The 57,671-nt window shown below is 42.3% G+C and carries 50 protein-coding genes, 2 pseudogenes and 1 riboswitch (1 of these 53 only partly in view); of the genes and pseudogenes, 39 read left to right on the top strand and 13 right to left on the bottom strand.

The features are described from left to right. Nucleotides 1-83: 83 nt before the first annotated feature. From FQ085_RS15570 to FQ085_RS15515, 12 genes and pseudogenes are all read left to right on the top strand, one after another. Nucleotides 84-659 (top strand): TetR/AcrR family transcriptional regulator, encoded by a 576-nt coding sequence (locus FQ085_RS15570; RefSeq protein WP_149457091.1) that lies wholly within the window; start codon nucleotides 84-86, stop codon nucleotides 657-659. A gap of 57 nt (nucleotides 660-716) precedes the next feature. Beyond that, the gene (locus FQ085_RS15565; RefSeq protein WP_149457090.1) at nucleotides 717-2,045 is read left to right on the top strand and encodes an MATE family efflux transporter; all 1,329 of its coding nucleotides are present in this window, start codon (nucleotides 717-719) and stop codon (nucleotides 2,043-2,045) included. 364 nt (nucleotides 2,046-2,409) lie between these two features. Beyond that, entirely contained in the window at nucleotides 2,410-4,128 is a 1,719-nt protein-coding gene (locus FQ085_RS15560) for a hypothetical protein (RefSeq protein ID WP_149457089.1), read from the top strand. Continuing rightward, nucleotides 4,125-5,147, top strand: coding sequence for a membrane dipeptidase (locus tag FQ085_RS15555; protein WP_071154637.1), 1,023 nt, complete (start codon nucleotides 4,125-4,127; stop codon nucleotides 5,145-5,147). The genes FQ085_RS15560 and FQ085_RS15555 overlap by 4 nt, the downstream gene beginning before the upstream one ends. Further along, nucleotides 5,129-5,920, top strand: coding sequence for a DUF3726 domain-containing protein (locus tag FQ085_RS15550; RefSeq protein ID WP_058386347.1), 792 nt, complete (start codon nucleotides 5,129-5,131; stop codon nucleotides 5,918-5,920). The genes FQ085_RS15555 and FQ085_RS15550 overlap by 19 nt, the downstream gene beginning before the upstream one ends. Before the next feature lie 28 nt (nucleotides 5,921-5,948). Further along, a complete protein-coding gene (locus FQ085_RS15545) occupies nucleotides 5,949-7,421 on the top strand; it encodes an aldehyde dehydrogenase family protein (protein WP_237150185.1) in 1,473 nt (490 codons plus the stop codon). Between the two features lie 95 nt (nucleotides 7,422-7,516). Next, nucleotides 7,517-8,257 carry an IclR family transcriptional regulator gene (locus FQ085_RS15540; RefSeq protein WP_058386346.1) on the top strand — a complete coding sequence of 247 codons (741 nt, stop codon included), beginning with the start codon at nucleotides 7,517-7,519 and terminating at the stop codon, nucleotides 8,255-8,257. Between the two features lie 19 nt (nucleotides 8,258-8,276). Next, nucleotides 8,277-8,720, top strand: coding sequence for a RidA family protein (locus FQ085_RS15535; protein ID WP_058386345.1), 444 nt, complete (start codon nucleotides 8,277-8,279; stop codon nucleotides 8,718-8,720). A gap of 63 nt (nucleotides 8,721-8,783) precedes the next feature. Continuing rightward, nucleotides 8,784-10,277 (top strand): annotated as a pseudogene (locus FQ085_RS15530) (BCCT family transporter); the annotation flags it as partial. Between the two features lie 337 nt (nucleotides 10,278-10,614). Continuing rightward, the gene (locus FQ085_RS15525; protein WP_149457087.1) at nucleotides 10,615-11,160 is read left to right on the top strand and encodes a GNAT family N-acetyltransferase; all 546 of its coding nucleotides are present in this window, start codon (nucleotides 10,615-10,617) and stop codon (nucleotides 11,158-11,160) included. 550 nt (nucleotides 11,161-11,710) lie between these two features. Next, nucleotides 11,711-13,204 (top strand): annotated as a pseudogene (locus tag FQ085_RS15520) (BCCT family transporter); the annotation flags it as partial. A gap of 361 nt (nucleotides 13,205-13,565) precedes the next feature. Continuing rightward, a complete protein-coding gene (locus tag FQ085_RS15515; protein ID WP_058386341.1) occupies nucleotides 13,566-14,411 on the top strand; it encodes a DegV family protein in 846 nt (281 codons plus the stop codon). Nucleotides 14,412-14,480: 69 nt separating this feature from the next. On the opposite strand, the gene FQ085_RS15510 is transcribed toward FQ085_RS15515, so the two are convergent. From FQ085_RS15510 to FQ085_RS15495, 4 genes are all read right to left on the bottom strand, one after another. Then, on the bottom strand, nucleotides 14,481-14,828 hold the full coding sequence (locus FQ085_RS15510; protein ID WP_149457086.1) for a DUF6568 family protein: 348 nt from the start codon (nucleotides 14,826-14,828) through the stop codon (nucleotides 14,481-14,483). 163 nt (nucleotides 14,829-14,991) lie between these two features. Continuing rightward, entirely contained in the window at nucleotides 14,992-16,086 is a 1,095-nt protein-coding gene (locus tag FQ085_RS15505) for an NAD/NADP-dependent octopine/nopaline dehydrogenase family protein (RefSeq protein ID WP_058386339.1), read from the bottom strand. 44 nt (nucleotides 16,087-16,130) lie between these two features. Continuing rightward, entirely contained in the window at nucleotides 16,131-17,558 is a 1,428-nt protein-coding gene (locus tag FQ085_RS15500) for a YfcC family protein (RefSeq protein WP_058386338.1), read from the bottom strand. A gap of 168 nt (nucleotides 17,559-17,726) precedes the next feature. Further along, a complete protein-coding gene (locus tag FQ085_RS15495) occupies nucleotides 17,727-18,449 on the bottom strand; it encodes a GntR family transcriptional regulator (RefSeq protein WP_058386337.1) in 723 nt (240 codons plus the stop codon). 380 nt (nucleotides 18,450-18,829) lie between these two features. Here FQ085_RS15495 and FQ085_RS15490 point away from each other — a divergent pair, with 380 nt between their 5' ends. The 3 genes from FQ085_RS15490 to FQ085_RS15480 all read left to right on the top strand — a co-directional run bounded on the left by FQ085_RS15490 (nucleotide 18,830) and on the right by FQ085_RS15480 (nucleotide 21,714). Further along, nucleotides 18,830-19,786 (top strand): sensor domain-containing protein, encoded by a 957-nt coding sequence (locus FQ085_RS15490; RefSeq protein ID WP_149457085.1) that lies wholly within the window; start codon nucleotides 18,830-18,832, stop codon nucleotides 19,784-19,786. Nucleotides 19,787-20,072: 286 nt separating this feature from the next. Continuing rightward, nucleotides 20,073-21,056: a tRNA dihydrouridine synthase gene (locus FQ085_RS15485; protein WP_071153001.1), complete on the top strand. Its 984-nt coding sequence runs from the start codon at nucleotides 20,073-20,075 to the stop codon at nucleotides 21,054-21,056. Nucleotides 21,057-21,249: 193 nt separating this feature from the next. Then, nucleotides 21,250-21,714 (top strand): MarR family winged helix-turn-helix transcriptional regulator, encoded by a 465-nt coding sequence (locus FQ085_RS15480; RefSeq protein WP_058386335.1) that lies wholly within the window; start codon nucleotides 21,250-21,252, stop codon nucleotides 21,712-21,714. A 62-nt stretch (nucleotides 21,715-21,776) separates the two neighbouring features. On the opposite strand, the gene FQ085_RS15475 is transcribed toward FQ085_RS15480, so the two are convergent. After that, nucleotides 21,777-22,289, bottom strand: a complete 513-nt coding sequence (locus FQ085_RS15475; protein WP_058386334.1) for a CarD family transcriptional regulator — start codon at nucleotides 22,287-22,289, stop codon at nucleotides 21,777-21,779. 240 nt (nucleotides 22,290-22,529) lie between these two features. Between FQ085_RS15475 and FQ085_RS15470 the strand changes: the two genes are divergently transcribed. The 5 genes from FQ085_RS15470 (at nucleotide 22,530) to metH (ending at nucleotide 30,102) form a co-directional block, all read left to right on the top strand. Then, the gene (locus tag FQ085_RS15470; RefSeq protein WP_058386333.1) at nucleotides 22,530-22,742 is read left to right on the top strand and encodes a hypothetical protein; all 213 of its coding nucleotides are present in this window, start codon (nucleotides 22,530-22,532) and stop codon (nucleotides 22,740-22,742) included. Between the two features lie 118 nt (nucleotides 22,743-22,860). Beyond that, nucleotides 22,861-23,379 (top strand): YehS family protein, encoded by a 519-nt coding sequence (locus FQ085_RS15465; protein ID WP_071153003.1) that lies wholly within the window; start codon nucleotides 22,861-22,863, stop codon nucleotides 23,377-23,379. Nucleotides 23,380-23,553: 174 nt separating this feature from the next. Beyond that, nucleotides 23,554-24,141, top strand: a complete 588-nt coding sequence (locus FQ085_RS15460) for a hypothetical protein (RefSeq protein WP_262499823.1) — start codon at nucleotides 23,554-23,556, stop codon at nucleotides 24,139-24,141. Nucleotides 24,142-24,648: 507 nt separating this feature from the next. Further along, a riboswitch (SAM riboswitch) is annotated at nucleotides 24,649-24,753 on the top strand. Between the two features lie 71 nt (nucleotides 24,754-24,824). Next, complete coding sequence (locus tag FQ085_RS15455) at nucleotides 24,825-26,684, top strand: bifunctional homocysteine S-methyltransferase/methylenetetrahydrofolate reductase (RefSeq protein WP_149457084.1); 1,860 nt, start codon at nucleotides 24,825-24,827, stop codon at nucleotides 26,682-26,684. Then, complete coding sequence (metH, locus tag FQ085_RS15450; protein ID WP_149457083.1) at nucleotides 26,665-30,102, top strand: methionine synthase; 3,438 nt, start codon at nucleotides 26,665-26,667, stop codon at nucleotides 30,100-30,102. The genes FQ085_RS15455 and metH overlap by 20 nt, the downstream gene beginning before the upstream one ends. 851 nt (nucleotides 30,103-30,953) lie before the next feature. Here the strand turns inward: metH and msrA are convergent. After that, entirely contained in the window at nucleotides 30,954-32,093 is a 1,140-nt protein-coding gene (gene msrA / locus FQ085_RS15445) for a peptide-methionine (S)-S-oxide reductase MsrA (RefSeq protein WP_149457082.1), read from the bottom strand. A gap of 249 nt (nucleotides 32,094-32,342) precedes the next feature. Between msrA and FQ085_RS15440 the strand changes: the two genes are divergently transcribed. Both FQ085_RS15440 and FQ085_RS18380 read left to right on the top strand, forming a co-directional pair. Next, nucleotides 32,343-33,350, top strand: a complete 1,008-nt coding sequence (locus FQ085_RS15440; protein ID WP_058386328.1) for an LLM class flavin-dependent oxidoreductase — start codon at nucleotides 32,343-32,345, stop codon at nucleotides 33,348-33,350. A gap of 56 nt (nucleotides 33,351-33,406) precedes the next feature. Then, on the top strand, nucleotides 33,407-33,538 hold the full coding sequence (locus tag FQ085_RS18380) for a hypothetical protein (RefSeq protein WP_256204315.1): 132 nt from the start codon (nucleotides 33,407-33,409) through the stop codon (nucleotides 33,536-33,538). 159 nt (nucleotides 33,539-33,697) lie between these two features. Here the strand turns inward: FQ085_RS18380 and FQ085_RS15435 are convergent, their stop codons facing one another. Beyond that, the gene (locus tag FQ085_RS15435; RefSeq protein WP_149457081.1) at nucleotides 33,698-34,726 is read right to left on the bottom strand and encodes an NADP-dependent oxidoreductase; all 1,029 of its coding nucleotides are present in this window, start codon (nucleotides 34,724-34,726) and stop codon (nucleotides 33,698-33,700) included. 183 nt (nucleotides 34,727-34,909) lie between these two features. Between FQ085_RS15435 and FQ085_RS15430 the strand changes: the two genes are divergently transcribed. Then, a complete protein-coding gene (locus tag FQ085_RS15430; RefSeq protein ID WP_149457080.1) occupies nucleotides 34,910-36,031 on the top strand; it encodes an NADH-dependent flavin oxidoreductase in 1,122 nt (373 codons plus the stop codon). A gap of 111 nt (nucleotides 36,032-36,142) precedes the next feature. Here the strand turns inward: FQ085_RS15430 and FQ085_RS15425 are convergent, their stop codons facing one another. Beyond that, nucleotides 36,143-37,471 carry a TrkH family potassium uptake protein gene (locus tag FQ085_RS15425; protein ID WP_078080145.1) on the bottom strand — a complete coding sequence of 443 codons (1,329 nt, stop codon included), beginning with the start codon at nucleotides 37,469-37,471 and terminating at the stop codon, nucleotides 36,143-36,145. A gap of 178 nt (nucleotides 37,472-37,649) precedes the next feature. On the opposite strand from FQ085_RS15425, the gene FQ085_RS15420 reads away from it, so the two are divergent. The 10 genes from FQ085_RS15420 to FQ085_RS15375 all read left to right on the top strand — a co-directional run bounded on the left by FQ085_RS15420 (nucleotide 37,650) and on the right by FQ085_RS15375 (nucleotide 48,552). Continuing rightward, nucleotides 37,650-38,498 carry a MurR/RpiR family transcriptional regulator gene (locus tag FQ085_RS15420; RefSeq protein WP_149457079.1) on the top strand — a complete coding sequence of 283 codons (849 nt, stop codon included), beginning with the start codon at nucleotides 37,650-37,652 and terminating at the stop codon, nucleotides 38,496-38,498. A 133-nt stretch (nucleotides 38,499-38,631) separates the two neighbouring features. Next, on the top strand, nucleotides 38,632-39,516 hold the full coding sequence (gene murQ / locus FQ085_RS15415) for an N-acetylmuramic acid 6-phosphate etherase (RefSeq protein WP_058386323.1): 885 nt from the start codon (nucleotides 38,632-38,634) through the stop codon (nucleotides 39,514-39,516). 24 nt (nucleotides 39,517-39,540) lie between these two features. After that, nucleotides 39,541-40,920, top strand: coding sequence for a PTS transporter subunit EIIC (locus FQ085_RS15410; protein WP_149457078.1), 1,380 nt, complete (start codon nucleotides 39,541-39,543; stop codon nucleotides 40,918-40,920). 47 nt (nucleotides 40,921-40,967) lie between these two features. Beyond that, a complete protein-coding gene (locus tag FQ085_RS15405) occupies nucleotides 40,968-42,020 on the top strand; it encodes a DUF871 domain-containing protein (protein ID WP_149457077.1) in 1,053 nt (350 codons plus the stop codon). 868 nt (nucleotides 42,021-42,888) lie between these two features. Continuing rightward, nucleotides 42,889-44,805, top strand: a complete 1,917-nt coding sequence (nagE, locus tag FQ085_RS15400; protein ID WP_149457076.1) for an N-acetylglucosamine-specific PTS transporter subunit IIBC — start codon at nucleotides 42,889-42,891, stop codon at nucleotides 44,803-44,805. Nucleotides 44,806-44,869: 64 nt separating this feature from the next. Further along, nucleotides 44,870-46,039, top strand: coding sequence for an N-acetylglucosamine-6-phosphate deacetylase (gene nagA, locus FQ085_RS15395; RefSeq protein ID WP_058386318.1), 1,170 nt, complete (start codon nucleotides 44,870-44,872; stop codon nucleotides 46,037-46,039). Beyond that, nucleotides 46,036-46,776: a glucosamine-6-phosphate deaminase gene (gene nagB, locus FQ085_RS15390; protein ID WP_149457075.1), complete on the top strand. Its 741-nt coding sequence runs from the start codon at nucleotides 46,036-46,038 to the stop codon at nucleotides 46,774-46,776. Before nagA ends, nagB begins: the two co-directional genes overlap by 4 nt. 5 nt (nucleotides 46,777-46,781) lie before the next feature. Continuing rightward, nucleotides 46,782-47,504, top strand: a complete 723-nt coding sequence (locus FQ085_RS15385; protein WP_058386316.1) for a GntR family transcriptional regulator — start codon at nucleotides 46,782-46,784, stop codon at nucleotides 47,502-47,504. 18 nt (nucleotides 47,505-47,522) lie between these two features. Next, a complete protein-coding gene (locus tag FQ085_RS15380; protein ID WP_006828617.1) occupies nucleotides 47,523-47,792 on the top strand; it encodes a phosphocarrier protein HPr in 270 nt (89 codons plus the stop codon). 25 nt (nucleotides 47,793-47,817) lie between these two features. Further along, on the top strand, nucleotides 47,818-48,552 hold the full coding sequence (locus tag FQ085_RS15375) for an SIS domain-containing protein (protein ID WP_149457074.1): 735 nt from the start codon (nucleotides 47,818-47,820) through the stop codon (nucleotides 48,550-48,552). Between the two features lie 522 nt (nucleotides 48,553-49,074). Here the strand turns inward: FQ085_RS15375 and FQ085_RS15370 are convergent. After that, nucleotides 49,075-49,680, bottom strand: a complete 606-nt coding sequence (locus FQ085_RS15370) for a YdhK family protein (protein WP_149457073.1) — start codon at nucleotides 49,678-49,680, stop codon at nucleotides 49,075-49,077. A gap of 134 nt (nucleotides 49,681-49,814) precedes the next feature. Between FQ085_RS15370 and FQ085_RS15365 the strand changes: the two genes are divergently transcribed. Genes FQ085_RS15365 through FQ085_RS15355 form a run of 3 tightly spaced genes read left to right on the top strand, consistent with a single transcriptional unit; the run spans nucleotide 49,815 to nucleotide 52,825 of the window. Further along, nucleotides 49,815-50,741 (top strand): F510_1955 family glycosylhydrolase, encoded by a 927-nt coding sequence (locus FQ085_RS15365; protein WP_149457072.1) that lies wholly within the window; start codon nucleotides 49,815-49,817, stop codon nucleotides 50,739-50,741. A gap of 34 nt (nucleotides 50,742-50,775) precedes the next feature. Beyond that, nucleotides 50,776-52,164 (top strand): sensor histidine kinase, encoded by a 1,389-nt coding sequence (locus tag FQ085_RS15360; RefSeq protein WP_149457071.1) that lies wholly within the window; start codon nucleotides 50,776-50,778, stop codon nucleotides 52,162-52,164. Next, nucleotides 52,157-52,825 carry a response regulator transcription factor gene (locus FQ085_RS15355; protein WP_188074766.1) on the top strand — a complete coding sequence of 223 codons (669 nt, stop codon included), beginning with the start codon at nucleotides 52,157-52,159 and terminating at the stop codon, nucleotides 52,823-52,825. Before FQ085_RS15360 ends, FQ085_RS15355 begins: the two co-directional genes overlap by 8 nt. Nucleotides 52,826-52,859: 34 nt before the next feature. On the opposite strand, the gene FQ085_RS15350 is transcribed toward FQ085_RS15355, so the two are convergent. The 4 genes from FQ085_RS15350 to FQ085_RS15335 all read right to left on the bottom strand — a co-directional run bounded on the left by FQ085_RS15350 (nucleotide 52,860) and on the right by FQ085_RS15335 (nucleotide 55,397). Continuing rightward, nucleotides 52,860-54,338, bottom strand: a complete 1,479-nt coding sequence (locus FQ085_RS15350; RefSeq protein WP_149457070.1) for a phytoene desaturase family protein — start codon at nucleotides 54,336-54,338, stop codon at nucleotides 52,860-52,862. Nucleotides 54,339-54,445: 107 nt separating this feature from the next. Then, a complete protein-coding gene (locus FQ085_RS15345; RefSeq protein ID WP_149457069.1) occupies nucleotides 54,446-54,772 on the bottom strand; it encodes a four-helix bundle copper-binding protein in 327 nt (108 codons plus the stop codon). Nucleotides 54,773-54,871: 99 nt separating this feature from the next. Continuing rightward, the gene (locus FQ085_RS15340; RefSeq protein WP_058386963.1) at nucleotides 54,872-55,126 is read right to left on the bottom strand and encodes an SHOCT domain-containing protein; all 255 of its coding nucleotides are present in this window, start codon (nucleotides 55,124-55,126) and stop codon (nucleotides 54,872-54,874) included. A 31-nt stretch (nucleotides 55,127-55,157) separates the two neighbouring features. Then, nucleotides 55,158-55,397 (bottom strand): solute carrier organic anion transporter, encoded by a 240-nt coding sequence (locus FQ085_RS15335; RefSeq protein ID WP_149457068.1) that lies wholly within the window; start codon nucleotides 55,395-55,397, stop codon nucleotides 55,158-55,160. 173 nt (nucleotides 55,398-55,570) lie between these two features. Between FQ085_RS15335 and FQ085_RS15330 the strand changes: the two genes are divergently transcribed. The 3 genes from FQ085_RS15330 to FQ085_RS15320 form a co-directional block, all read left to right on the top strand. Beyond that, the gene (locus FQ085_RS15330; RefSeq protein WP_058386308.1) at nucleotides 55,571-56,125 is read left to right on the top strand and encodes a GNAT family N-acetyltransferase; all 555 of its coding nucleotides are present in this window, start codon (nucleotides 55,571-55,573) and stop codon (nucleotides 56,123-56,125) included. Between the two features lie 82 nt (nucleotides 56,126-56,207). Further along, on the top strand, nucleotides 56,208-56,933 hold the full coding sequence (locus tag FQ085_RS15325) for an ABC transporter ATP-binding protein (protein WP_058386307.1): 726 nt from the start codon (nucleotides 56,208-56,210) through the stop codon (nucleotides 56,931-56,933). Next, a protein-coding gene (locus FQ085_RS15320) for an ABC transporter permease (RefSeq protein ID WP_149457067.1) crosses the window boundary here: on the top strand, nucleotides 56,930-57,671 show its 5' portion. 281 nt of this gene lie beyond the right edge of the window; only the first 742 of its 1,023 coding nucleotides appear in the window; it begins with the start codon at nucleotides 56,930-56,932; its stop codon lies beyond the right edge, outside the window. The genes FQ085_RS15325 and FQ085_RS15320 overlap by 4 nt, the downstream gene beginning before the upstream one ends.

Here is a 57,671-nt window from a genome sequence, read left to right as displayed (position 1 = left end):
TATAGACACAAGTTACAGATTATACTATTGTTAAACCAGGAAAACTAAAAAAGTTTTTAAAGTTTTCTGAGGAGGAGAATATATTGAAAGCACGAATCATACAAGCATTTATTGAGGAAACACGTTACAACGGGATCAAATTCACGATGGATGAGCTGGCAAAGCGCCTGGGCATAAGTAAGCGCACATTATACGAAAATTTTTCATCGAAAGTGGATATTCTTGATGCCATTATTGACAGTACACTTAATGAATTTGACTATCAGACTCGGCAAATAATCGATAACACAGATTGGACGCTTGCTGAAAAGATTAAAAAAACCATTGCTGTTTTACCGAAATACAATGAATTTTACGATTTGCGCATTCTGGAGCAATTAAAACGCACCTATCCTGAACAGTGGGAGCGCGTAAATCGGGAGTTCAACCAGTGGGATGATATTAAGGGGCTTCTTGAAGAAGGTATTCGAACAGGGATTGTTAAGGATATAAACATCGACTTGTTGATCAGAGTGATTATAGAGGCTTCCAACATTACACTGGATAAACATTTCTTTTTAGTACATAGCATTACGGTAACAGAATCAGTTGAAACAATTGTGGACGTATTATTGACCGGAATTTTAACTGGAAAAAAGGGTGAATGTCCTAATTCGTGATATACCACCCCCTTTTATGTTGGTAACGTAATGCTTAGGTGAGGATTTGAATTGGTTATGGAAGAGAAACAAATAACAAATAGATTGGACATGGAATCAGTAGGAAAGTCTTTCTTGAGGTACTTAATTCCGTCGATTGTTGGAATGTTGCTGATGGCTGTTAATATTGTTGCTGACGGGATTATGGTCGGTAACAAGTTAGGACCTATCGCTTTGGCTGGTGTCGGAATTGCGGGACCCGTATTCACTATTTTTGTAGCGATGTCCTTATGGATTGGTATTGGTGCTGCGACTCGATATTCGGCAATGATGGGTGCAAAACGTCCAGATCAAGCACGGATCATTTTTTCACATGCGATCACCTCTATCTTTGTCTTAACGATCATCATTGGACTGACTGCCTTTATCTTCAGAACAGAACTTGCTTATTTACTAGGTGCGAATGTGGATACGTTTGAATATACATCCGATTACTTGAACGTTATGTTGCTGTTTGGATTCGTCTTTACCGTAGAAAACACTTTTAGTATTTTAGTGCGAAATGATGGAGGTCCTAATACAGCAATGATTGCGCTGATTTCTACGTCAGTGGTCAATATCATATTGAACTATGTGTTTTTATTTATACTAGATTTTGGCGTAAAAGGTGCAGCTTTTGCAACGATACTTGGTGGACTTGTTGGTTTAGTGATTCTCAGTACGCATTTTTTTAGAAAAAAAAGCAACTTACGTTTGGTACGTTTCAAGTTTGATCAGAAGCTTACTCTTCTTATATTAGCGGTTGGGTTTCCAAGTTTTCTTGCAGAAGTCGGAATTTCAGTTTTTACGATTTCTCATAATCTTACCTTTAAATATCTTGCTGGAACTGTGGGTGTATCAGCTTTTACCATTTTGAACTATGTTCACAGTGTGATGTTGTTGTTATTTCTCGGAATGGGTGCTGCTATCCAACCGTTGATCAGTTATTACAGCGGAGCCAAGGATGAACAAAAGATAAAGCAAACGATACGTCTGGCAATAGCTACATCTCTAGCAGCGGGTATCTTCTTTATGCTCATTGGTCAATTTGCAGCAACTCAGATTGTCAGCTTGTTTGGTGACTTCCCAGAAGAAGTGCTGGCGCTAGCGGTATCGGGCATTAAACTATTCTTTATCGCCTATCTCTTTATGGGAACAAACTTTGTCATGATGACTTATTATCAATCTATTGGACATATTCGAATGGCGACCTGGATTACTGCAGCACGCGAAATGATTGTTTTGCTAATCTTGCTGATGATTATGCCTCGACTATTTGGATTGACGGGTGTCTGGCTCGCGATTCCAACGTCCGAATTTATCGTTCTTGTGACAATTTACTACTATCATAGAAAATGGCATAGCTAAGAGTTGATTTTGATGATATTTAGATCGTGTTCGACTTTACAGTTAGCTAAAAATATATTAAAAGAGAGAAACCTTAGCGTATTTGGGTTCTCTCTTTTTTTTGCATAGTGAAAATAGGAAGTGCTGAAATCACATAAAATAGAACTGGATTACTAGTTTCTCAAATGAAGGAGCGGAAGCTTGGTATCACTCAAATAGGAGTATAGAATATAAAAAAAATTTGAACATTTCGTATTATTTTATACGAAATGATTGACAGAGTATTCAAACGGAATTATGATAAATGGAGTGATTCGGAAATGCATCCCGTTATTCGGAATTATATAAAAGTGCTGTAGGAGTAGAAAGATGGAGGATGGTTATTATGGTCAACCGAGCGATTGAAAATTGTGATGCACTTAGACCTGCATCTGAAGTAATGCAAATCCAAAGACTAGGAGTTATGCGCTCAACCAGTCTCAGTTTTTTACGAATTATGTTCCGCAAAATGATGCGCGAAGCTTGGGATATTAAACAAACATTATTCGATTTAGATAACGATGGCTACGGGGAAGCTTTATATAAAATTACAACTCCGCAAGGACATTATACGTTTGTTGCCTTGTCACGAGAAATTAGTGATGAAGTTCGAAGTGATCGTGTCATTTCAGAACGATGGGATATCACGTTCGCATTGTGTGAAGGCGAAGTTTCCGAAAAGAAATTAAAAAAAATGAAGCAAGAACTTCCAAAACAAGAAATGGGCAGAGGCGATGTAACGGATCTCGTTTGGTCAAGAGCTAATAAAAGTCAGCGTGTTTTCAAGCACGTTGTGGAAGCGCTATCAAAAGGAGAACAGCCAGACTTAAATATCCTATACGAAATTGGCTACTTGTTCAGAACGACAGCGGTTTATGGTAATGGCAAGTTTGGCATTGCGCCTTATGAAAAAGTAAAAGAACATCATACATTCAGCGGTGCATTTCAAGCGCAAATGTTCGCGGTGTATATGTTGCGTCATTTCAGCTTTGAAATGGTTGAACACATCGCGCGCAAACGGAATCCACAAGCGGCTCAACTGGGAGTAGAGGCAAAAAGATTAGTAGGCACAGGGAATGCAACGGGCCTTGGAATGGTTCCTTATGTGATTTCGCATCCAAAACTTCTTAACCAGTGGATGATGATTCGAGAAACGGCATTGGCGTGTGCAAAACAAAAAAACCCTTCACCTGAAGATTATAAGCGTTTCATTCGCAACTTAGATCGGGTTCATCACTTCTTTGAAAGTGCACCTATTCCGCACACATTGTTTTTTGAAAATCCGAGACACTTAGCTAATGAAGTCGAAGCCATTTTAACGTTAGTAAAAGATAGTAGTGAAACAGCAATTCGTTCAGGAGGCAATACTGAACAGACTTGGGTGCAACTGACGGACCGAGTAAAAGAGCAATTTACTGTCGAAGCACAAGAACTTATTAATTCTCAACTAATCGAGTTATATCCAGAAATTATTGTAGACTTGGAGCAACAAACAAATGCAGATGATCGCATTCTCCTAGTACCTGAAATGACGATTGGAGCTCTGCGTTCAATTATTAAAAAGCAGTACGAGTGGGTATTCCAATATGATTTCAGTCAACCCGAGCAAAAACATTATTTCTGGTATCGATCAGTCGAAAAAGAAGAACCTCGTCTAGGTGAACACGGAGTCGATCCCGGCGCTGAACTCGCAATGCCGATGAATATCGCCGAGCAAGTTCAACAACTCACAGCAGAACTAGCAACGTGTGAAGATGAGCAGTCAGTTGCGTTATTTTTATTTGAAAAGCCAGAATTAAGAGGAATTGTTAGAAGAATTCAATCTCTTGAAGGATTACCGTATGGCGAAGTACAAGCGAATTTAACAGGGGCTGATTTACTGCCAGTGTACTTGTTGCGATGTAAGCTAGCCATTTTTGGAGCAGAACGATTTGATCCGAAGTCGAATCGGTGGGTTCGCATTACATTATTCCAAGGTGCTCCATTAGTTGAAGAAATCGGAACCTCTGCATTTAATGATGATTGGTTCTATCCATTATTACCAAATTCGGAGGAGATCAAATGACGATTGATATAAAAGACATGATGGTTATAGACGCACTGGAACTAAGTAAATGGGACCGAGATTTTGTAGTGATGCTGCAAAAGGGTGGCGTTACGTGTGTGCATGCTTGTGTTGGATTGTGGGAGAATGCTCGTGAAACTTTGACCAAAGTGGCGGAATGGCATCGATTCTTTGCGGATCACAACGACCTAGTAATGGCTGTAAAAACAGGAGAAGATATTGCTACAGCGAAGCGTATCGGAAAACTGGGCATCATTCTTGGTGCACAAAATACATCTGCTTTAGAAGATGAACTGGGATTAGTATCGGTATTCAATCAACTTGGTGTGAAAATTATGCAATTAACATACAATAATCAAAATCTTGTCGGCAGCAGCTGTTATGAAGAAACAGATCCTGGTCTTTCAAGATACGGCAAGAACGTCATTGCCGAGATGAACCGCGTTGGAATGGTCATTGATTTGTCCCACGTGGGCAACAAAACATCATTAGACACACTGGCATTATCAAGTCGTCCAGTTGCGATTACCCATGCTAATCCAGATTGGATTTACCCAACAAAGCGTAACAAGTCAGAAGAAATTTTAACGGCATTACGTGACAATAAAGGCGTGCTTGGTGTGTGTGCTTATCCTCACTTGATCAACGGAGCAGGTACAACTTTAGAAGAGTTTTGCGATATGATTGCACGCACTGCAGATTTCATGGGCATTGATCACATCGGAATTGGAACCGATTTGACGCATAACATGTCTGTTGATTTTCTGGCATGGATGAGAATGGGAAGGTGGACGCATGAAATCGAGTATGGTGCGGGTTCAAAAGAAAATCCAGGTTGGCCGGATTGGCCAGAATGGTTCCAAACGCCACTTGATTTCCCGAATATTGTTCAAGGGTTATCTGCTCGTGGCATGACGTTTGATGAAATTTCTAAAATTATGGGTGGCAACTGGTACCGTTTCTTCGACGAAGGGTTTAAGGCGCAGAAGGAGTTGGTGACATGCGTGTCTCTCACATAGAATTATATACGCATTGCAAAAAAATCTTTCAAGCGTGTGGAGTTCCTTACGGATACGCAGAAGAAGGGGCAGAAACCGTTGCAAATGCCGAGTTTCTTGGGTTATATGGATTGCAGCAATTATCAGATGAGTTGCCAAACTTACAAAGCCAACTAGAAGAATTGAAAATAGTAAGTGAAACAGCGCAACTGACAGTGATAAATGGTGGCAAACAAAGTGGAATGTTACTCGGAAAAGCGTGCGCAGATTACGTAATTGCGCGTTTGCAAAATCAACAATCAACCGCTGTGTGCATTAAACAAACGACTCCGTCACGCGTACTGGCGCAGCAAGCTATGTATATGTCGAAAAAAGGACTGGGAAGCATCATTTTGTATAAGTTAAGAGGTCATTCGTCGCTCATTATCGCGTCACCAAGTATGGAGTTTCCGGTGATGATTCATAAGCGAAACAATGCGGACATAGTGGAAATAATCAATAAACAATTGAGGCTTACTGGAGACAAAGCGCTCGTATTGCCGGAAACCTTTACAGACTTTTTCATGTTCGGAACAAAGTCTATAGAAGCCATAGATCAATTGATTGAGCAATTCGAACAAACCATCGACCCATCTTGCATTATCACAACAACTGAGGATTTCGAACAAAAATGGATTTCTTCATGGGAAAACGGCGCAGAAATCAACAAAGAATTGTGGATGGATTTAAACGAAACGGGCAAGCGAATGTTAGTCGAATCAACAGACCAATCCCGATCGCATGGAGCGGGCTAAACCATATAACAGCTGGAGGAGATTGTAAATGATGACAGTAAAAAATGAAGTACGCGTGTTAAAGAACTTTATCAATGGTGAATGGGTAGAAACATCAGGAACAGATATGCTTGAAATTAGAAACCCTGCAAACAAAGATGAAGTTGTGGTAAACGTTCGTCAGTCTAACGAAAAAGACGCGCAAGCAGCTATTGAAGCGGCAGCAGCAGCATTCCCAGCATGGAGTAAAACACCCTCTCCTGCAAGAGGCGAATACTTATTCAAAATTGCAGCGATCATGGAAGCAGAAGCAGAAGAAATTGCTCGAATCATTGTTCAAGAAGAAGGTAAAACATACGCAGATGCATTTAAAGAAGTGAATTACGCAGCAGGCATCGTGAAGTTTTATGCAGGTGAAGGACGCCGCATGACAGGACGTATCATTGAATCGGATATGGCGGGCGTTCAAATTGAATTACACAAAGAAGCACTAGGTGTTGTATTAGTCGTAACACCATGGAACTTCCCATTGTCGATTCCAGCTTGGAAAATTGCGCCTGCTATTTTGAGCGGCAATACAGTTGTGTTAAAAGCTTCTTCTGAAACGCCATTGACGGCACAGAAATTTATGGAAATTGTTGAAAGAGCGGGTGTACCTTCAGGTGTCGTAAACCAATTAGTGGGACCGGGTCGCCTTGTAACGGAGATGATCAATCATCCTGCAGTTAAAGCCATTACATTTACAGGATCAAATCGTGTAGGAAACTTAATTTACGCAGAAGCCGCAAAAGAAATGAAACGTGTCTTGCTTGAAATGGGTGGCAAAAATCCATTGATCGTGATGGAAGATGCCGACGTGGATGCAGCAGTCGCACTTGCCGTAGCTGGTGGATACGGTCAAACGGGGCAAGCCTGTACAGCAACGAGTCGTGTAGTTATTCACAAAGACATTCGTCAAGAGTTTACGGATAAATTAGTGGCGAAGTCAAAAGAAATCAAAATAGGTAATGGCATGGATGAAGGCGTTACAATGGGCCCCCAAGTAAGTGAAGGAGAGCGTCAATCTACATTAGATCTAATTCAGAAAGCAATCGATGAAGGCGGCGAAGTATTAACGGGTGGCGGAATTCCAGAATTTGCAGGGTCAGACAAAGGATTTTTCGTTGAACCAACGGTTATCGGTAGTGTAAAATCAGCGATGACCATTGCACAAGAAGAAGTATTTGGTCCTGTTATTAGCATTATTGAAATTGACTCAATTGATGAAGCAATTGAAGTAGCAAATGACGTGGCATTTGGTTTGTCAGCTGCTATTTGCACGAAAAACTTAACATACATGAACCGTGCACTTAGCGAAATTCAAGCCGGAATTGTCAAAGTGAATATGACGACAACAGGCACATTCTTCCAAGCACCATTTGGCGGCTACAAGCAGTCAAGCACAGGCACATATAAAGAGCTAGGCAGCGAAGCCGTTGAGTTTTATTGCCAAAACAAAACACGTTACATTAACAGTAACTAAGTAAAGAGTAGCAGCAGGGAAGGATGCAGCCTTCCCTTTCTATTTTACTAATTTGCATGTAACATAATGAGTCATAATAGAGTGCAAAGGAGTATATGAATGTGAAAAAAACACCGGAAGTATCAGCAACAGTAGTACGTGCCATATCAATTATTAATTATTTGAATGAAGGATCAGGTTCAAAAGGTGTCGGGGAAATTAGTAAAGACTTAGGGCTATCAACGACAATTGTTCATCGCTTGTTAACAACATTAAAAATTGAGGGCATGGTTTTTCAAGATCCTCGCTCTAAATTATATTCTTTAGGAACTGTATTTTTAGATTACGCCAATAAAATCTTAACGGAAGTGCCAATTGCCCCTGTGGTTGAACCGTGGCTGTTGTCGCTACGCAACGAAACAGAAGAAACAGTTGGATTTTATATGCCAACAGGTCAAATGCGCATCTGTGTATTAGAGTATGAAAGTCAGCAAGAAATCAGACGTTCAGTTGGAATGGGCAAACGGTTACCGATTCATGTCGGTGCAAGCGGACGGGCGATTCTTGCATTTCAGTCAACTGAATTACAAGAGCGTGTGCTGTCAACACGCCCACCAGAAGAAAGAAGTCGAATCGAGCAATTGCTTGAAGAAACAAGAAATCAAGGATATGCAACAAATGAAGAGGAAATTACGACCAATGTAGCAGCGATATCGGCACCGGTATTTGATCCGCAACACCGCGTCATTGGTGCAATCTCTATATCCGGCCCACTTTTTAGATGGAACCGTAAAACGATGGAGCCACATATCTCGAATTTATTAGCTGCAACAAAAGAAATTGCATACTCACTTTAAAAAGGGCAAGGTGATCCAGATGAAACCAGAAGAGAAATTAAAAGAACTAGGATTAGCGTTACCTGAAAAACGTGCAAAAGGTGGGAATTACATTTCTTGTGTTCGAACAGGAAATTTACTGTTTTTATCCGGTTCACTTTCTTATGATGTAATTGGCAAAGTAGGCGATACCTTAACAATTGAAGAAGGCTATGAAGCTTCAAGACAAGCGATTTTATTTGCGTTAACGACGATTAAAGAAGAAGTTGGAGAATTATCAAAAGTGAAGAAATTCGTCAAATTACTCGGCATGATCAACACGGCTTTCGATTTTACGGGTCAGGCAAAAGTTATGAACGGCGCATCAGACTTATTGGTTGAAGTGTTTGGTGAAGAAGTTGGCACGCATGCGCGAACTGCAGTTGGCATGATGTTGCCGCGCGGAGCAGCTGTTGAAATTGATATTATCGTTGAAGTGGAGTAAAGTTTCTCCACTTTTTTTAAAAAGTAAGCGGTTACAACATATGCGGATAGAGGAGGTTTTATTTTGAACAAATATGGATCTAGAACAGACTGGCCTGTACTGCTAATTAGTGGGGGGTTACTCGTTGCTTTTGTACTTGCGGCATTTATCAATGTAGATTTTGTATCAAATATGGTCAACCAATCTTTCGCATTTGCCGTAAAATACTTCGGATCATTTTGGCAAATATTGCTGTTAGGAACGTTTTTTATTGCACTTTTCCTCGGCTTCTCAAAATACGGCAACATTCGTTTAGGAGGTCTCAAAAAGCCGGAAGTTGCTTATTTTAAATGGATTGCCATGATTATGACGACGTTACTAGCAGGTGGCGGGGTATTTTGGGCCGCTGCTGAACCGATGTACCACTTTCTTGATCCTTCCCCTAATTTTGCTGGGGCAAGTGTAGTGGGCGGTACAGAGAGCGCTGTTATTCCTGCATTTGCACAATCTTACTTGCACTGGGGCTTTCTTGCGTGGTCGATTCTCGGAACACTTGGAACGATTGTATTGATGTATGCACATTACCAAAAAGGCATGCCATTAAAGCCGCGTACTTTGCTGTACCCTTTGCTTGGTGAAAAAATCATGAAAAATAGTGCACTTGGGACGATTATTGATGCGTCTGCAGTCATTGCTGTAGCAGCAGGAACGATTGGACCAATTGGGTTTCTCGGCTTGCAAGCCGCTTACGGAATGGAAGCGTTGTTCGGGGTACCTAACATTTTATTGACACAAGTAATCATTATCATTGCTGTAGTCGTTATCGCTACGATATCAGCTGTTACAGGATTGCGTAAAGGAATCCAATTTCTCAGTAATTTAAATGTCATCATCACGCTAATCCTAATGGTTGCGATTTTGCTACTGGGTCCAGGTGGATTTATTTTTGATACATTTCTCGCGGCATCAGGCGTTCACCTTCAAGAATTCCTTGCCATGAGTACGTTCCGTGGAGATTCGGTTTGGTTAGGATCTTGGACCATTTTTTTCTGGGGCTGGTTCCTTGGCTATGGTCCAATGATGGCGATCTTTATTTCAACGATTACCCGGGGACGTACGATTCGTGAATTGATTTTGGCGGTGTCCATTATCGCACCAGTCGTTACGGCATTTTGGTTTACGGTCGTTGGAGGTACGGGGATGTTTTATGAACTAGCTCAGCCAGGCGTTATTTCGGAGGCATTGAATGCATCAGGTACACCAGCTGCCATGGTAGCGATTACACAACAATTGCCACTGAGTACATTCATAGCACCGCTATTCCTGCTAGTTACCATTTTGTTCGTTGTCACGACTGCGGACTCGATGGCTTATACCATTTCAGTTGCCATAACAGGAGACGGCCATCCGCCAAAATCGATGCGTGTGTTCTGGGCAATTATTATGGGGGCAGTAGCGATTGTGCTGTTAATGATTAGTGAAGGCGGGATCCAAGCGATTCAATCGTTTATTGTTGTTACAGCAATTCCGGTTTCCTTGTTGTTACTACCGACCTTTTGGGCTGCTCCAAAGGCAGCGAAAATCATGTATGAAGATCAGTTTGGAAAAGAAGTTAAAGAGAAGAAACCAGTGACAATAGCTGATGAACTGACTGCAAGTTCATTAGAAGACTAAGAAAGCTAGAAGTCTCAATGGATTCGCATATGTTAGTTAGCAATGTGCATTGCATCAAAAGGCCGTTCATCCAGTAGTGGATGAACGGCCTTTTGAATGTTGTATTCACTACTACTTATATTGAAGTTCGGCTACTCGTTATTGAGGTATAGTAAGAGTGTTGGTTTAAAAGTGAGTGTAACACGAGAATTTTTTTTTGGAAGGTTAGTGAAACGTTTGCCAAACTTTGTAATCACCATCTTTGACAGAGCAGTTAACGAATAGAAAGAAGGAAGTTATAGTGACCTATGCCATACGGAGTGCACAGCCAGAAGACGGTACGAAAATTGTTGAGTTTTATAATAGAGTTGGCGGAGAGACAGACTATTTGTCTTTTGGTCATGATGAGTATTCCCTGTCTGCGGAGAGCCTGACACAAGCCATTGTACAAATGAAAAAATTCAAAGGTACTTGTATGTTTCTTGTAATAGAAGGAAAAGAGATTTTGGGGATCGGCACAATTGATTCTAGTTCTAAGCCTAGGTATCGCCATGTGGGAACACTGGGTATTGTGATTAGTCAGTCACATACAGGAAATGGACTTGGCCGCGTATTGATGAATACTTTAATCGATTGGGCTAAGACAAATGGACAAACCGAAAAAATTTCACTCGTCACGCGTGCAGATAATGAGCGTGCCATCGCACTTTATAAGAAAGTAGGGTTTGAGCAAGAAGGCACTTTTTATCGAGACGTCTATGACGGCGAACGTTATTACGATAACTTGTCCATGGCACTTTATTTATGAGGATAAAAGTCTCTAGCACAAAAGCGTGTTAGAGACTTTTTGAATGTATTTACTAATAAAAGGAGCGGAAATGGTTTTAAGTAGAATTTAAAGGATAAACAAAAGAGAAACAAGCTAATGTTCAGAGATAACTACTTGGTTTTGGGCGTTTGTATGATAGAACTTCCGTAAAAAGGATGTTAACTGAATCTATCTCTTCAATTCATACTGTAAGTGATGAAAGAGTTGGTAAATTGTGTGTATATCATATACAATTGTATACTTATTGCAAAAAACCTTTCAAGTGAAAAGTTCTTTCTTTCTATGCAAAGTAAGAGTGAAAACAATTGAAACGATTACTGTTTATGGAGGTACAGCTTATCATATTTGCCAGGTCAATTGTCTAGTACACAGGATCAACAAAAGTAGATGAAAACAAAAATGGATGGTTGTTTAGACACTTGTGTACAGCAGATGCTGTCGCTTGCGGCAACTATTAAAATGGATATCATAACCAAACAACAGCTAGAAATATGTATGTAGATTTTATGCGGATAAAGGAGGTTTTATTTTGAATAAATATAGATCGAGAACAGACTGGCCTGTACTGCTAATTAGTGGGGGGTTACTCGTTGCTTTTGTACTTGCATCATTTATCAATGTAGATTTTGTATCAAATATGGTCAATCAATCTTTTGCATTTGCTGTTAAATATTTCGGAGGATTTTGGCAAGTGCTATTTTTAGGAACGTTTTTTATTGCACTTTTCCTTGGGTTCTCAAAATACGGCAACATTCGTTTAGGGGGTCTTGAAAAGCCGGAAGTTGCTTATTTTAAATGGATTGCCATGATTATGACGACGTTACTAGCAGGTGGTGGGGTATTTTGGGCCGCTGCTGAACCGATGTACCACTTTCTTGATCCTTCCCCTAATTTTGCTGGGGCAAGTGTAGTAGCTGCTACAGAGAGTGCTGTTATTCCTGCATTTGCACAATCTTACTTGCACTGGGGCTTTCTGGCATGGTCCATTCTCGGAACGCTTGGAACGATTGTGTTGATGTATGCACATTACCAAAAAGGCATGCCGTTAAAGCCGCGTACTTTGCTGTATCCTTTACTCGGTGAAAAAATCATGAAAAATAGTGCACTTGGGACGATTATTGATGCGTCTGCAGTCATTGCTGTAGCAGCAGGGACAATTGGACCGATTGGGTTTCTCGGCTTGCAAGCGGCTTACGGAATGGAAGTATTGTTTGGAATTCCGAATAACTTGTTAACGCAGGTAATTATTATTATTGGTGTAGTGATAATCGCTACAATTTCGGCTATTTCAGGTTTACGTAAAGGGATCCAATTTCTTAGTAATTTAAATATTATTATTACACTGATCTTAATGGCTGCGATTTTGATACTAGGACCAGGTGGTTTTATCCTCAATACATTCCTGGCGGCGACAGGCGTTCATCTTCAAGAATTTCTTGCCATGAGTACGTTCCGTGGAGACTCAGTGTGGTTAGGTTCTTGGACCATCTTTTTCTGGGGTTGGTTCCTTGGTTATGGTCCAATGATGGCGATCTTTATTTCAACGATTACGCGCGGACGTACGATTCGTGAATTGATTTTAGCAGTGTCTATCACAGCACCAATCGTCACGGCATTTTGGTTTACGGTTGTTGGAGGTACGGGGATGTTTTATGAGCTAGCCGAACCAGGCATTATTTCGGATGCTTTGAACACTTCGGGTATGCCAGCTGCGATGATGGCCATTACACAACAATTGCCACTCGATTCATTCATTGCACCGTTGTTCTTGTTGGTTACCATTTTGTTCGTTGTCACGACTGCGGACTCGATGGCCTATACCATTTCAGTTGCGATAACAGGAGACGGTCATCCGCCAAAATCGATGCGTATTTTCTGGGCAGTTATTATGGGGGCAGTAGCAATTGTGCTGTTGATGATTAGTGAAGGGGGAATTGAAGCGATTCAATCGTTTATTGTTGTTACAGCAATTCCGGTTTCCCTGCTTTTAGTGACAACTTTTTGGTCTGCTCCAAAAGCAGCAAAAGTTATGTATGAAGATCAATTTGGCAGAACTGCTAAATTGAAAAATAGAGCAGTAGTCAGTAAGAAAACAAAAGATAATTCACTAAAAGACTAAGTTCATGCTCATCTTGTTAACGGATGTATGTTGAAAAACACACTAGAAATAACTACTCAAACAGCCAGCAACGGATCATCCGTTGCTGGCTGTTTTTTTGTCAAGAAAAAGCAAAAGGGTAGATATGTTCAAAATATGACAGCGCTTTTAAAACTTCTCCTATATATGACAACTGTCACTAGTGCGCTCGTTGTCAGTCAGGTAAGTTATCGTTAGTAGATAGCTAGTTCCAATATGAAACTTGTATGTAGAGGGGAAGTTTTTAATGAAAAAAATAGCTTGGATTACGGATACAGCTGCACAATTAGACGACGCTTTTATCCAAAAACATGATGTATACGTACTGCCTTTAAGTGTTGTTTTTTCTGATGGGTCATTTAGAGAATCCGTCGATCTCACACAAGAGGAGTTTTACGATAGATTACGCTTATCAAAATTTTCACCTAAAACTTCACAACCAGCAATTGGAGAAATGCTTGCTTTGTATGAAAAACTAGAATTAGAAGGCTATGATTTTGCAGTTGCTGTACATCTATCAAGTGGACTTTCGGGGACAATTGACTGCGCACAGGCCGCTTCAAAAATGACCGACTTTAAAGTATATCCGATTGACTCGAAAATTGGTTCTTTTCCAATGATTAAAATGATTGAAATGGGTAGTAAACTGTTCGCAGAAGGCAAAGACGTAGAAGAAGTAGTGGCAACTATTACGAGAATGACAGATAAATCGAAGCTGTCTTTTATTCCTTCGAGCTTAAACCAATTACATAAAAGTGGGCGTGTTTCTGGAACACAAACCTTCATTAGTAATTTACTGAACATTAAAGTTGTTATCAGTTTCATAGATGGCAAACCCGTTATGACCGAAAAAGTGCGGTCAAATAAGCGGGCGAAAGATCATGTCCTGTCTTTATTGCGTGCAGATATGGCCATAGCCACGGTGCCAGAAATTGCTGTGATTCACTGTAATAACGAGGAAGACGCAACAACCTGGAAAGACGAGCTCGTGCAAGAGTTTCCTGATCTGAACGTACACGTGATGGCACTCAGTGTTTGTGTAGGTGTTCATGCGGGCGAAGGGACGACCGGATTGAGTTGGGTTACTTATTAAGTTTAAAAGACAAAAAGACCGCTGATTCCTACTAGGATCAGCGGTCTTTTCTTTTTTGTTGGAAGTAGCTTATTTATTCATATGAGCTTTGATTTCTGCTTCGTTCATAGATGAATCACATTTTACGTTTGTCGTGTCACCTTTTGTATAGATGAAACCAGGAACTGTTGGAATGTTGTATTGGTTACGGAATGCTGAAATGCCATCCATATCAGCTGCTTCTACGCTGTTCACGTAGTAGATATGCGTATTCGTTTGCTCCGAAACATCTTTTAGTTTTTTAACGAAAGTTTGGCAGAAAGGACATACAGCCTTGCCAACGTAGATGACGGCTTCGGTTTCCCCTTTTACCAATTCTTGTGCTTTCGCGGAATCAATTTTTTCAAAACCTGCTATGTTTTCTTCGTAAGTCGTCATTACCAAATCAATCTCCTCTCTCTATTATCTTCATTGTACAGGAGTGCCTGTGTAGACGAAAAAAATATGCTTGAGCGGATGTAAGGAAATAGGGAATTCGAAATGGTCAGTCTGTTTTAAGACTCAACCACTCGGATGCGGCTGCCAGGTATAAATCCAGTTTTTAAGATCGCTGACCCGTTTGGACATATTGCAAAAATTCTTCGGCGGTCATGTCGTCAATACCAAGATTTTCAAGCGTTCTTGCATGAGTCATTAAATCACGGTCAAGGACAAGTTGTGCCATCTCGATAATTACTTCCATTCGTGCTGTCGGTAATTGAAGCAACTTGCCAAGAGCGACGAAAGGCACAAGGCCCATAGGAATATCTTCTGATAAGTAACGTGTATCAAGCGTTTTTTGTCCTTTAATATCCTGATATACGCTATTATTCCGTACCGATTCTGCGAGACTATTTTCATAAACATCATACTCAACTTCAAGCTGCTGACGACACGATAATAACTCAAGACCTAAAGCGCGTCCGATTGCAAGCCGTTCCTCATCCATGCTTTCAACAAATCGTCCAATGGATGGAGTAAAGCCATCAATATAAAAATGCCATTCGCGATCGGATTCGATTGTGCCGGCATTCAGCAATGTTGTCGCTGGGTGCAAAATCGGATTGGTGTTATCAAAGCTTGTTACCAAAATGCTATCGGCGGCTTCAAACTGCGGAAATGCTGTTTGCAAAGCTGCCACAACTCTTGGCGTTTCAGTAGCGGGAAGTGCCGCAATCAAAATTCGGTTTTTCAGTCCGAACACTTGAGTTCTACCGGCTTCGATAATGCGGCAACCATACAATAACGTGTTTGTTTCTGCCAGTGTCACATTTGCTGTACAGCCTTCGTCATGGAGAGTTTTTTCAAATGCTAATGATCCGAATGTGGCTGCTGGATTTAAGACAATAATTTGCCCATCTTTCAAATGCTTTGCACATGCCTTGGCAACTAAAGTATGTGCAGTAGCAGGTACTGTGATCAGTACGATATCGGCATCTTGCAATGCTTCTTCGATATTCGTTGTGGCACAGCTAACTTTGCCGAATCCAGTTAATGCATCTTCAAGAAAGACGCCACCTTGTTTTTTAATGGCTTGAATCGTATCTTCAAAAATGTCATACAGTGTCACGTCGAATCCCATTATTCCTAAATGCCCAGCTGTTGTTTGCCCGCCGTTGCCGCCACCTAAGATTGTCCATTTTGTGCTTTTTTTCATCTTTATCTACTCCCAGTTCGCGATTTTTCTTTTACTAGTTGGAATCAAAATGGACCCCAGTCAATCCATACACCAATTGCTAAAATAATCATTGTCCAAATCGTCCATTTTAATACGAGTGGTCCTGCAAAACGAATCCATTTACCAAATGGAACAGCTGCAATGCCAAGTGCCGCCATCAGAACTGGATGTGTTGGAGTAATCATATTCCAATAACCATCTCCAGATTGAAATGCCTGAACGGCAATTTGACGGTTAATGCCAATCACATCACTAATAGAAGACATAATCGGCATCACAACAGCAGCTTGTCCTGTAGATGACGGAATAACAAAGTTAATAAGTCCTTGTGAAATGTACATGCCCCAAGCGGCAAAGACACTATGTAAGCCTGCTAGCGGCGTAGACACAGCATAAACGAAAGTATCAATAATCTGTCCTTCTTCCATGACGACAAGAATCGCACGAGAGAGGCCGATGATAAGGGCGGCAGCTGTTAATTCAGCAGCACCTTTCATAAATTCATCGGTAAATTGATTAAAGCTACCATTGAATGCAATAAGACCAACGATAATGCCCATCAGTAACATTAATGCAGAAATTTCTCCGAGGTACCAGCCGTATTTCAATACACCGAAAACGAGTGAAACAAGTGATAAGCCCAAAATAATCATAATGGCTTTGTGTTGCTTGGTCATGGTGAGATTATCCAGCAATGTAACGTCAGTTTCGACTTCGACTGTTTCTCCTGATAAGAGACTTGTTTTGGGATTCAGTTTCACTTTCTTGGCATATCTCAATGTGTGATGAATGGCGATGATCAATCCGCCAATCATTAGGATAGTACGTAAGCCGATACCTGAAAAAAGAGGCAATCCAGCGATAGCTTGTGCAATTCCAACGTTAAAAGGATTGAGAGGACCAGCAGAATATCCTGCATACACGCCGACGACCACAATCGATACTGCGACAATTCGGTCATAGCCCATCGCAATTGTTGCAGCGAGTACAATCGCAACAAAAGGCAAAGTCTCTTCGGCCATTCCGAACGTCGCACCGCCAATCGCAAATGCAGTCATGGCAATGACGATAAAAAGAGATTCTCTTCCTTTCAGGCGATGGATCAATCGAGCTAGCGCCGCATTAATGGCGCCACTTTTAACGATGACCCCAAAGACGCCACCGACAATCAAGACAAATGCGATAATCTCAGCAGCGCCAACGATGCCGTTAAACACGGATGACAATACGCCGCCAGGCCCAACAGGTGAAGATTCTGTATAAGAGAAGCTATCCGCAACGATTAATTCTCTACCGGTTTCATCATCCATTGCTCGCTCGTACTGACCTGCAGGTACGATATAAGTTAATAATGCGACAAGAACGATGATGAACATCAGTAATGCAGTTGTTGTAGGCGCTTTCAATTTCAACTTTCGTTTTTCATTTTTCCCCTTGCTGTGCTTTTCCATGTAACCCACCATCCTTCTAAATGTATAAAAAACAGGTAACTCAGCTTTAAAATCATATTAACTTAATTAAGTATAATATTATAACTTTATATAATAATAGAAACTAAAATGATACTAGTTTCTATATAAAATGATGTAGGCAACATTAGAGATCACTTTTTCTATCGATCAAGTCAGTTCTAACTCTACATAGTACTTGTCTTTGTCTTGTTTCATAACGAATTTAGAATACTCAACAGGCTCTCCGGACGTGGAGTACGTAATGCGCTCCCAAACAAAGAGCGGCGTATTTGAACGAACTCCAAGCAACTTCATTTCTTTTTCATTGGCGACTGCTGCAGAAAAGTAATTTTTCGAACGTGCTAGAGAAATTCCACATGTTTTTTTCAGAACGTCATAAACAAATGTATCTTTGTTGGGTGGCTGTTCGATAGCGGGCCAGATATTCTGAGGAATATAAGTGTACTCTAACGAAACCAATTCTCCTTCTTCATAGCCAAGTCGCTCTAAATAGACGAATTCAGTGTCTGCAGGCAAACCTAACTGCTTAGCTACCCCAGGATAGGCTTGATGAAAACCACTTGCAAGTAAATCATGAGAACTGCTAATCTCTTCATTCATCTTGATAAACTCTGATTTGTGGATATTTTTCTCTGTTGGCAGTTTGGTTACAAAAGTTCCGCGTCCGCGTTGTCGCATGAGCATTCCTTTGTCCACTAAATTCATAATGGCTCGTTTGATGGTAATGTTGCTAACATCGTGCGTTTCTGCCAATTCGTTTTCTGTTGGAATCTGAAAACCTTCGTCCCAAACTCCTGTCAGAATCTTATCCTCTAAAATAACCTCTACTTGCGAATAAAGAGGAGTTGTTGCTGCTTTATCAATTTTCATGCATCCCACCCTCTGTCTGGTGATTATAATATTATAACTATTCAGTTACTATATAAGAGAAATTATTGATTGTAAAGCTTTTTTTTATTGAGTCTTTAGGCAAAAATTATCTTTTATCAATAAAAAGTAAACACAGACTCTCCATCAATTGAACGATAAAAGAGCTTTTTTCGGGTATTGCTATTTATTTCACTAGGTGTCTGACAAGAAACGAAGCTCTTAAATGTCTTCAATAATCACTTAGTGGGTCATTCAAGAGGCGGGCAAGTTGTTTAACAACCATTCGCTGTCTATGTTAAGCTTTAGTGAGACTTATACGATTAAATGGATAGTTGGTTAACTTAAAAATACGGACATGACGATAATCGAGGTGCCTGACGATGACGATATTTCAAGAATTAGAAATGTACAAGAATTTTGATGAACTAGCTACTGACTTACTCGATCTCGCCAAAGAAATCTTGCCGGAGCAATTTATTTTTTTAAGTTCTATTAATGATACGCAGCAAGTAATATTGAAATTATCAAATGATAATACAAGCATTGATGTCACTGAAGGTACGATTGTAAATCTTAATGATACCCTTTGTCAGCACATTGATTTTGGAACAAAACAACCGTTGATTTATGAAGACGTCAGCAAAGAAAGTAGTTTAGGTGATTTTAAGAATATACTAGAAAAAGCCAACATTAAATCTTATTTGGGGATCCCTATTTCTTTTGTTAATGGAGAGAAATTCGGAACATTGTGTGCGGTGAATGATCAAGTAAGCCGTTTTGATGAGAAAAGTATTCACTTGCTTCAACGAATTGTTCGGATGTTTTCTTATTACTTGGATTTAGAGCGTTTTGCTTATAGAGATGCGTTAACCAACCTATACAATAGACGTTATCTTGCTAAATTTTTCGAAGACCATCACGATTCTGGAGGAACAGTGTTCTTTCTAGATTTGGATGGCTTTAAAGGAGTCAACGATTTGTACGGTCATGACGCTGGGGACATGGTGTTAGAAGAAGTTGCATCCAGACTTCAGAAATTTATCGATGGGTATGAGGATGTTTTTGCTGTTAGATTAGGGGGAGATGAATTCGTTATCCATTTCTCTCAACCAACTAGCGCAGAACGACTGAGTGAAATGGCGACACGTTTACTGGATAGTTTGATGACTTGGGATGATGATTTTCAACTTTCTGCAAGTCTTGGAATTGCTACGTACTCAATTAACAGCGAAATTGACTTGAAAACACTCCTTAAAAATGCGGATTTCGCTTTATTTCAAGCGAAGAAATCAGGGAAAAACGCGTATCAGTTTTTTGAAACAGAAAAGATCGTGTGATCGTTGATTTCCAAGCCAAAAGCGTCAACTCGATTATCGAGTTGACGCTTTTATGATGAAAAGTAGTACGATGACTAGCCAATCTAAAGTCAGCAAGCGATTAAACAACGTAGCATTGTCAATACAAACCTCGCCACTTTCCACAAACGGACGATTCGTGTAAACTGTATAAGGTTAAGAAAAAATGAGATGACGATACAACAAGGATTGCTAGTATAAATCGAATAATAATGTTTGGATGAAGAATCGATCTTGCATCCTTTAATGAAAGGATTGGAACTTGAATATGAAAGAGAATTTTTGGCGTGATTTACCACGACCTTTTTTTGTATTGGCGCCGATGGAAGATGTTACGAATGTAGTGTTTCGCCATGTAATAGCAAAAGCGGCAAAACCGGATGTGTTTTTTACTGAGTTTACAAATACGGAAAGTTACTGTCATCCGGAAGGAATCTTTAGTGTGCGAGGGCGTTTGACCTTTACTGAAGACGAACAACCAATGGTGGCTCATATATGGGGCAATAAGCCTGAGCATTTCCGAGAGATGAGCATCGGAATGGCGAAACAAGGCTTTAAAGGAGTCGACATCAACATGGGTTGTCCTGTGCCAAATGTTGCGGCCAAAGGAAAAGGCAGTGGCTTGATCCGGTATCCGGACAACGCAGCTGATATTATCCAGGCAGCAAAAGCAGGCGGCTTGCCTGTCAGCGTCAAAACAAGAATTGGGTATACGGACGTGGACGAGTGGAAAGGCTGGCTGACTCATCTATTTGAGCAGGATATTGCCAATTTATCGATTCATTTGCGGACCAAAAAAGAAATGAGCGCAGTGCCTGCACATTGGGAATTGATTCCAGAAATCAAGAAACTTCGTGACGAAATCGCGCCAGATACTCTTTTGACGATCAACGGAGATATTCCGGATCGTCAAACGGGTCAGGAACTTGCCGATAAATATGGGGTTGACGGCGTTATGATCGGGCGAGGTGTTTTTCACAATCCCTTTGCTTTTGAACAAGAACCGACAGAACATAGCCCGAAAGAATTGTTTGACTTGCTGAGGCTACACCTAGACCTTCACGACCACTACTCAACAGAAAGTCAGCCCATCGCATTCAAACCGTTGCGCCGCTTCTTTAAAATTTATGTTCGTGGAGTACGAGGCGTTGGTGAATTGAGAAATCAGTTGATGTATACTGAAACGACAGATGAAGTACGTGCATTGCTGAACGACTTTGAGCAGCAGGAGCAAGAGCTGACATCTGTCTAATAGAACGCAATAGAATTCTTTTGTGCAAGTGTTTTTGAAATAAAATAATGGTATCTTCATCATAAGAAACCGCCTGAGTATTCCAAAAAGTGGAATGTCTAGGCGGTTTTTTAGGACGATATGACGAAGAGAAAGTTATGGAATCGCTAGTATTTTCACAAATTGACTTCATCTGATAGAATCGGTATATTAAATGGCGAAGCAAATGATTGGAGTGAACCGTTTGACCCCGTACGTGGAATTGCAGAATTTAGAGTTGATTGATTTATTGAGCGAACGCCATATTTCAACACAGAGAATTTCAGAGCGTGCATGGAACGACACGAGTGACATCCACATTTCAAACTCTGAATGGCAGATTATGGCACGCATTTATAAAAAGCAGCCCACTATTTCGTATGTTACCAAAAATGTAGACATCTCTCGCCAGGCCATCCATAAATTCATTAAAAACTTGGTGACTAAAGAATTGGTAGAAGTACAAAATGTTGAGAACAATAAAAAAGAAAAATGCATTCGACTCACGACGTTAGGGGAAGAATACTACGAAAAAAACGAAGCATTGAAAATTCAGTTGGAACATAAAATTGCAGAAAAAATTGGTGCTGATCAAATGAAAATGCTCAAAGATCTTTTAAAGACCGATTGGGGAATATAGTTTGGATGTTAAAAAAGATCTTGTTTCATCAATTTATTGATGAAACAAGATCTTTTTTTAGTCTAGTTAACAGTCGAAGACGGTTGATCTTCTGTGATCAGGTCGTTAATCATTTGATTGATTTCTTCAAAGCTCGTGTCCATTGCGTGAGCAAGTTCTTTAAAGAGCATGATCTGTGTGTTGTTAATCAGTTTATAGTCATGCGCGTAGAAAGTTTCTTTCTGAAGCTGCGTATCAAACTTCTTGCGCATTAGCGTATTAACAATTTCCGCAATTTGCATGCGGTCTCCTGTATTAATGAGCTTAGGCTGTAACGCTTTAGCAGTTGACTGATCGGGCTCTACTCCAGGCTTTTTAAAAATTTCAATGATTTCGAGTGCTTGTTCTTTTTGGAGAAGCTTCAGCATCACGACTTTATCGTTATCGACAGGCGTAGTGATGGTCACTAACGTATTCGCTAAAGGATGCAATTTATAATATTTCTTTGTGACACCTGAAACTGTTTCATCACGGATATCGTTAATTCTACATAGGCCATGTGTGGAATAAATGATGTGATCTCCAATGGTAAACATTTTTTTCCTCCTAAAATGTATCTCAACTAATTCTAGTATAGCACACATGCTTTAAATCGTAAACTTAGTTGACAATTAAAGAAAGGGGCCTGGGGAAAAAGAGATGTATTCGTTACTTTTCCTTCTTTATTGAAGCTCGTGCAGACATAATACTGTCACAAAAAAGGGATTAAAGCATAAAGAAGTAGGGAATAAAGGGGAAAGCCTGTTCGTAGATTGTCGAAGTGGAGGTAACAAGAGATGAAGAGTATAGAAGAAGCAAAGCGTTTGATTATCGCCGAAAAACTGAAACACTATAATGAACGTCTGGCAGATATGGAGCGAGATTTGCAGTTTTTCTATGAAGAGTCGACGAACGATAAAGAATCTTTGGACATTATTCAAGATATGAAAGAGAAAGTCGAACAATTAAAAGAAGTAAAAAATAAAGAAAACCACGAGACAGTGTTCTAATCCTGTCTTTTTTGCTGTCTTCGCGTAAGTGCGATGACCCGGGGATTATGTGCTATCATTAGAATTGAATCGACTTCGGATAACGACGATAATGAGCAAGCTACAGGAGGAAGAAAAGATGGATAATAACGATTTATTGATCAGACTGCGTTATGCACTAGATATAAAAAACAGGGATATGGTCGAAATTTTCAAATTGGGTGGTATAGAACTTAGCAAAGATGAAGTATTAAAAGTGCTGACAAAAACCCCAGATAGCGAAGAGGAAGAGGAAGATCGTATTTGGATTGACCGGGAAGAAGAAGACTATATTAAAGCAGAAGACGCTCTATTTGAATCTTTTTTAAATGGATTTATCGTTTTCAAAAGAGGACGTCAAGAGCCCAAACCTGGGCAAACTGAAGTTTCTGCAGTGACCAATGAACGTTCTAACAACTTACTGCTGAAAAAAGTGAAAATTGCTTTACAGCTAACGAGTGAAGACATGTTGGAGATTTGGGATTTAGCTGGAGTTACGGTAACAAAAGGTGAACTTGGAGCGTTACTCCGAAAAGTTGGCCATAAAAATTACAAAGAATGCGGCGATCGCTATGCACGCAACTTCTTAAAAGGATTAGCAATCAGATTCAGAAAATAAAAAAAGCGTGTCTACGAGTCAGCGTTACTGATTTGTGGATAGGTTTTTTTTATTTTCGTAGACTGGATAGCTTAGAAGCAGACTTTCTTCATGGATAAAAAGAACTATCCCTTTCGTGTGAAAATGATATGATAGAAAGAAGAAATCATAGATGGGTGCAAAGGGGATAGCAGGATGAATTGGTTGCCGAAGAGAAAAAATAAAGTGGCGGCTTTTTGGGAATGGTTTGCAGACAATAAAGAGGTCTATAGTCGCTTGGATGAGTCGAGTAGAAGCAAACTATTAAATCAATTGGAAAAGAAATTGCACAAGGTTAACAAACATTTGGCGTTTGAACTTAGTGAACGTTTAATTAACGACAAACGACAATTCATCATCAGTGCGGACGGCATGGTTGAGGCATTTGATGACGTCATTGATCTAGTTGGTCAGGCTCCAGAATTTGAACCGTTTACGATTATCGCCTTTCGCCAGCGACAAGACGAAGAGGTATCGATCGAGTATGGCGATATTAAATTAGCATGGGAAGACATCTTTTGTACTTTTGAAAAAGATAACGCCAACGACGAAGTGAATTTAATTCTTTACATTAAAGGTTTTACTGAAGAAAATGAAGATGAATTTATCTCGGCTTCTTTTATTCTATTGGATACAGTTATCGGGGAATACAATGCTGGCATGCGCATTGGAGAAATTGAATTTATTAGTTACGAAGGACAAGCAGACGCTCGGCCGGTAAAGGATTTGCAAAGTCTTTTTTAAAGAAGAAGAAGACAGTATACTTATAGAAAAACCTGTCGGAAGTTTTTAATCCAGATAGGTTTTTTGAGTCGCAAGCGAGCTGATGAAGTGGCAGCGGTGTTAGGGTTTTGCCCAAGTGTCTTGGCTAAACCAAGTGCATACATAACTGGATTCTGATCGGCCAGAGAAGCCTAGAACATTTTCATAATATACATAAAGGTGCCATTGTTTTTGATCGAACATTTTCCAAGTGACTGTATGTTACTGTCCTTATGAATAAGCATGTAACTCTTCTGCTGATTTACTTACTGATCCAGTATTTACTGAAATGGTTTGTACAATAAATAAACAGATGTAGAGATGAGAAAGAATAGGGGGGGCGGCGAAAAACCGTTAACAGCTTCTAAAGAATAAAAGGATTCTGTTTTTAAAGAAACTCACAGAAAGTTCATTTTTTTCTAACAAAATATATTGACCTGACCAATAGATACCTGTACTATACTAAGAATACTAAAACTGAATAGTGAATCTTTATCGAGAGAAGTTGAGGGACTGGCCCTATGACGCTTCAGCAACCAGCCGAAAGGTCAGGTGCTAAATCCAGCAGGCAAGAGATTGCCTGACAGATGAAAAGGAACGAGTTTGATATCGTAAAGCCTTCTTTTTCATGGAGGCTTTTTTTGTATATATAGGGGGTTGAGTAGATGGGTTTATTAGATGAACTGAAGACGAAAATTTTGACGGCGGACGGTGGCATGGGAACCTTGCTGTATTCGTATGGCATTGAGTATTGCAACGAGGAATTGAATTTACAGCGCCCGGAAGTGATCGAAAAGATTCATCAAGACTATATCAGAGCTGGAGCAGATATCATTCAAACCAATACGTACGGGGCTAATGCACTCAAACTTGCTCGTTACGGATTAGATGAACAAGTTGCAGACATCAACAAAGCTGCTATTGAAATTGCGAAACGCGCAGCAGCACCGGGTGGTCAATTTGTCTTTGGAACGATTGGCGGCATTCGCGGAATTCGTAAAAGTGACGCCACCTTGCAGGAAATCATTGCGATGGTCGACCAGCAAGCGAGTCAGTTGCTTGCGGGCGATCCCGACGGCCTACTACTCGAAACTTATTACGATTTTGAAGAATTAGCAGCAACTGTTAAACATTTGAAAGGCATCACAGACACCCCATTGATTGCACAAGTATCGATGCATGACCCGGGTATTTTGCAAAACGGCATGTCATTGAATGACGCTTTGCACCAACTAGAATCACTTGGAGCAGACATTGTTGGTGTCAATTGTCGTCTAGGACCGCATCATACAATTCAAGCTTTTGAAGAAGTAACCTTACCCGAAAAAGCTTTTCTTTCTGCATACCCAAATGCTAGCCTGCTTGACGTAGAAGATGGGCGGATTGTTTACGAATCAGAAGCAGATTATTTCGGACGTGCTGCTTTATTGTTAAGACAAAAAGGCGTTCGCTTGATTGGCGGTTGCTGTGGTACAACACCAAAGCATATTGAAGCCGTGAAAAAACACCTCGGTAAGTTACCGCCGATTTTTTATAAAGAAGTAACCAAAAGAAAGCCGATTGTCATTCGAGAGGCCGAAGCGCTAGAAGTAAAGCCGCTTCACGAAAAAGCGAAAACACAACGAACGATTATTGTGGAGCTCGATACGCCACGTCATTTGGACGTCACAAAATTTCTTGAAGGCTCTGTCGCTTTACATGAAGAAGGTGTGGATGCTGTCACCATGGCCGATAATTCATTAGCGTCGCCGCGCATTAGTAATATGGCGATGGGCTCGATTCTCAAGCACACAGAAAAAATTCGGCCGCTCGCTCATATTACGTGTCGCGACCGTAACTTAATTGGTTTGCAGTCACATTTGATGGGACTCGATGCACTCGGTATGCACGACATTCTCGCTGTCACGGGCGATCCGACCAAAGTTGGAGATTTCCCAGGAGCGACAAGCGTTTATGACGTGTCCAGTATGGAATTGATTCAATTGATCAAAAAACTAAATGAAGGCATTTCGTTTTCTGGTAAACCGCTACGGAAAAAAGCTAATTTCTCTGTCGCTGCAGCGTTCAATCCGAATGTTCGCGTGCTTGACCGAGCCGTAGCAAGACTTGAGAAGAAAATTGAAAGCGGAGCGGATTATTTTATTTCGCAGCCCGTATACACAAAAGAAAAAATCGTTGAAATGTACGAAGCGACAAAGCATTTGAATACGCCCATTTTTATTGGGGTAATGCCGTTGACTAGTATTCGCAGTGCTGAATTTTTGCATCATGAAGTGCCGGGTATCAAGTTGTCAGAAGACGCACTTGAACGCATGCGTGCATGTGGAGATAACAAGGACCGTGCAACAGCGGAAGGCATTCAAATCGCTAAAGAATTGATTGACACAGCAGCAGAGCTATTCAACGGTATTTACTTGATCACACCGTTTGTCCGTTACGACATGACCGTGGAATTGATTCGGTATATTCGACAACTAGATCAACAGAAAGAGAGCGATCGCAGCCATGTCCAAACATCTTATTGAACAACAGCTTGAAAAAAGAATCTTAATTATCGACGGAGCGATGGGGACGATGATTCAAAATGCCGATCTGTCACCTGAAGAATTTGGCGGAGAAGAATTTGACGGCTGCAATGAATACTTGAACATTGTCCGACCGGATGTTATTCAAAATATCCATACGGCTTATCTTGAAGCTGGAGCCGATATTCTTTGCACCAATACATTTGGAGGTACACCGATTGTTTTGGACGAATACGGAATCGGTGACCAAGCGGCGGATATTAATAGACGCGCAGTCGAAATTGCGAAACGAGCGGCTGCTGAATTTTCCACCCCGGAATGGCCTCGTTTTGTGGCAGGTGCGATTGGACCGACAACGAAAACTTTGTCTGTAACGGGTGGCGTCACATTTGATGTCATGCTGGAAAATTTTCACGTGCAAGCCAAGGCACTTGTTGAAGGCGGAGCAGATCTCATCTTGCTCGAGACCAGTCAAGACATGTTGAATGTGAAAGCGGCGACAATTGGCATTAAACAAGCTTTTGAAGAAACGGGAATCGAATTGCCGATTATGGTGTCCGGAACGATTGAACCGATGGGAACGACACTTGCCGGTCAAAGCATTGAAGCGTTTTACATTTCCATTGAACATGTCAAGCCGCTATCCGTCGGGTTAAACTGTGCAACAGGTCCAGAATTTATGACAGACCATATTCGTTCGCTGTCAGAGCTGTCGGACGGCTATGTTAGTTGTTACCCAAATGCAGGCTTGCCAGATGAAGACGGTCATTATCACGAAACACCCGAATCACTTGCGAAAAAATTAAAAGGTTTTGCAGATAAAGGGTGGCTGAACGTCGTCGGTGGTTGTTGCGGGACCACACCGGAACATATTAAAGCAGTGCGTTTGGCTATGGACGGATTGCCACCGAGAAAACCAGACCCTGTTGAGCGCGGTCATGTCGTGTCTGGAATTGAGCCTTTGCAATACGACGAAACGATGCGTCCTTTGTTTATCGGAGAGCGGACGAATGTTATTGGTTCTCGTAAATTTAAACGATTAATAGTCGATGGCCAATTTGAAGAAGCATCTGAAATTGCTCGCGCACAGGTGAAAAACGGAGCACACGTTATTGATATTTGTTTAGCAAATCCGGATCGTGACGAAGTTGAAGACATGACAAAATTCATGAAAGAAGTCGTCAAAAAAGTAAAAGTACCGCTCGTTATCGATTCTACAGACGAAGAAGTGATTGAAGTCGCATTGAAATTTTCACAAGGAAAAGCGATTATCAACTCAATTAATCTAGAAGACGGAGAAGAGCGTTTTGATGCGGTGATGCCACTCGTGAAAAAATATGGTGCGGCAGTCGTTGTGGGTACAATCGACGAAGTTGGGATGGCGGTCACGCGTGAGCGTAAGTTGGAAATAGCCGAACGGTCATATGACTTGCTGGTCAATAAATGGGGGCTAGCACCGGAAGACATCATTTTTGATCCACTGGTATTCCCAGTCGGTACGGGCGATCAGCAATACATTGGTTCTGCAGTAGAAACGATTGAAGGTATTCGGTTAATTAAAGAAAAACTGCCACGCGCATTGACGATTTTAGGTGTTAGTAACGTTTCATTCGGCTTACCACCGGTTGGTCGTGAAGTGTTAAATGCCGTGTATTTGTACCATTGCACGCAGGCAGGTTTGGACTATGCCATCGTCAATACGGAAAAGTTAGAGCGTTATGCATCCATTCCAAAACAGGAAATCGATATGGCTAATGAATTGCTGTTTACGACAACAGATGAAACTTTAGCTGACTTTACGGCTTTTTACCGCGATAAGAAAAAAGAAAAAACAGAAGATGATATTCCGAAAACAGTACCAGATCGACTCGCTTACTATATTATAGAAGGAACAAAAGAAGGGTTGATTCCAGATTTGGAAAAAGCACTAGAGATGTATGATGAACCGCTTGATGTCATTAATGGACCGTTGATGAAAGGTATGGCGGAAGTAGGGCGCTTGTTTAATGACAACCAATTAATTGTTGCGGAAGTGCTGCAAAGTGCAGGCGTCATGAAAGCAGCCGTGTCATTTCTTGAGCAGTTTATGGAGAAAAAAGAAGACGATTCTGGAAAAGGGAAAATCGTTTTGGCTACTGTTAAAGGCGATGTTCATGACATCGGTAAAAACTTAGTGGAAATTATCTTAAGCAATAACGGCTTTAAAGTGATTGATGTTGGGATTAAAGTGACGCCGGCTACCTTGATCGAAGTAATTCGAAAAGAAAAACCAGATATGATTGGCTTGTCGGGGTTACTCGTTAAGTCGGCGAAGCAAATGGTCATCACCGCGCAAGACTTTAAAGAAGCGGGCATTGATGTACCCATTTTAGTGGGCGGGGCGGCATTGTCGAGACGCTTTACCGAAACCAAAATTTCAGCGGAATACGACGGGCCGGTCATTTACGCGAAAGATGCGATGCAAGGATTAGACCTAGCAAATCGGCTGCAAAGCGGTGCAGGAAAAGCAGAGTTGCTGCTAGAGTTGGATGCACAACAAGAAAAACGCCAAGCCTCTGAAGCAGTGCGAGCAGCAAAGCCCGCTGTTGCCGTTGCTGAAAAACCAGTGAAAACGGTACGCGAAGATGTTACGGTTTACGTGCCGAACGATTTGCGTCGTCACGTATTGAAAGAGTATTCTGTGGCTCATTTGTATCCATACGTCAATATGCGCACGTTGATTGGTCATCACCTTGGATTAAAAGGCTATAACGATAATACGTTAGCGAAAGGCGATCCGCGTGCTATTCAGCTTCATGAACTGACGACCGAGTTTTTAGGATCAGGACTGTTAAAACCATCAGGGCTGTATCAATTTTTCCCAGCTCAAAGTGACGGAGACGATGTCATCGTTTATGACCCTGCTGATGGCAAAACAGAAATCGAACGATTTACATTTCCACGCCAATCCGCGTTACCATTCTTATGCTTGTCCGATTACTTAAAATCAGTCGACAGTGGCGAAATGGATTACGTGGCCTTTATGCAAGTAACTGCAGGCTTTGGCGTACGCGAACAAGCAACACGCCTGAAAGAACAAGGCAAATTTTTGGAAAGCCATGCACTGCAAGCAACAGCACTTGAACTCGCAGAAGGTTTTGCTGAACGCATCCACCAAGAAATACGCGATCAATGGGGCTTCCCAGATACAACCGATTTCTCCATGCGCGACCGTTTTGCCGCCAAATACCAAGGCCAGCGCTTCTCATTCGGTTACCCCGCGTGCCCGAACTTAGAAGACCAAGCCAAATTATTTAACTTGATCAAACCCGAAGACATCGGCGTGCATTTAACCGAAGAATATATGATGGACCCCGAAGCATCCGTGTCCGCAATCGTATTTGCGCATCCAGATGCCAGGTATTTTGTAGTTGACTGATAGTAGAAAAGCGGAAGCGCCCGTGTAGCTCTGCCGGGCATAAGACAGACTAGCGAAGTGGCGCACTTTGCCACAGAGCTGGGTTGGCTTATGACCCAAAGAGCTGGGCGCTGGAGTCTGGACAAAGAAAAGCGGAAGCAGCCGTGTAGATTCGACGGGCATAAGACGCGCTGGCGAAGTGGCGTACTTTGCCGCACAGCCAGAGTGGCTTATGACCCTAGAATCTGGCTGCTGGAGTCTAGACAAAGAAAAGCGGAAGCAGCCGTGTAGATTCGACGGGCATAAGACGCGCTGGCGAAGCGGCGCACTTTGCCGCACAGCCAGAGTGGCTTATGACCCTAGAATCTGGCTGCTGGAGTCTAGACAAAGAAGAAAAGCGGAAGCAGCCGTGTAGCCACTGGCGATTCTATCTAAAGTGAGTATTTCTGAGTCTCATAATTCACCAGCTATAAATAGAAAAAGGGCAGTCAGCTAAATGCTGACTGCCCTTAGACTGTAGACAAAGTCTATAAAAAATGAATAGTCGTGTATAATCCAACCGGTCCGGCCACTTTGCTTTCCGCGGTCTCAAATCAGCGAGAGTACCTAACGAATCTACTTTTCATAAGCACTCTCTCAAGGATTCGGAGCGCAATGCGGTGACTCCTGCGGAAGAACGAAGTGATGAGACCCCGCAGGAGCTTGCGACGAGGAGGCTCAGCGCTTCGTCCGCGGAAAGCGTCCGCATGGAGCACAGAATCCAGTATATCCAAGATGCAGCGACTATTTATTCTTTAACTAACGTAAAAATTCTTTTGTCTACGACCTGAGGGCAGTCAGCTAAATGCTGACTGCCCTTTTGGTAGTGTAAATCAATTTACTTTATCTAACAAAAAGCCGTAGCCTTCTGCTTCCATATCTGCTTCAGGTACAAACAATAGCGCTGCACCGTTCATGCAATAGCGTAAGCCACCTTTGTCTTCAGGACCGTCAGTAAAAACATGGCCTAAATGATTATCGCCAGCACGGCTTCTGATTTCGGTTTGTTGCAGGAAGAGAAAACCGTCATCATGCTCGGTGACAACTGCCGGATCGATTGGCTTCGTGAAACTCGGCCATCCTGTTGTGGAATCGTATTTATCTGCAGAAGAGAAAAGCGGTTCTCCAGTAGTGATATCTACATAAATACCAGGCTCATAAAAGCCGTCGTATTCGCTAGAAAAAGCGCGCTCCGTATCGTCTTTTTGTGTCACATCGTATTGAATATCAGTCAATGTTGCTTTTAGTTCTTCGTCACTCGGTTTCGGGTAAAGTGCCGGGTCGATTACCGACTGTGCATCTCCTTCTACCTCTTGACCTTCTAACGTATCAAACTCAACATGACAGTAGCCATCTGGATTTTTTTCAAGGTAATCTTGATGGTATTCTTCAGCTAAATAATAATTATCCAGCGGTTCAACTTCTGTCACAATCGGCTCATCGTAGCGCTCTTTTTGGGCTGCGAAAACCTTATCGATAACAGCTCGATCGTCTTCATTTTCATAATAAATTCCTGTGCGGTATTGTTCGCCGCGATCATTGCCTTGCTGATTCAAGAGTGTTGGATCGATAATCATGAAGTAATGGCCGAGTAGCTTCTCCAAATCGACACGCTCTGGGTCGTAACGAACGTGAACGGTTTCAGCATGTCCGGTGTTTTCACGGATAACTTCTTCGTAAGTCGGATTTTCGGTATTGCCATTGGCATAACCTGACGTCACATCATAAACGCCGTAAACGCGTGCCATATAAGCTTCGACTCCCCAGAAGCAGCCGCCGGCCAAATAGATATCCTGCAATTTATCGGTATCGAACTCGAGATCCACATTCGGATTATCCGGAAATTTAGAAGTGCTTGTATTGGTTGCTTGCCCAGAAGCTGAACTGCTAGACTCGGAAGCATTCGAAGTAGAACAGCCTGAAAGCACCAATAATACTAAAACAATAAAACCTGCAAATGAGAGTTTTTTCATAGTGAAGCTCCTGCCTTTCTTGGTGGAGGGACGTGTAAGCGCTTTTCCATTTTTATTATCTTTAGTGTAATAGAATGTCAGAAAAAGGGGAACTGAAGCGATTCGGAAATAACTGTTAAATTGCGGCGGCTGTCACATAATAGATATATTAAGTTAGAAGTGTATCTGTAAGATTTGTAGGACAGCAAAGTAGAAAGGGCATCGATTTGCATGCTAAGCTTTAAGTATAATGAAAAGGAGTGCAGGCAAATGGTTCTACTGAACGTCTTGGATTATTCACCTATTGATGAAGGGCAGACAGCGTCAGTTGCGCTCAAACAAACGACTCAACTTGCACAGCTAGCAGAAAAGCTTGGATTCAAGCGTTTTTGGGTAGCTGAGCACCATAAAGTCGACTCAGTTGCTGGCAGCTCGCCCGAACTGTTGATGATGCATTTGGCGACTTCTACAAAAACCATTCGCATCGGTTCAGGTGGTGTCATGCTGCCTCATTATAGTGCTTATAAAGTTGCAGAAAACTTTCGTCTACTTGAAGCCTTGCACCCGGAGCGCATCGATCTCGGCATCGGGCGTTCGCGCAGCTACCGAATCGTTAACGAAGCATTGAATGAAAGCAAAACAAAACGGTTGCCTTATGAACAACAGTTGACGGACCTTCAAAAGTATTTTTCAGATGATACAACGAGCGAACATCGTTTTCAAGCCTTACAAGTAATGCCGACGATTGAAACAGCACCTGAATTGTGGCTTCTTGGTACAGGATTTGGCAGTGCCCGGCTTGCTGCTGAAAAAGGGATGAGTTATGCTTATGCGCATTTCGCAAAACCGTCTGAACAAGCAGTGGATGTTATAAAAACTTATCGTTCAAACTTTCAGCCTTCGGTATTTTTACAACAACCGCAAGTCATCATTGCTGTTTTTGCAGTAGTTGCCGAAACGATGGAACAAGCGGAGGCGTTGGCGACCGCTTTTGATTTGTGGTTATTGTTTATTGAGTCGGATTCACCACCGCCTTATTATCCATCGATTGAAACGGCTCGAAAACGTGGCTTTAGCGCAAGTGAGCAAGAAAAAATCGAACGCAATCGTAAGCGCATGTTGATTGGTACCGCTGAACAGGTGAAAGAGCAAATTGAAGAGATTGCTGAACACTTTGAACCAGATGAAATCACCATCATCCCGAACATTTCAGGTATAACAAATCGCATGAACGTATTGCGTTTATTGGCATCGGCATTCGATTTATCTGAAAAATGAAACCAATCCTTGCTTGCTACGTATAAAGTAAAAAAGTAGAAGGGGCGGCGTGGTAGATGGAAATCAAAACGAAGGAGAAAGAAAAGAAGAATCGCTGGTGGATTTTTGATGTGATTCTTGAAGGTCTGGAGATTTTATTTTATATCCCGCGTTTAGTTTTGCGAATCGTTTTGGAAGTGTACCGATAAGCGAGGATTTGACGATTCGGACAGTATTTCTTGAAATTGGACAGTATGTGGCTCAAAACGGACAGTATTCAAGACAAATCGGACAGTATTCCACGCATTCTCGACAGTATCGCCAATAAATGGAAAAAGCCGCCTGGTCTAGGCGGCTTTTTCATCGGTTTATAGCTTAGCAAACTCAGAATCAGCGACTTTGACCAATTGTTTGCCGAGATTGGTGCCTTTAAATAGGCCGAGAAACGCATCCGGTGTATTTTCAAAGCCTTCGACAATCGTTTCATCGTATTTCAATTTGCCTTCTTGTAGCCATTGCGTTAGTGCCACAACGCCTGTTGGTAAATCTTTGGCGTAATCACCGAGTGTGAAGCCTTTCATCATTGCGCTTGTTTTGATGAATTGACCTTGAATGCGGGGTCCAACATCCCCATCTACAGAATTGTAAGAAGAAATTGCGCCGCACACGGTAACACGCGCATGCTTGTTTAACTTATTCATGACTGCATCGGAAATGTCACCACCGACATTATCAAAGTAAACATCAACACCATCTGGAAGAGCGGCTATCAAGTCTTCTTTAAAGCTGTCTTTTTTGTAATTAACAGCTGCGTCAAAACCGAGTTCGTTGATCAAGTAATCAATTTTGTCATCAGAGCCTGCGATGCCGACAGCACGTGCACCTTTGATTTTCGCCAATTGGCCAACGATGGAACCGACTGCACCTGCTGCGCCAGAAACAACAACCGTTTCACCAGCTTGAGGTTTGGCAATGTCGAGCAATCCGAAATAAGCAGTCAGTCCAGTCAATCCAAGAACACTCAAATGTGCTGTGATAGATGCTGCAGTTGGATCAACTTTTTGAAGTTTGGTGGCATTCGCCACGTTGTACTCCGACCAGCTAAGATTGTTGCTGACAATGTCCCCTTTTTCAAATAAATCCGAACGTGATTCAACAACTTCAGCTAACACGCCACCGACTAAAGCTTCGTTTAGCTGGAATGGTGGAATGTATGATTTTATATCTCTCATTCGTCCGCGCATATACGGATCCACTGATAGGTAAAGAGTCTTCAATAGGACTTCGTTTTCGCCTGGTGTCGGAATTTCTTTCTCAACAAATTTGAAATCGTCGTTTGTCGGCATGCCCTCAGGACGATTCACTAAATGAATTTCTTTATATTTTTGAACGGTCATGGAAAATTCCTCCTTATGTATGTAGATTCGATGAAAAGCGTACCACTCGGAGTAGAAGTGGTCAAAAATAATGTACCGAAAAAAGGGAGCGAGCGCGTATTCTTGATTCCTTAAAATTCATATGCTATTTTGAAATACCGATAGCTTTCGGAGAAGATGAGCACGAAGAAAAGAGGAACTTCCATGAAGTCATTATATAAAGAGTTATTCCATGAAATTACTTTGCCAAACGGCGTAGTATTAAACGATCGTTTGGGGGTAGCGCCGATGACAACTTATTCGGGAAATAGAGACGGGACTGTTTCAGACGAAGAATTAACGTATTACAATCGTCGTGCAGGTCTAGGTAGTTTATACATCACAGCGTGCATCGCCGTTTCAGAAAATGGCATTGCGTTTCCAAACCAATTTATCGGGTTTGACGACAGCGCACTTCCACGCCTAAAACAATTGGCAAAAGAAATGAAATCAAAAGGCAGCAAAGCAATTTTGCAAATGCAACATGGCGGTCGTCAAGGACAGCCTGAATTGATAAAAGCCAATGAAACCGTAGCGCCAAGTGCTGTAGGAGAAGCGGGCAAGCCAACACCGCGCGAATTGACGGAAGAAGAAATCTACGCAATTATCGAAGATTTTGGGGCAACGACTAAAAGAGCAATCGAAGCCGGCTTTGATGGTGTGGAAATTCACGGCGCCAATACGTACTTGCTCCAGCAATTTGTATCGAAGGTTACCAATCAGCGTGAAGATCAATGGGGCGGCAGTCTAGTAAATCGCATGAGATTCCCACTTGCTGTCATGAAGAAAGTTCAAGACACGGTCGCAAAATATGCGGATGAGCAATTTATTGTCGGCTACCGTCTATCACCAGAAGAAAACAATGAAAAATCGACGGGCTATACAATAGAAGAAACGAAGATACTCGTCGAAGAATTGGTTCAACGTGGTATCCATTATATTCATGTATCGCTGTTCGAATTCAAGAAAACACCAAAAGGCGCTGAACAAGGCGATAGTATCGTTCGCATCTTAGCGGATCAAATCAATGGCCGTGCCGCTTTTGTAGCAGTCGGCAGCATTAAAACACCAGAAGATGCGGTAACGGCTTTGGCAGAAGGCGCAGATATTGTCGTCTTCGGACGTCAAGCGCTAATTGATCCTGAGTGGACGGATAAAGTAAGACAAGGAAAAGAACAAGAAATCCATCCGGCGATTACCCAACAAATGGTCGGTAAATTGGATATTCCGCAAAATATGTGGAACTTGATTACTTCGTACGGAATGATTAAAGTCGCAGATAATTGATCTGACAAGGTTTAAGCGCTCAACTGTAATTGAACATTGCTCGTTAGTTAGCAGGAAATAGAGTAAATACAAAAACGCAGCTCCAGAAATACAGGGAGCTGCGTTTTTATATCATCCAGTAAATACAGGATCGTATGGATACCGATAATTTTCTTTGCGAGGTTTCATTAAAATAAAGAAAAGCGTCAATGGTCCAATGCGACCCGTAAACATCACGAGGCTCAAAAGCACTTCGCCGATACTACTCAAGTCTCCTGTGATGCCCATAGATAAGCCGACCGTACCAAAGGCGGATACCACTTCAAAGGCGAGCGGCAAGAACGGAATTTTTTCTGACACAGTCAACAAAAATAGGAAGAGAACGACGAGCAAGACGCTGATGGTAGTAATGGCAAGTGAACGAATGACCGTTTCAAGTCGAATTGAGCGACCGAAAAGCTCAGGTTCGCGGCGTGACTTCAAGAATGAAACAGTCGCTAAAATGACGACAATAAACGTAGTGAGTTTAATGCCCGAAGCTGTCGAAGCGCTACCACCACCAATAAACATTAACAACATCGTGAACAATAAAGTCGGGTCTTCAAGTTCGCCGTAGTTCAACATATTAAATCCGGCAGTTCGCGGGGTTACCGCACTAAAATAAGAAGTCGATAATTTTTCGTATAAGGACATGTTACCAAGTGTCCCAGGATTATTATACTCCAAAATGAAAATGACAATTGTCGCGACAGCATTCAAAATCAGAGTGCCCCCAATCATCAGTTTCGTGTGCAAAGACCAACGATGAAATGATTTTTTTTGTGCGATATCCATAACGACTGTAAATCCAATGCCCCCGATAATAAACAATGAGGATAGTAAGATAGTGACTAGTGGATCTCCAGCAAAGCTGATCATATTATCAGGAAACAATGAAAATCCTGCGTTGTTGAAAGCGGAAATGACGTGAAAGACACTGTAGTTGAGTGCATCTTTAAAGCCGAATTCAGGGGTCCAGTAAATAGTCAGTAAGACAGTCGCGACAGCTTCCACGGTTAAAGCAAATGTCAAAATCGATTTGACGAGCTTAACAACGCCGCCGATTGAACTTTGAGTTAACGATTCCTGCAGGTAAATTCGGTTTTGAAGGCCAACCTTTTTACGGAACAAGATGAGAATCGCAACCGCGAAAGTCATCAAGCCGATGCCGCCGCATTGAATCAATACCAATAGAACCAATTCGCCAAATCCGGTAAGAACCGTGGCGGGGTCAAAAACGCTAAGACCTGTCACGGTCGTAGCGGATGTAGCGGTAAATAAGGCATCAGTCCAAGAAATTGGCTGTGTTGTTGCGAAAGGGAGTTTCAGCAACAATGTGCCTGTCATAATCAAAAACAGAAAACTTCCGGAAATGACTAAAGGAGGAGAAATCGACATCCGCTTTTTTTTCCAGGACTGCATACCAGACACTTCCTCATCCTATAGAAATAAAATATGAGCCTACTCTATGCTTGTTTCAAGAAACTGTCAACAAAAAAATAGCTGACTACTAAAAAAATCGTGTATGCTATATAAGATGAACAAAAGAGTTTAAGATAATAGATTCAGCATATACAAACAGAATTACAGGAGGTTCAAAATGACTTCTTTAAGACAGAAAATCGAACAAGCGCTTTTGGAATTATCGGAAGCAGAGCGTCGCATTGGAGAGTATGTTCTTGGGAATTCTGAAGCGGTTCCTCATATGACGACAAAAGAACTTTCAAAAAAAGCAGCTGTGAGTGAAGCGACCATTATTCGTTTTTGTAAGTCCATCGGTATTGGAAGTTATAAATCTTTTAAGCTTGCTTTGATGAAAGACTTAAGCTTAACAGATACAAGTTTAACGGATTTTTCAGTATTAAATAAAAAAGACTCGCCCTATGACCTTTTTCATAAAGTAATTCATGTCAACAAGTCAGCAATTGAATCTTGTGCTGATTCACTAGATCGCAAAGAGTTAACCAAAGCGGTAGATGCAATTCGCGATGCACGAAAAATCGTGTTTTTTGGCGTTGGCGGTTCTTCAACAGCTGCAGTCGATGCGCAATATAAATTCACGAAACTTGGGTATCACTCGATTACTTCATTGGATTTCCATCATATGCTTTCTGTGATTCCGCATTTGACTGAAAAGGATGTTTTTGTTGCGATTAGTACATCCGGTAAAACAAAAGATGTGCTAGAGCTTACTCGATTCGCTCAAAGAAAAGGCGCGACTGTTATTGCTATCACCACACTTAGCAAATCTCCTTTATACAAAGAAGCGGATGTTCACTTATGTACACCAAACGTCGAACAAGATTTTCGCATTGGCAGTCTTGCTTCTCGTATGACGCAATTGACTGTGATCGATACCTTGTATTTGAGTATTTTCCATCATGTTGGAGAAAAAGTATTGCAGCAATATTATGATGCACGCGGTGAAATGGAACGCTTGAGAAGATGAGAGTCGATGATTCGGCTCTTTTTTTATAGAGTTTCATGAAATTAAAATTCATTATTTATTTAAAATATATTGACATTAAATTTCTTAAGGATAGAATGAAGACAACAAATAAATGTAAAGAAGGGGTGAGCTGATGCTGGAAAACTTGTCCACAGAAAAGCGTAACAACAACACCATGAAAATGGATGAAATGTCAGTGCTAGAAATATTGAAAACGATGAACCAAGAAGACAAAAGTGTTCCAGGAATCATTGAAAAAGAATTGGCGAGCATTGAAGAAGCGGTTGAAAAAGTAATCCATTCCTTTAAGGCGAAGGGCAGATTGATCTATATTGGCGCTGGAACGAGTGGGCGTTTAGGAATTTTGGATGCAGTTGAATGTGTGCCGACTTTTGGTGTCTCACCAAATCAAGTCGTTGGAATTATTGCAGGTGGTGCAGAAGCGATAAAGACAGCGATTGAAGGTGTGGAAGATAGTCGTCAATTCGGGATGGATGATTTGAAAGCGGTTTCTTTAACGAAAAATGATACAGTTGTCGGCATTGCAGCAAGTGGTCGTACACCCTATGTTATTGGCGCACTTCAATATGCTAAACAAATGGGTGCGGGGACAGTCGCCGTTTCCTGCAATACACAATCGGAAATCAGTGAATTTGCCGATACCGCAATCGAGATCGAAACAGGTGCAGAAGTATTAACGGGTTCTACACGTCTAAAAGCCGGAACTGCTCAAAAGCTCGTACTCAATATGATTTCAACAGCTGCGATGATTGGCGTAGGGAAAGTTTATGGGAATTTGATGGTTGATGTCCAAGCGACGAACGCAAAACTGATTGAGCGGTCCAAACGGATTATTATGGATGCAACGCAAGTCGATTACGATGCTGCAGAGCGTTTTTATGAAAAAGCGGATGGTCACGTGAAGACAGCAATTGTGATGAGTTTACTAGATTGTACAAAAGAACAAGCAATTGAAAAACTGGAAATAGCAGGTGGATTTGTTCGCAAAGCTTTATAACAGTTAGGGGAGCGGAGGGGTTGTATGAAAAAAGAACAACAAATGGCGAAGGATATTCTCGAGAAAATTGGTGGGAAAGAGAATGTTCAGCAAGTCGCGCATTGTATGACACGATTGAGATTATCACTTAAAGATGACAGCAAAGTAAATCTTAATGAACTCAAGCGTGTAGACGGGGTAATGGGTGTTGTCGAAGACGATACGCTTCAAATTGTTATAGGCCCGGGTACGGTTAATAAAGTAGCAGCTGAAATGAGCAACGAAACGGGACTGTCTATTGGGGAAATGGCCGATATTAATGAAGATAACATGAGTTTCGAAGAAAAAGCCGTGATGAAAAAAGCAAAATTAAAAGAAAAAAACAAAACACCTTTCAAATTGTTTTTGCGTAGTGTGGGAAATATCTTTATTCCATTGATTCCTGGATTAGTCGCTTCAGGACTGATTAACGGAGCAGCTAACTTTGCAATAAATGGTGGTGCTGATCGAACGGAAACATGGATGCAGATTTTATTATTGCTCGGCAGCACGGTATTTGCCTACTTAGCGATTTTAGTTGGTTGGAACACAGCAAAAGAATTTGGAGGAACACCGGTACTAGGCGCGATTGCCGGCGGAATTTTGTTTAATCCAATGCTTGCGGATATCGTGATTTACGGAGAACCATTAATTGTGGGCAGAGGCGGATTGTTTGGTGTCATCTTTGCTGCTTGGTTGATGACGTTTGTTGAGAAAAATGTTCGTAAAGTGATGCATAGTTCGGTGGATATTTTATTTACACCACTCTTTACGCTATTAATCGTCGGATTCTTCGCTCTTTATGCGATTGTGCCAGTCGCCGGTGTTTTATCAGATGGCATCATGACCGTATTAACTTCTGTACTTGATGTTGGTGGCGCTGTAGCGGGTGCGATTCTGGCAGGGTTCTTCTTGCCGCTTGTTATGCTTGGATTGCACCATGGACTGACACCGATTCACTTAGAGTTGATGAACACTGTAGGTGCGACAGCGTTACTGCCGATCTTAGCAATGGCTGGAGCAGGTCAAGTTGGTGCAACGATTGCGGTATTTGTGAAAACAAAAAATCAGCGTTTAAAGAATATTATTAAAGGCGCATTGCCTGTAGGTTTTCTTGGTATCGGAGAACCTTTGCTTTACGGTGTGACATTACCACTGGGTCGACCGTTTATTACAGCTTGTATGGGAGCTGCATTTGGAGGCGCGTTCCAAGCAGTTATGCAGACCGCCGCTCTTGGAATCGGAGTATCCGGTATTTCATTGATTCCTTTAATTGCTGAAAATAAATATGTTTGGTACTTTGTTGGATTGGTTGTTTCGTATGTTTTTGGATTCATCTTTACATATCTGTTTGGGTTCAAAGAAGAGATGGCAGAAGGTATTTAAAAAAGGGAGAGAAATCTCTCTTTTTTCTATTCAGAGGAGCTGACAAAATGCTTGGTATTTCGGTGTATTTGGGCGACGAGTCTTTCACACACTTAAAACCTTATATTGAACGGTTGAGCAAAAACGGATTTGCCGCTATTTTTACTTCACTCCATATACCAGAGGACAATCCGCGCCTCTACAAAGAACGATTGCAGCAACTAGGAAACTGGGCGCAGCAATTTGATATGGAGTTAGTAGCGGATATTGCGCCGCAATCTTTGGCTCACCTTGGCTTTGATTGGCACAATGCAGAAGGTTTGTTGGACTGGGGCGTCACTGGTTTACGAATTGATTATGGAGTCGATGACCAAATAATTGCTGCATTGTCGCACAAGATGAAAATTGCATTAAACGCCAGCACATTAACAAAAGAGGGACTTGCTGCATTAGTGGAATCTGGGATGCAGAAAGAAACTGTAGAAATGTGGCATAATTTTTATCCGCGACCAGAAACTGGGTTAGATGCCATGGAGTTTGTGAAAACAAATCTATGGTTGAAAAGCGAGGGCTTGACGGTAATGGCGTTTATCCCGGGAGACGAAACTCTTCGAGGCCCTTTGTACAAAGGGTTACCAACTTTAGAAGAACATCGGGGAATGGCTCCTTTTGAAGCGTATCTACATTTAAAAGAAAATGGGGCAGTGGATAAAGTACTGATTGGTGATATCACGCTCAGCGAGAAAAGCTTGCAGCAATTTGAGATGTTTGGGCAAGGTGTAATTTCTCTAAGAGCAAAGAATTTTGTGCAACTAGATGAGATGCCGGCTCAAACCAATCGGTGGGATGCTGCTCGTGATTGCATTCGGTCAATGGAATCTCGTCAATATGGCTTGATCGGCACTCATTTACTAAAGCCCGAAAACACTATTTTTCGAAGTAAAGGAAGCATCACCGTGGATAATGAACAGTACGGACGCTATAGAGGTGAGCTGCAAATTACAAAAAGGGATTTGCCAGCTGATGATAAAGTGAATGTGATTGGCAAAGTGATAGAAGAAGATCTTGCTTTACTAGCATTCATAAAAGGCGGAGTTAAATTTCAAATAAAGTGGATTTGAAGAAAAATTAACTTTTCAAACTGCAACTAACTCGATTAGTTCGAGTTAGCTGCAGTTTTTTTGCGGAAAAAATCTCGTTGGGTGTTGAGTGGGAGATGGCTATGCACGCTCCTGGAAAAATACGCACGCTCGGAAGCTGGATACGCACGCTCCAGGAAAAATACGCACGCTCGGAAGCTGGATACGCACGCTCCAGGAAAAATACGCACGTTCGGAAGCTGGCTATGCACGCTCCTGAAAATACGCGCGTTCAGAAGCTAGATACGCACGCTCCTGGAAAAATACGCGCGTTCAGAAGCTAGATACGCACGCTCCTGGAAAAATACGCACGTTCGGAAGCTAGATACGCACGCTCTTGAGAAATACGTGCGTTCAGAAGCTGGATACGCACGCTCCTGGAAAAATACGCGCGTTCGGAAGCTGGCTATGCACGCTCCTGAAAATACGCGCGTTCAGAAGCTAGATACGCACGCTCCTGGAAAAATACGCACGTTCGGAAGCTGGCTATGCACGTTCCTGAAAAATACGCACGCTCGGAAGCTGGATATGCACGCTCCAGGAAAAATACGCACGCTCGGAAGAGGGATACGCACGCTCCTGGAAAAATACGCACGTTCCCCGTAATCCCCCAATTACACAAAAAAGCACGGCAGAAAAACATGCCGTGCGCTAAGAGCCAATCTCAAGACGCCCTAATTTTCTCGCTATCCGTGCCGTCCAAGTTCCGCTATATAAAAAAACGCCAAAGTTTTTCTGCATTCATAAGAAAACGCTTACTTTATTTTCATTAATTCTCAAATTGGTATAGACAACTATACCGATTGTAGCTATAGTGAAAATTAAGAATACATTAAAGGGGTGGAAATTTATGTTCAGTTTTCTACAGAAAATAGGGAAATCGTTGATGTTCCCGATTGCTACATTGCCAGCTGCTGCATTGCTGCTGCGTTTTGGACAAGAAGATATGCTTGGCATTCCGTTTATGTCGGCTGCCGGTGCTGGAATTATCGATAACTTGGCCATCATTTTTGCCATTGGTATTGCCATGGGCCTTGCTCATGATGGCAATGGTGGAGCGGCTTTAGCCGGTGCGGTTGCTTATCTCGTACTAACTTCATCGATCGTAACGATTAACGAAACGATTAACATGGGCGTTTTTGCTGGGATTTTATCCGGTATCGTCGGAGGTCTTCTATATAATAAATTCTACAATGTGAAATTCCCGCAATGGCTTGCGTTTTTCGGGGGACGGCGATTTGTGCCAATAATCACCGCTGCGACCATGACCATTTTAGCTGGGTTACTGGGTTACGCTTGGCCTCCAATTCAAGAAGGAATCGACAGTGCGGGGGAGTGGATTTTAAATGCAGGCATGTTTGGTGTAGGTGCTTATGGTTTCTTGAACCGTTTATTGCTACCAACTGGTTTGCATCACGTCATCAACACGGTTGTCTGGTTTGATTTCGGAACATTTACCGATGCTTCTGGAGAAGTTGTGCGCGGAGAAATTAACCGTTTCCTAAAAGGTGACCCAACAGCAGGTCCATTTCTATCTGGTTTCTTCCCGATTATGATGTTTGGTCTGCCTGCAGCGTGTCTCGCTATGTATGCAACTGCTAAAAAAGAACGCAAAGCGATCGTTGGGGGTATGTTGTTCAGTATCGCTTTTACATCGTTTTTAACAGGAATTACAGAACCAATTGAGTTCTCATTCATGTTCTTATCTCCAATTTTATATGTTGTCCATGCATTGTTAACCGGTGGTTCGATGATGGTTGCTTATGCATTGGATATCCATCACGGTTTCGGTTTCTCTGCCGGAGCGATTGACTTTGTCTTGAACTATGGCTTAGCCAAAAATCCATTGCTGCTGCTGGTCATGGGGTTAGTGGTCGGCGTTATTTACTTCTTTATCTTCTACTTCTTGATTCTTAAATTGGATTTGAAAACGCCTGGTCGTGAAGATGAGGACGAAGAGGGTGCAGAAAATGCAAGCTCAAGCAATACAGCAGTTGATGTAAGAGCCTACCACACAATTGAAGGACTTGGCGGTGTCGATAATATTACTGCAGTCGGTTATTGTACGACACGCCTACGCATGACTGTTAAAGATTCTGATTTGGTCAATGAAAAAGAATTGAAACGTCATGGTGCTATGGGCGTTATGAAAATCAATAAAACAAACGTACAAGTCGTAATCGGCACAGCTGTTGAATTTCTAGGAGATGCCATGAAGCCGCGCTTAGCAAATGGCAATCCAGCTCCAGCTGCTAGTTCTGAAGCTGCTGGTACGAAAAACGAAACAACAGAAGAACCTGCAATGAAACAAATTATTGCTAAAGATTTTGAAATGCCGATTCAAGGAGAAATTATTCCACTATCAGAAGTGCCAGATGATGTATTTGCACAAGGCATGATGGGGCAAGGCTTTGCGATTATGCCGACCGGCAACGTTCTCCATTCGCCAGTTGATGGTCGTATTGTTAGCGTATTCCCAACAAAACATGCCATTGGGATCGAAACAGATACCGGAATTGAATTATTGATTCATGTTGGTTTGGATACTGTAAAACTTAAAGGTGAAGGTTTTGAGACTTTGGTAGAACAAGGTCAACTTGTTCAACGCGGAGATGCCTTGCTGAAACTAGATTTAACATTCTTAAAAGCCAATGCGCCGTCTATTGCGACGCCTGTGATTTTCACAAACTTAACAGAACAAAAAGTAACGATGTTAAAAAATGGTTTCCAAGAACAAGGAACAGCTTCGATTTTGAAAGTCGAATAATACGAGCCGGAAAACCAGGGACATCCACCGCGATTTTCCTGGTTTTTCGCAAGGAGTGGTCTACATGAAGAACAGTATATTAATTTCAGGCATTACCATTGCAGATGCTATTAACCAAAGCTTCGTTGGGGATATCCTCATTGAAGACGGAAAAATAAGTCGAGTTGCTGAAAAAATCGATGCCCAAGCAGATAGCTATGTAGACGCAATCGGCAAAAATTGGACAGCGTTTCCTGGATTTATTGACATTCATATTCACGGAGCTGCAGGACACGATACGATGGATGCAACACCGGAAGCGTTAGCAGGATTAGCCGGGGCATTGCCAAAAGAAGGCACAACGAGTTTTCTGGCAACGACGATGACTCAAACAGACAGCGCAATTTCAGCGGCTTTGCAAAACATCGAGAAGTTTCAAGCACAGGATGGACAAGCCGAAATGCTGGGTGTCCATTTAGAAGGACCGTTCATTTCCGATAAACGAGCCGGAGCACAGCCAATTGAACATATTATCGAGCCGTCTTTAACACAATTCCAAAACTGGCAAAAACTTAGCGGCAACCAAATTCGTTTGCTGACAATTGCTCCAGAAACGACAAATGGATTGGCTGTGATTAAAAGTTTGACGGATGAGGGCATCATTGCATCGATTGGCCATTCAGATGCTACATTTGAGGAAGTGCAAGCAGCGGTTCGTTCAGGTGCCAGTCACGTGACGCATCTGTACAACCAAATGAGTCCATTTCATCACCGCAATCCTGGGGTAGTCGGTGCGGCGTTAGTAGAAGAAAGCTTAACCGTAGAAGTAATTGCTGATTTTATTCACAGTCATGCCTCTTCTGTTGAACTAGCTTTCCGCCAAAAAGGAGCAAAACGACTGATCCTTATCACCGATGCCATGCGCGCCAAAGGTCTGCCACCGGGTGTTTATGACTTGGGTGGACAAGATGTACAAGTTACTGACAAAGATGCACGGCTTGCCGATGGGACGTTGGCCGGCAGCATTCTGACGATGGAAAAAGCTGTTCAAAATGTCCAGTCACTCACAGGCTGTAGCTTAAACGAGCTGGTGGCAATGACTTCAGCCAACGCAGCAAAAGATCTCAAGCTTTCGAATAAAGGCAAAATACAAGTTGATCTGGACGCCGATATAGCGATACTAGACAACAGCTTCACGGTCCAAATGACCATTTGCAAAGGAACTATCGCTTACCAGAAGGAGTGTCAAAAATGAAACTGATCTGCGTCGAAAACTACGAAGAGATGAGCAGCAAGGCGGCACAATTAGTCGAACAACAAATCCAAAGAAATGACCATTCGGTGCTGGGGCTTGCAACAGGCTCGACTCCACTTGGTCTTTATGAAAAATTGATTCAAGGGGGCAAAGAACGGAACATTTCTTACAAGCATATCCGGACCGTCAATTTGGACGAGTACCGTGGATTGTCAGGAGACCACCCGAATAGTTACCGCTATTTTATGAATGAAAAATTATTTCAACATATCGATATTATGTTTGAAAACACCTATGTTCCAAATGGCAAAGCGGTTCCAGTAGAAGCGGAATGCCAACGTTATGAGGAGTTAATCGACAAAATCGGACCACCCGATTTACAAATTCTCGGCATGGGAATGAACGGTCATATCGGCTTTAATGAACCCGGTACACCTGAAACGAGTGTGACTCATTGTGTTCAACTTGAGGCATCAACACGCAATAGCAATGCACGATTTTTCAGTGATCGTGACGAAGTACCAACTCATGCCATTACGATGGGCATCCAATCTATTTTAAAAAGTGAACAAATTGTCGTTCTGGCTTCTGGTAAAAACAAAGCACAGGCAGTAAAACGATTTTTAGAAGGCCGCATCAGCACCGATTTTCCGGCTTCATTTTTATGGGAACACAATCACGTCACACTGATTGTAGACAAAGATGCTTATAGCTTAGTGACGGCAAAAGAGGAGTGATCGCTGTGCTGGACAAACAATCGCCGATTCCGATTTACAGTCAGATAGAAGAACAGTTGAAGCAACAAATTCAGCAAGGCGACTTTCCTATCGGCACAGCAATTCCCTCTGAACGAGAACTGACCGAGCGTTTCGGCGTCAGCCGGATGACGGTACGTCAATCTATCACAAATTTAGTCAATGACGGTTTGTTGTACCGAGAAAAAGGACGTGGCACATTTGTGGCTTCTCCGAAAGTGGAGCAGCCATTAAATGGTTTGACGAGCTTTACGGAAGATATGAAGGCGCGTGGCATGGTACCGAGCAATAAAATAATTAGGTTTGAAATATTGGTCCCGGATATCGATATAGCGGCTGACTTGCGATTGGCTGCTGACGATCAAGTATATTTTATTGAACGTATTCGCTTTGCCGATGACAAAACGATGGCAATCGAACGAACGTATTTGCCAGTCGACCGATTTCCTGGACTGCAGCCAGATTTGCTGCAAGGGTCACTGTATGCGATGATTGAAAATAACCAGCACCTGAAAATTAGTCATGCTACCCAACGAATGGAAGCGGGACTGGTGAAAAAAGAAGATGCTGAGCTGTTGCAAATCAAATCACCTGCAGCTATTTTAATGATTGAACGCATCAGTTATTTAGCTGGTGATGTTCCATTCGAAGTGGTTCGTAGTACATATCGTGCAGATCGTTATAAATTTACAACAGACATTCAAAGATAATCAAAAGGAGAAATGAACATGATTGAAAAAACGTACACCATTACTAGCGACGAGGGACTTCACGCTCGTCCAGCATCCAAATTAGTCGGCGCAGTATCGCCATTTTCTGCAGACGTAAAAATGCTTTATAAAGAAAGAGAAGTCAATTTGAAATCAATTATGGGTGTGATGTCACTAGGTGTTTCAAAAGGCAACACGGTCAAAATTACGGCTGACGGCAGCGATGAAGAATCACTAATGGCTAAAGTTGACGAATTGATTGTGGCTGAAGGACTAGGAGAAGCATAAGTAAGTGTGCTGGAGGTAAATTACTATGTTGACTCGTTATTTCAAGCAAGTACAAGAACGTCTCGAGACTGTGGAAAAAAATGAAAAACCAGCAATGCTAGCGGCTGCCAAAAAAGTAGCGACCGCGATTCAAGCTGGGGGCATCATTCATTTGTTCGGTTGCGGTCATTCGCATGTTTTAACGGAAGAAGTGTTCTATCGTGCAGGAGGACTCGTGCCAATCAAACCGATTTTCGTCGAGCCGCTCATGCTTCACGAAGGGGCGGTTCAATCTTCCCTACTGGAACGTCAACATGATTACGCAGCAAGCTTCTTGCAAGATCAGGACTTTCGTCCAGGTGACATCGTCTTTGTTATTTCGACTTCAGGGCGTAACCCTGTGCCAATAGACGTAGCATTAGCTGCTCGAGAAAAAGGCGCGTTTGTTGTCGGCCTCACTTCACTCGAATATTCCAGAAGCCAGTCTTCACGGCACGAAACAGGCAAACACCTGTTTAATACGGTGGATCTGGTGATTGATAATCATTCGGTTTTGGGTGATGCGGTCTTAGCGTACGAAGGCGTTGAAATTCCATTTGGCCCTACGTCCACTGTCGTTGGAGCAACTATCCTGAATGCCATTTTCGCCGAAGCCATTAAAGAAATGGCGGACGCAGGCTTTGCCCCACCTATCTTCTTAAGTGGCAATATCGACGGAGCAGACGAGCATAATAGCAAATTGATCGAGACGTATAGTGAGCGTATTTCGCTGCTGTCCTGAAGGTCTGAGCGCACGGCAGGATTTTCCTGCCGTGCTTTTTTTGAACGAGCGTAAGTGTTGTGGAACGTGCATATTTCGCGCTGAGCGTGCGCAAGTGTTGTGGAACGTGCATATTTCGCGCTGAGCGAGCGTAAGTGTTGTGGAACGTGCATATTTCGCGTTGAACGAGCGTAAGTGTTGTGGAACGTGCATATTTCGCGTTGAACGTGTGTAAGTGTTGTGGAACGTGCATATTTCGCGTTGAACGTGTGTAAGTGTTGTGGAACGTGCATATTTCCGCGTTGAACGAGCGTAAGTTATGTGGAACGTGCATATTTCCGCGTTGAACGAGCGTAAGTGTTGTGGAACGTGCATATTTCGCGCTGAGCGTGCGTAAGTGTTGTGGAACGTGCATATTTCGCGTTGAACGAGCGTAAGTGTTGTGGAACGTGTATATTCCGCGCTGAGCGAGCGTAACCAAACGTCAGCGCACAACCAAGCGCATTAAAAAATCCCCTACGCAAAAAGCAGGGGATTTTTGATTTATTTAGCGGATAATTCGCTTTGGGTTACCCATTTATGATTGGTCACTTTCTCGCCACTGTCGGTAGTCGTAAAGTTGACCATGTAAACGGTGGTTTCTTCGGCAGAGTCGATTGTCGCTTCGGCACCATCCATGCCTTCCATGTGATCCGCGGCAATAACAGCTTTGTCATCCGCTGCTAGTGGCGTGTCGCCCGCATCTTTTAACTCTTCGTGAATGACCCATTTGTGATTTTCAATAGGCTCACCACCAGTAGTAGGTGTAAAGCTCAACGCATAAACCGTTGTGTCGTAAGCGCCGACGATGGTCGCCTCAGCACCATCCATCCCCGCCATGTGGTCAGCACTTATGCTAGCTTGGCTGCCAACTTCGAATGTGGGATTGGCAGATTCCATCAGTCCTTCGGGCACTTCGCCAGAACTCGAATGACTCATGTCGCCATGACCCATATCTTCTTCTGTATCTTTATCCATTTCTTCATTCATCTCGTTTTGATTATCAGGGTCGGCTGGATTCATTTCAGTTTCTTCTGTATCACCACAAGCTGCTAACGTAATGGCCGTTAAAGTTGACATGGTTACTAACAAAAACTTGTTTTTCATCATCTAAATCCCTCTTTCATTATATGAATTATTTTACTTTACCCAGAAATTATGCAAATACTGTGCAGAATCTGCACCGAAACTCAAAACTTTTCCTCTATAATAAAAAAAAATCAAGTGATGAAAGGTTGAGTGTAATGAATAAGAATGGGGTATGGCTTTTTTTACTGACAAGTTTGTTGCTTGCGGGTTGTGGAGAAACGGAGACGTCTACTGCCAAAGTCGACAAAAATACGGAGGAATTTGAAGTAGCATTCGACGGCCAGATGGATCATGTTCATGGGATGAATTATATTGAAAATGAAGACGGCTTGTATTTTGCATCACACGAAGGCTTGAAAATTTACCGTGATGGGGAGTGGTTTGAGACGAGTGATAATACGCATGATTACATGGGATTTAATGCGGTGGATGATGGCTTTTATACATCAGGACACCCAGGATCCGGTTCAATGATGCAAAATCCGATGGGCATCCAGCGCAGCGATGACGGCGGTCGCTCGTTAAATCATATGGGTTTTGAAGGTGAAACCGATTTTCATGGCATGGCAGTTGGTTACCAAAGTCATCACATGTTTGTGATGAATCCACAGCAAAATTCAATGATGGGACCTGGGTATTTCCGCAGCGAAGATAAAGGAAAAGATTGGAGCCAAGTCGATGGATCTGGGTTACAAGGGGACATTTCTTCTTTTGCCATGCACCCAAGCGATTCTCAATTGATTGCTGCAGCGACGACGGCAGGAATTTTCTTATCGGAAGATGGCGGGGACACCTTCACATTGTTGACAGAAGAGGGCCTCACCGGAACTGCTGTGTTTTTCAGTGAAGACACTTTGTATTTTGCAACTTTCAGTACACAAGCAGAGCTCATCCAGTATACTTGGGGAAATGGTGAGCAGCAGATGCTCGAATTGCCTGACCTGCCAGAAGACGGAGTTTTGTACATCGCGCAAAATCCGTCTGACGCAAAAGAACGGGTCATTTATACAGCAGCTGGCCACGCCTTTGTTTTTGAAAATGATAAGTGGCAGCAAATTCTGAAAGCTGGACAAGTGGAGTAATGAAGAGAGATGCTTCATAACGATGGAGGTTGCTATGTTCAATAAATTATCGTTGAAAATCGGGTTGTTGTTTTTTGTTTTTATTTTAATTATTGAAGCATTTTTGTTTTCAACGCTGTATTTTACGTTAGTTGATGAACGCGTTGAAGAAGTGATGGAAAATCTATTAGCGCGTGGTGACACACATAGTGAAGTATTAGAAGACAGTTTTGAAGAAATGACGCTAGAACACGTAGGCATGATGGAAGCAGCAACTGACTTTATTGCGGTCATTACTGACGAAACGGGCGAAATTTTAGTCAATTCGGATGACCTAGAACCAGAGATGCTAACAGTATTAAAACATACTGATTTTGCAGAAATGCCAATTTACGGTAAAATAGTTGAAAAAGATTGGCAAAAAAAGCGCTATATCGCAACAGACAGTCCAATTACGATTCACGACGAGCATGCGGGTCATGTCTTTATGTTCGCACCTACTAAAGATATCAAGCGCATTGTCGATCATTTGAAAAACCAATTTTTATTAGTCGGGATTATTACAGTTTTCTTAACGATTGTTACAATTTTGCTGTTGTCGCGGATCATTACACTGCCGCTAATCCGCATGAAAGAAGCGACTGAGCAATTGAGTCAAGGAGACAATCAAGTGAATTTGACGAGTGATCGAAACGATGAGCTTGGCGAATTAGCAAATGCCATCACCAAATTATCGACCGATCTTGATCGATTGAAAAATGCCCGCAATGAATTCCTATCGAGTATTTCACATGAACTGCGAACGCCACTGACTTATATCAAAGGCTATGCTGATATTCTGGACCGGTCAGATACGACAGAACGTGAACGTGAGGAATACATGGGCATCATCCGTGAAGAAGCCGCTCATTTGACCGTGTTGGTCGGAAATTTGTTTGAACTGGCGAAGCTCGACCGCAATCAATTCACGATTCAAAAACAAGACGTTTCCATTGTGGAATTATTGACCTCGGTCGCAGTGTTGGTTAAGCCTGCATTTGATGACCAAGAAATCGAACTGTCAGTCAACTGCGAGGAAGATGTTCCGGCATCAATTGACCCGGAACGCATTCAACAAGTACTGTTGAACATTTTAGACAATGCTCGCAAACATTCTTTCGCCGGAGGACGCGTAACAATAGAATGCAGGCAAGAAGCAGGGGATATCACTATTTGCATTACCGATGAAGGTCAGGGAATACCTGAAGAAGAATTGCCGTTTGTTTTTGATCGGTTATACCGTGTGGAAAAATCGAGATCGCGTGAACGTGGCGGATCGGGACTTGGACTAGCAATTGCCAAAGAAATTGTGGAATCGCATGGTGGACAAATTTGGATGGACAGTCAATTTGGAGAAGGTACAGCTGTTACTGTCCAATTGAAAAGGGGTGTGGACCATTCATAAAGTATTGTTAATAGACGATGAAAAACGGATGCTTGATTTAGTGGCGCTGTACTTGAAGCCACATGATTATATTTGCTCAAAAGCGGATAGCGGCAAGCAGGCGCTGGATTTACTGGAAAGCCAGGTGTTCGATTTGGTACTGTTAGACATCATGATGCCTGATATGGATGGCTTTGAAGTCTGTCGAAATATTCGTGAATTTTCTAATGTACCAATCATTATGCTGACAGCGCGCGAACAACAAGAAGATATTGTGAAAGGACTGCGCCTTGGTGCGGACGATTACATGACCAAACCTTTCGGTGAAGAAGAATTGCTAGCACGTATGGAAGCTTTACTGCGCCGAACGATTCCTGCAAAACGAATCGAGTTAAAAGGATTGGTATGGGAAGAAGATCGTTTCGAGTTGAGCTATAATCACCAACTGATCCGTCTGACGCCGAAAGAGTTTTCAATGCTGGGACTGTTAATGAAAAATCCAAACAAAGTATTCGAACGTGACCGTCTTTTGGAATTGGTTTGGGGCTTCGACTCAGAAACAGAAGGACGGACGGTCGATTCACATGTTCGCAACGTCCGTGAAAAAGTGCGCCAAGCTGGCTTTCCTGTGGACGAACACTTCCAGACGGTGTGGGGAATCGGTTATAAATGGATCAATTAGAAAATGCCTGCAGAGTTTTCTGCAGGCATTTTTTTTATAGCAAGCGTTTGCCAGAAACCGAGCGTGCAGCGTGAATGCCGCTAGCCGCTGCGCCGATTGTTCCACCGCCTGGAAAAATGTGATCGCCGCAGACATACAGATTCGGCAATCCAGAACGATGCGAAATCGAATGAAACAAAGCTGCATCCAAAGTTTGAGGAAATCCCCCGACTAACCCATTGGTCCGACCTGCAAACCGTTCCCAGGCTTTTGGTGCACCACTTTCCATATGAACAATAGAAGCGCGGAATTCTGGAATAAGCTTCTCAATGGCTTGCAGCATACGCTCTGTCAAAACCGTTCGACTCGACTCGTATTTTTCTTGTGTGTTCCAGTCCTCAATGCGCGAATGTGTAGAAATCGTCACGGTCTGAAAGCCTTCGGGCGCACGTAATTCGTCACCGGGAACAGAAGAAGACATGAAAAAATGACCACCTGCGTCAAGCCCATCCCCCGTAGAAATTTGACGGAACGGTGGTAAGGCCTCTTGAAGTTTTGTCGAATCGATTGCTAAATACAGCGTCATCGTCGTCCACGTTTCACCCGCAATGCCATCGCGTAGCGGAAATTTCAATTTTGCTACCAACTCGGGTGCCAAAATTTGGGGCAATTGCTGAATCGGTACATTGAGGATAACGTCGGTTGCTTCGTAGACATTGCCACGATGATCAGTCGCAATCCATTGTTCGCCTTGTCGTTCCAACTTTTCAAGGGTACGGCGTTTTTTGAGTACACCGCCGTTGTCTTTCAGGCTGTCGCCCATTAATTCAGCAAAACGATACAAGCCACCAGGAACGTAGTATGCACCTTCGTGATAAATATCGAGTGCCACCGCAGCCAATAAATACGCCACATTTTCACTACCGGTTTGCATGCTATCAATTAACAACCCATCAAGCATTTGGCGAAATTCTTTTAAGTCAGCAAGTCCATGTTTTTTTAGCCGCTGATCCAAGGTTTGATTGAAAAAAGGCAATAGCTTTAGGTGTTTTGGACGCATAGATGTTGTCAAAAACGCCCATTCTTTAACTGTTGTGGGAGGCAACACTGGGAGCGGGTCCATCAAGGTACGAACGATGGTCGCAGTATGAAAAATTTCTTTGTAGAATGCGTGGATTTGGTCGTTATGTTGAGGAAAGTGCGCTGCGACTTCATCGACGTGGCGCACGCGATTTTTATGAAAAACAAAAGTCGCTTCGGGATGGACCATTTCCATCACACGTTCCAGCGGCTCAATCGTCAGCGGTTTGCCGAGGTAGCGAAAAACACGGTCGTGGATACCACCGGATTCAAGCCCCATGCCGAGCGTTGCACCGACAGGGAATAAATAGTGATTGCGTTTGAATTTGCTAGCGCAGCCGCCAAGTTCAGAAGAAGCTTCCAACAGCGTTACCGGCCAACCTACTTTTGCGAGTAGCGAACCAGCCGTTAATCCGCCAATACCAGCTCCTACTACTAATACCGTTCGTGCCATCCAGATCCACTCCTTTTTCTTCATTATGGCGAAAGATAATCATTCCTGCCAACACAAAAGCCCAGTGGCTAGAAATCATACTAGCCACCGGGCTTTAAATGAAGAAATTAGGCTACATTTTTACAGGCTTCTGCGCATTTTGCACACGCTTCTGCACATTTCTGGCAGTGATCATGTTCGTGTTTCGAACATTCTGCTGCGCATGCTTCACAAATTGTTGCGCACGCTTGTGCAAGTTCTGCCACAAATGGCGAATTGCGAGTAATCGCATGCTCTAGATATGCACACATATCCGCACATTCTCGGTCTAGACGAATACATCCCGCCATCATTTTTACGTCATCTTCTTGTAAGCACGCATCAAAACAATGGTTGCACGCCGCTGCGCAATCGTGCAAGGTCTGGATCAGTTCTGCATGTTGTTCATGTGCCATCAATAAAACCTCCAGTTTCAGTTTGTTGTTTCTCTTACTCACTTTCCCTTTTAATTGTCAATTAAACAGAAAGAGAGAAACTCCACAAAAACTGCACATTCAGTTCTTGGTTGGATTTTGCAAGTTCCGCAATTGCTCATCGTATTGCTCTTTCGTTATGTCACCGTTAACATAGCTCTGTCGCAACAAGTCGGCTGCTTTAGTTGTTTCATTTGGTTCGGTACTAGCTGCTTTTGTGCGTGCTTTGATTAGCGCAAACCAAAGCGCTGTTCCAATTGCAGTTAACAAAACCACAAATCCAACAGCAATGCTAATACCAAGTACTGGATTACCAGCTGTGAAAAATTCTCCCATTGTCTTCAACATCCCTTCCATAGTAAGCTTTCTAGCGTCTAGTCGAGCGGTTTTTCAACTGCTTGATGCGGTGCTGAAATTCTTCTTCATTCATGTCTCCATTTTCATACTGTTGTTCCAGAAATTTTACTTGTTTACCGTGCGGAGGCAGAATTTTACGGCTCGTGTAAACAATTAGCCCAATAAACGCCATCACCAAAAACACTAAGAATAGCAGCATCCACAGGTATAGCGGAATTACGAGATTTACGGAATTCACATCAGCTTCCATGCTTTTCACGCTCCTCCTCGAAATCAATCTACGCATTTAGTATAATGTCCATTTTACACGTTTCGGCCAGCAAGTATTAGCGCATTTGAAAAATCACTAAAGTAAAATATTTTGGATGGAAAATTCTGATAATTATGTTACGATATGACGATAGAGAAAAAGGAGGGATTTTCATGTTTGTCCACAAAATCGATGAAGAACTATCACTGAAGCTTCAAGAACTACGTGATGCAGAACGGATTTTTGCATTGACTGATGCATCAAGAGATTATTTAAGAGAATGGCTACCTTGGCTCGATTTTACAACCGAGTTGCAAGACACGAAAGACTTTATTAAATCCGGCAGCCGTAATTTTGTTGAAGGAAAAAGCTTGGGGGCCGTCATTATTTACAAAGGGGAAATCGTCGGCATTGGCGGCTTCAACAACATCAATCATGCCAATAAAACCGCTTATATTGGCTACTGGCTCGGACAAGAATATCAAGGCAACGGCATCATGACGCGTGTCGCTAAAGCATTAACTGACTATGCACTGACCGAACTCAAGCTCAACAAAGTCGAAATTCGCGTAGCTGCTGAAAACCATAAGAGCCGCAGCATTCCGGAACGACTGGGTTATACACAAGAAGGTACCATTCGCCAAGCCGAATGGTTATACGATCATTATGTCGACCACGTCGTATATGGCATGCTTTCAGACGCGCATAACGGAACTTCAACAAAGTAGCAGAAATGCTACTTTGTTTTTTATGAAATGAGCGTACAATACAAAGTAACACGAAGCTTTTAATCGATTGGAGGAAATGTCCATGGACACGAGTATCTCCATCAGTAAGCTCAGCAAAATATACAAGAAGACGACGGTATTAAAAAACGTAGATTTAACAGTTGCACGTGGTGAAATTTTTGGTTTGATTGGACCATCCGGGTCAGGTAAAACGACTTTGGTCAAGCTGATTGTTGGGATCGAATCGGCTAGCAGTGGAACAGTAGAAGTACTCGGAAAACAGATACCCAATTTGACCTTGCTCGAGAACATTGGTTATATGGCACAATCGGATGCCTTATATCCAGAATTGACGGGCAAAGAAAATTTGGCTTTTTTCGCTTCGCTGTACACCATGAAAAAAGCAGTATTGAAAGAACGAATTGCTTATGCAGCAGATTTAGTTCAACTGACTGACGAATTGAGTAAGAAGGTGTCAGCTTATTCAGGTGGCATGAAGCGGCGATTGTCTTTGGCAATTGCCTTAGTTCACGATCCGCAAATTTTGATTTTAGATGAGCCAACCGTCGGCATCGATCCGGAACTTCGCTTATCGATTTGGCGCGAATTGATGTTATTGAAAAGCGAGCAAGGCAAGACCATCATCGTAACGACGCATGTCATGGACGAAGCAGAAAAATGCGACCGTATTGCGATGGTTCGTGAAGGCGGAATTCTGGTCAGTGGAACACCGGGCGAATTGAAAGAGGCTTATGGTGCGGCAAATTTAGAAGAGGTCTTTTTGCAAGCAGGGAGGGCTGCACGATGAGAACTTTGGCATTGATCAAACGGATTATGTTGCAGCTGCTACGTGACAAAAGAACAATGGCATTGTTATTTTTTGCGCCTCTAATTGTTCTGACCTTGATGTACTTTTTCTTTAACGGAGACTCTCAAAATCCGAAACTTGCTGTTGTCGGAGGAAATGAATCTTTGATTGCAGCAATGGAAGAGGTGTCGATTGAGGCGATTTCTTACGACACTGCTGACAATCAAACCATTATTACCGATGAATTAGCTGGACTGCTAAAAATAACAGAAGGCCATTTTCAGGTGGTTCTAGAAAATAATAATCCAACTACGTCTCGGATACTGCTAATGCGGATTACGCAAGTGGCATCGATGCAAGCTGGAAACAGTACTCCTACTCGTATTGCCACAGAATATATTTACGGAGACGCGGGAACGGCGTTTTTTGATGTACTGGGTCCACTACTTGTTGGCTTTTTCGTTTTCTTTTTCGTCTTTTTGATTTCTGGCATCGGTTTGTTGAAAGAACGAGTATCGGGAACTTTGGAACGGTTACTGGCGACACCGATTCGCCGCTGGGAAATTGTTCTGGCGTACTTAACGGGCTTTGGTATTTTTGCTGTAATCCAGACGATCATTGTGGTGTTTTACTCTATACAAGTATTGGATATGGTCATGGTCGGTCAGGTGTGGCACGTGATTGTTGTTAACTTGCTACTCGCTTTAGTGGCGCTGACGCTCGGCATTTTGCTGTCGA

The sequence above is a fragment of the Planococcus sp. ANT_H30 genome, from assembly GCF_008369335.1.
Lineage (GTDB): Bacteria > Bacillota > Bacilli > Bacillales_A > Planococcaceae > Planococcus > Planococcus kocurii.
This window is presented reverse-complemented; position numbering and strand designations above follow the sequence as displayed.

What these genes read in the sequence shown, in the direction of transcription:
- FQ085_RS15565 (WP_149457090.1), top strand. Translation starts at nt 717, where the DNA reads ATGGAAGAGAAACAAATAACAAATAGATTGGACATGGAATCAGTAGGA.
- FQ085_RS15560 (WP_149457089.1), top strand. Translation starts at nt 2,410, where the DNA reads ATGGTCAACCGAGCGATTGAAAATTGTGATGCACTTAGACCTGCATCT.
- FQ085_RS15555 (WP_071154637.1), top strand. Translation starts at nt 4,125, where the DNA reads ATGACGATTGATATAAAAGACATGATGGTTATAGACGCACTGGAACTA.
- FQ085_RS15550 (WP_058386347.1), top strand. Translation starts at nt 5,129, where the DNA reads ATGCGTGTCTCTCACATAGAATTATATACGCATTGCAAAAAAATCTTT.
- FQ085_RS15545 (WP_237150185.1), top strand. Translation starts at nt 5,949, where the DNA reads ATGATGACAGTAAAAAATGAAGTACGCGTGTTAAAGAACTTTATCAAT.
- FQ085_RS15540 (WP_058386346.1), top strand. Translation starts at nt 7,517, where the DNA reads ATGAATGTGAAAAAAACACCGGAAGTATCAGCAACAGTAGTACGTGCC.
- FQ085_RS15535 (WP_058386345.1), top strand. Translation starts at nt 8,277, where the DNA reads ATGAAACCAGAAGAGAAATTAAAAGAACTAGGATTAGCGTTACCTGAA.
- FQ085_RS15515 (WP_058386341.1), top strand. Translation starts at nt 13,566, where the DNA reads ATGAAAAAAATAGCTTGGATTACGGATACAGCTGCACAATTAGACGAC.
- FQ085_RS15510 (WP_149457086.1), bottom strand. Translation starts at nt 14,828, where the DNA reads ATGACGACTTACGAAGAAAACATAGCAGGTTTTGAAAAAATTGATTCC.
- FQ085_RS15505 (WP_058386339.1), bottom strand. Translation starts at nt 16,086, where the DNA reads ATGAAAAAAAGCACAAAATGGACAATCTTAGGTGGCGGCAACGGCGGG.
- FQ085_RS15500 (WP_058386338.1), bottom strand. Translation starts at nt 17,558, where the DNA reads ATGGAAAAGCACAGCAAGGGGAAAAATGAAAAACGAAAGTTGAAATTG.
- FQ085_RS15495 (WP_058386337.1), bottom strand. Translation starts at nt 18,449, where the DNA reads ATGAAAATTGATAAAGCAGCAACAACTCCTCTTTATTCGCAAGTAGAG.
- FQ085_RS15490 (WP_149457085.1), top strand. Translation starts at nt 18,830, where the DNA reads ATGACGATATTTCAAGAATTAGAAATGTACAAGAATTTTGATGAACTA.
- FQ085_RS15485 (WP_071153001.1), top strand. Translation starts at nt 20,073, where the DNA reads ATGAAAGAGAATTTTTGGCGTGATTTACCACGACCTTTTTTTGTATTG.
- FQ085_RS15480 (WP_058386335.1), top strand. Translation starts at nt 21,250, where the DNA reads ATGGCGAAGCAAATGATTGGAGTGAACCGTTTGACCCCGTACGTGGAA.
- FQ085_RS15475 (WP_058386334.1), bottom strand. Translation starts at nt 22,289, where the DNA reads ATGTTTACCATTGGAGATCACATCATTTATTCCACACATGGCCTATGT.
- FQ085_RS15470 (WP_058386333.1), top strand. Translation starts at nt 22,530, where the DNA reads ATGAAGAGTATAGAAGAAGCAAAGCGTTTGATTATCGCCGAAAAACTG.
- FQ085_RS15465 (WP_071153003.1), top strand. Translation starts at nt 22,861, where the DNA reads ATGGATAATAACGATTTATTGATCAGACTGCGTTATGCACTAGATATA.
- FQ085_RS15460 (WP_262499823.1), top strand. Translation starts at nt 23,554, where the DNA reads ATGAATTGGTTGCCGAAGAGAAAAAATAAAGTGGCGGCTTTTTGGGAA.
- FQ085_RS15455 (WP_149457084.1), top strand. Translation starts at nt 24,825, where the DNA reads ATGGGTTTATTAGATGAACTGAAGACGAAAATTTTGACGGCGGACGGT.
- metH (WP_149457083.1), top strand. Translation starts at nt 26,665, where the DNA reads ATGTCCAAACATCTTATTGAACAACAGCTTGAAAAAAGAATCTTAATT.
- msrA (WP_149457082.1), bottom strand. Translation starts at nt 32,093, where the DNA reads ATGAAAAAACTCTCATTTGCAGGTTTTATTGTTTTAGTATTATTGGTG.
- FQ085_RS15440 (WP_058386328.1), top strand. Translation starts at nt 32,343, where the DNA reads ATGGTTCTACTGAACGTCTTGGATTATTCACCTATTGATGAAGGGCAG.
- FQ085_RS18380 (WP_256204315.1), top strand. Translation starts at nt 33,407, where the DNA reads ATGGAAATCAAAACGAAGGAGAAAGAAAAGAAGAATCGCTGGTGGATT.
- FQ085_RS15435 (WP_149457081.1), bottom strand. Translation starts at nt 34,726, where the DNA reads ATGACCGTTCAAAAATATAAAGAAATTCATTTAGTGAATCGTCCTGAG.
- FQ085_RS15430 (WP_149457080.1), top strand. Translation starts at nt 34,910, where the DNA reads ATGAAGTCATTATATAAAGAGTTATTCCATGAAATTACTTTGCCAAAC.
- FQ085_RS15425 (WP_078080145.1), bottom strand. Translation starts at nt 37,471, where the DNA reads ATGCAGTCCTGGAAAAAAAAGCGGATGTCGATTTCTCCTCCTTTAGTC.
- FQ085_RS15420 (WP_149457079.1), top strand. Translation starts at nt 37,650, where the DNA reads ATGACTTCTTTAAGACAGAAAATCGAACAAGCGCTTTTGGAATTATCG.
- murQ (WP_058386323.1), top strand. Translation starts at nt 38,632, where the DNA reads ATGCTGGAAAACTTGTCCACAGAAAAGCGTAACAACAACACCATGAAA.
- FQ085_RS15410 (WP_149457078.1), top strand. Translation starts at nt 39,541, where the DNA reads ATGAAAAAAGAACAACAAATGGCGAAGGATATTCTCGAGAAAATTGGT.
- FQ085_RS15405 (WP_149457077.1), top strand. Translation starts at nt 40,968, where the DNA reads ATGCTTGGTATTTCGGTGTATTTGGGCGACGAGTCTTTCACACACTTA.
- nagE (WP_149457076.1), top strand. Translation starts at nt 42,889, where the DNA reads ATGTTCAGTTTTCTACAGAAAATAGGGAAATCGTTGATGTTCCCGATT.
- nagA (WP_058386318.1), top strand. Translation starts at nt 44,870, where the DNA reads ATGAAGAACAGTATATTAATTTCAGGCATTACCATTGCAGATGCTATT.
- nagB (WP_149457075.1), top strand. Translation starts at nt 46,036, where the DNA reads ATGAAACTGATCTGCGTCGAAAACTACGAAGAGATGAGCAGCAAGGCG.
- FQ085_RS15380 (WP_006828617.1), top strand. Translation starts at nt 47,523, where the DNA reads ATGATTGAAAAAACGTACACCATTACTAGCGACGAGGGACTTCACGCT.
- FQ085_RS15375 (WP_149457074.1), top strand. Translation starts at nt 47,818, where the DNA reads ATGTTGACTCGTTATTTCAAGCAAGTACAAGAACGTCTCGAGACTGTG.
- FQ085_RS15370 (WP_149457073.1), bottom strand. Translation starts at nt 49,680, where the DNA reads ATGATGAAAAACAAGTTTTTGTTAGTAACCATGTCAACTTTAACGGCC.
- FQ085_RS15365 (WP_149457072.1), top strand. Translation starts at nt 49,815, where the DNA reads ATGAATAAGAATGGGGTATGGCTTTTTTTACTGACAAGTTTGTTGCTT.
- FQ085_RS15360 (WP_149457071.1), top strand. Translation starts at nt 50,776, where the DNA reads ATGTTCAATAAATTATCGTTGAAAATCGGGTTGTTGTTTTTTGTTTTT.
- FQ085_RS15350 (WP_149457070.1), bottom strand. Translation starts at nt 54,338, where the DNA reads ATGGCACGAACGGTATTAGTAGTAGGAGCTGGTATTGGCGGATTAACG.
- FQ085_RS15345 (WP_149457069.1), bottom strand. Translation starts at nt 54,772, where the DNA reads ATGGCACATGAACAACATGCAGAACTGATCCAGACCTTGCACGATTGC.
- FQ085_RS15340 (WP_058386963.1), bottom strand. Translation starts at nt 55,126, where the DNA reads ATGGGAGAATTTTTCACAGCTGGTAATCCAGTACTTGGTATTAGCATT.
- FQ085_RS15335 (WP_149457068.1), bottom strand. Translation starts at nt 55,397, where the DNA reads ATGGAAGCTGATGTGAATTCCGTAAATCTCGTAATTCCGCTATACCTG.
- FQ085_RS15330 (WP_058386308.1), top strand. Translation starts at nt 55,571, where the DNA reads ATGTTTGTCCACAAAATCGATGAAGAACTATCACTGAAGCTTCAAGAA.
- FQ085_RS15325 (WP_058386307.1), top strand. Translation starts at nt 56,208, where the DNA reads ATGGACACGAGTATCTCCATCAGTAAGCTCAGCAAAATATACAAGAAG.